General features: G+C 68.2%; 58 protein-coding genes (2 of these 58 only partly in view). 23 read left to right on the top strand and 35 right to left on the bottom strand.

The features are described 5' to 3' along the window. The 5 genes from G3I17_RS39690 to G3I17_RS05990 form a co-directional block, all read right to left on the bottom strand. Positions 1-404: the 5' portion of a hypothetical protein gene (locus G3I17_RS39690; protein WP_203589791.1), read on the bottom strand. It extends 154 nt beyond the left edge of the window; only the first 404 of its 558 coding nucleotides appear in the window; it begins with the start codon at positions 402-404; the stop codon falls past the left edge of the window. Between the two features lie 96 nt (positions 405-500). After that, positions 501-1,085 carry a hypothetical protein gene (locus G3I17_RS06005; RefSeq protein ID WP_164594873.1) on the bottom strand — a complete coding sequence of 195 codons (585 nt, stop codon included), beginning with the start codon at positions 1,083-1,085 and terminating at the stop codon, positions 501-503. Between the two features lies 1 nt (position 1,086). Then, positions 1,087-1,692, bottom strand: coding sequence for an RdgB/HAM1 family non-canonical purine NTP pyrophosphatase (rdgB, locus tag G3I17_RS06000; RefSeq protein WP_164594872.1), 606 nt, complete (start codon positions 1,690-1,692; stop codon positions 1,087-1,089). After that, positions 1,689-2,405, bottom strand: coding sequence for a ribonuclease PH (rph, locus tag G3I17_RS05995; protein ID WP_164594871.1), 717 nt, complete (start codon positions 2,403-2,405; stop codon positions 1,689-1,691). The genes rdgB and rph overlap by 4 nt, the downstream gene beginning before the upstream one ends. A gap of 10 nt (positions 2,406-2,415) precedes the next feature. Then, positions 2,416-3,261 (bottom strand): SGNH/GDSL hydrolase family protein, encoded by an 846-nt coding sequence (locus G3I17_RS05990; protein WP_203589790.1) that lies wholly within the window; start codon positions 3,259-3,261, stop codon positions 2,416-2,418. A gap of 145 nt (positions 3,262-3,406) precedes the next feature. On the opposite strand from G3I17_RS05990, the gene G3I17_RS05985 reads away from it, so the two are divergent. Next, positions 3,407-4,585 carry a Gfo/Idh/MocA family oxidoreductase gene (locus G3I17_RS05985; protein WP_164594870.1) on the top strand — a complete coding sequence of 393 codons (1,179 nt, stop codon included), beginning with the start codon at positions 3,407-3,409 and terminating at the stop codon, positions 4,583-4,585. 4 nt (positions 4,586-4,589) lie between these two features. Here the strand turns inward: G3I17_RS05985 and G3I17_RS05980 are convergent, their stop codons facing one another. The 3 genes from G3I17_RS05980 to murI form a co-directional block, all read right to left on the bottom strand. Continuing rightward, positions 4,590-5,426 carry an alpha/beta hydrolase gene (locus G3I17_RS05980; RefSeq protein ID WP_164594869.1) on the bottom strand — a complete coding sequence of 279 codons (837 nt, stop codon included), beginning with the start codon at positions 5,424-5,426 and terminating at the stop codon, positions 4,590-4,592. Beyond that, positions 5,426-6,172 carry an MBL fold metallo-hydrolase gene (locus G3I17_RS05975; protein ID WP_164594868.1) on the bottom strand — a complete coding sequence of 249 codons (747 nt, stop codon included), beginning with the start codon at positions 6,170-6,172 and terminating at the stop codon, positions 5,426-5,428. Before G3I17_RS05975 ends, G3I17_RS05980 begins: the two co-directional genes overlap by 1 nt. Before the next feature lie 91 nt (positions 6,173-6,263). Continuing rightward, positions 6,264-7,067 carry a glutamate racemase gene (gene murI / locus G3I17_RS05970; protein ID WP_164594867.1) on the bottom strand — a complete coding sequence of 268 codons (804 nt, stop codon included), beginning with the start codon at positions 7,065-7,067 and terminating at the stop codon, positions 6,264-6,266. 180 nt (positions 7,068-7,247) lie between these two features. Here murI and G3I17_RS05965 point away from each other — a divergent pair, with 180 nt between their 5' ends. Next, positions 7,248-7,610 carry a hypothetical protein gene (locus tag G3I17_RS05965; RefSeq protein WP_164594866.1) on the top strand — a complete coding sequence of 121 codons (363 nt, stop codon included), beginning with the start codon at positions 7,248-7,250 and terminating at the stop codon, positions 7,608-7,610. Between the two features lie 83 nt (positions 7,611-7,693). Here the strand turns inward: G3I17_RS05965 and G3I17_RS05960 are convergent, their stop codons facing one another. The 7 genes from G3I17_RS05960 to clpS all read right to left on the bottom strand — a co-directional run bounded on the left by G3I17_RS05960 (position 7,694) and on the right by clpS (position 14,578). Continuing rightward, positions 7,694-8,641: a cysteine synthase family protein gene (locus G3I17_RS05960; protein ID WP_164594865.1), complete on the bottom strand. Its 948-nt coding sequence runs from the start codon at positions 8,639-8,641 to the stop codon at positions 7,694-7,696. Positions 8,642-8,643: 2 nt separating this feature from the next. Further along, complete coding sequence (locus G3I17_RS05955; protein WP_164594864.1) at positions 8,644-8,922, bottom strand: MoaD/ThiS family protein; 279 nt, start codon at positions 8,920-8,922, stop codon at positions 8,644-8,646. Between the two features lies 1 nt (position 8,923). Then, positions 8,924-9,376, bottom strand: a complete 453-nt coding sequence (locus G3I17_RS05950; protein ID WP_164594862.1) for a M67 family metallopeptidase — start codon at positions 9,374-9,376, stop codon at positions 8,924-8,926. 65 nt (positions 9,377-9,441) lie between these two features. After that, positions 9,442-10,419: an aldo/keto reductase gene (locus G3I17_RS05945; RefSeq protein WP_164594860.1), complete on the bottom strand. Its 978-nt coding sequence runs from the start codon at positions 10,417-10,419 to the stop codon at positions 9,442-9,444. A 119-nt stretch (positions 10,420-10,538) separates the two neighbouring features. Further along, entirely contained in the window at positions 10,539-13,679 is a 3,141-nt protein-coding gene (ileS, locus tag G3I17_RS05940; RefSeq protein ID WP_164594858.1) for an isoleucine--tRNA ligase, read from the bottom strand. Between the two features lie 99 nt (positions 13,680-13,778). Continuing rightward, positions 13,779-14,330, bottom strand: coding sequence for a DUF2017 domain-containing protein (locus G3I17_RS05935; protein WP_164594856.1), 552 nt, complete (start codon positions 14,328-14,330; stop codon positions 13,779-13,781). After that, positions 14,327-14,578 carry an ATP-dependent Clp protease adapter ClpS gene (gene clpS, locus G3I17_RS05930; RefSeq protein WP_343238228.1) on the bottom strand — a complete coding sequence of 84 codons (252 nt, stop codon included), beginning with the start codon at positions 14,576-14,578 and terminating at the stop codon, positions 14,327-14,329. The genes G3I17_RS05935 and clpS overlap by 4 nt, the downstream gene beginning before the upstream one ends. A gap of 130 nt (positions 14,579-14,708) precedes the next feature. Between clpS and G3I17_RS05925 the strand changes: the two genes are divergently transcribed. Further along, complete coding sequence (locus G3I17_RS05925) at positions 14,709-15,998, top strand: nicotinate phosphoribosyltransferase (RefSeq protein ID WP_203589861.1); 1,290 nt, start codon at positions 14,709-14,711, stop codon at positions 15,996-15,998. Then, on the top strand, positions 15,995-16,495 hold the full coding sequence (locus G3I17_RS05920; RefSeq protein ID WP_164594850.1) for a MarR family transcriptional regulator: 501 nt from the start codon (positions 15,995-15,997) through the stop codon (positions 16,493-16,495). The genes G3I17_RS05925 and G3I17_RS05920 overlap by 4 nt, the downstream gene beginning before the upstream one ends. 187 nt (positions 16,496-16,682) lie before the next feature. Here the strand turns inward: G3I17_RS05920 and G3I17_RS05915 are convergent, their stop codons facing one another. Genes G3I17_RS05915 through G3I17_RS05895 form a run of 5 tightly spaced genes read right to left on the bottom strand, consistent with a single transcriptional unit; the run spans position 16,683 to position 22,103 of the window. Next, positions 16,683-17,492 (bottom strand): ABC transporter permease, encoded by an 810-nt coding sequence (locus G3I17_RS05915; protein ID WP_164594848.1) that lies wholly within the window; start codon positions 17,490-17,492, stop codon positions 16,683-16,685. Between the two features lie 19 nt (positions 17,493-17,511). Continuing rightward, positions 17,512-18,396 (bottom strand): ABC transporter permease, encoded by an 885-nt coding sequence (locus G3I17_RS05910; RefSeq protein ID WP_239062281.1) that lies wholly within the window; start codon positions 18,394-18,396, stop codon positions 17,512-17,514. Continuing rightward, positions 18,393-19,592, bottom strand: a complete 1,200-nt coding sequence (locus G3I17_RS05905; protein WP_164594846.1) for an ABC transporter substrate-binding protein — start codon at positions 19,590-19,592, stop codon at positions 18,393-18,395. Before G3I17_RS05905 ends, G3I17_RS05910 begins: the two co-directional genes overlap by 4 nt. Further along, positions 19,589-20,668 (bottom strand): ABC transporter ATP-binding protein, encoded by a 1,080-nt coding sequence (locus G3I17_RS05900; RefSeq protein WP_164594844.1) that lies wholly within the window; start codon positions 20,666-20,668, stop codon positions 19,589-19,591. The genes G3I17_RS05905 and G3I17_RS05900 overlap by 4 nt, the downstream gene beginning before the upstream one ends. 1 nt (position 20,669) lies before the next feature. Continuing rightward, positions 20,670-22,103 carry a gamma-aminobutyraldehyde dehydrogenase gene (locus G3I17_RS05895; protein WP_164594842.1) on the bottom strand — a complete coding sequence of 478 codons (1,434 nt, stop codon included), beginning with the start codon at positions 22,101-22,103 and terminating at the stop codon, positions 20,670-20,672. A gap of 111 nt (positions 22,104-22,214) precedes the next feature. On the opposite strand from G3I17_RS05895, the gene G3I17_RS05890 reads away from it, so the two are divergent. Then, positions 22,215-22,958, top strand: coding sequence for an FCD domain-containing protein (locus tag G3I17_RS05890; protein WP_164594840.1), 744 nt, complete (start codon positions 22,215-22,217; stop codon positions 22,956-22,958). Between the two features lie 23 nt (positions 22,959-22,981). Continuing rightward, positions 22,982-23,689, top strand: coding sequence for a cache domain-containing protein (locus G3I17_RS05885; RefSeq protein WP_164594838.1), 708 nt, complete (start codon positions 22,982-22,984; stop codon positions 23,687-23,689). Here G3I17_RS05885 and G3I17_RS05880 read toward each other — a convergent pair. Next, positions 23,675-24,916, bottom strand: coding sequence for a D-arabinono-1,4-lactone oxidase (locus tag G3I17_RS05880; RefSeq protein ID WP_164594836.1), 1,242 nt, complete (start codon positions 24,914-24,916; stop codon positions 23,675-23,677). The genes G3I17_RS05885 and G3I17_RS05880 overlap by 15 nt on opposite strands. A 65-nt stretch (positions 24,917-24,981) precedes the next feature. Between G3I17_RS05880 and G3I17_RS05875 the strand changes: the two genes are divergently transcribed. The 3 genes from G3I17_RS05875 (at position 24,982) to G3I17_RS05865 (ending at position 27,523) form a co-directional block, all read left to right on the top strand. Beyond that, positions 24,982-25,794: an inositol monophosphatase family protein gene (locus G3I17_RS05875; RefSeq protein WP_164594834.1), complete on the top strand. Its 813-nt coding sequence runs from the start codon at positions 24,982-24,984 to the stop codon at positions 25,792-25,794. A gap of 198 nt (positions 25,795-25,992) precedes the next feature. Continuing rightward, a complete protein-coding gene (locus G3I17_RS39685) occupies positions 25,993-26,382 on the top strand; it encodes a hypothetical protein (protein WP_203589788.1) in 390 nt (129 codons plus the stop codon). A gap of 187 nt (positions 26,383-26,569) precedes the next feature. Continuing rightward, positions 26,570-27,523, top strand: a complete 954-nt coding sequence (locus G3I17_RS05865; RefSeq protein WP_343238217.1) for a YdcF family protein — start codon at positions 26,570-26,572, stop codon at positions 27,521-27,523. Between the two features lie 205 nt (positions 27,524-27,728). Here G3I17_RS05865 and G3I17_RS05860 read toward each other — a convergent pair whose 3' ends face one another. Next, on the bottom strand, positions 27,729-28,487 hold the full coding sequence (locus G3I17_RS05860; RefSeq protein ID WP_164594832.1) for a sulfite exporter TauE/SafE family protein: 759 nt from the start codon (positions 28,485-28,487) through the stop codon (positions 27,729-27,731). Continuing rightward, positions 28,484-29,185, bottom strand: coding sequence for a FadR/GntR family transcriptional regulator (locus tag G3I17_RS05855; protein ID WP_164594830.1), 702 nt, complete (start codon positions 29,183-29,185; stop codon positions 28,484-28,486). Before G3I17_RS05855 ends, G3I17_RS05860 begins: the two co-directional genes overlap by 4 nt. 105 nt (positions 29,186-29,290) lie before the next feature. Between G3I17_RS05855 and G3I17_RS05850 the strand changes: the two genes are divergently transcribed. Genes G3I17_RS05850 through G3I17_RS05840 form a run of 4 tightly spaced genes read left to right on the top strand, consistent with a single transcriptional unit; the run spans position 29,291 to position 33,213 of the window. After that, positions 29,291-30,610 carry an SLC13 family permease gene (locus G3I17_RS05850; RefSeq protein ID WP_164594828.1) on the top strand — a complete coding sequence of 440 codons (1,320 nt, stop codon included), beginning with the start codon at positions 29,291-29,293 and terminating at the stop codon, positions 30,608-30,610. A 5-nt stretch (positions 30,611-30,615) separates the two neighbouring features. Further along, positions 30,616-30,780, top strand: coding sequence for a CoA transferase (locus G3I17_RS40440; RefSeq protein ID WP_239062212.1), 165 nt, complete (start codon positions 30,616-30,618; stop codon positions 30,778-30,780). After that, positions 30,773-31,765, top strand: a complete 993-nt coding sequence (locus G3I17_RS05845) for a CoA transferase (RefSeq protein WP_239062211.1) — start codon at positions 30,773-30,775, stop codon at positions 31,763-31,765. The genes G3I17_RS40440 and G3I17_RS05845 overlap by 8 nt, the downstream gene beginning before the upstream one ends. After that, the gene (locus G3I17_RS05840) at positions 31,762-33,213 is read left to right on the top strand and encodes a carboxyl transferase domain-containing protein (RefSeq protein ID WP_164594826.1); all 1,452 of its coding nucleotides are present in this window, start codon (positions 31,762-31,764) and stop codon (positions 33,211-33,213) included. Before G3I17_RS05845 ends, G3I17_RS05840 begins: the two co-directional genes overlap by 4 nt. A 330-nt stretch (positions 33,214-33,543) precedes the next feature. Here the strand turns inward: G3I17_RS05840 and G3I17_RS05835 are convergent, their stop codons facing one another. The 5 genes from G3I17_RS05835 to G3I17_RS05815 all read right to left on the bottom strand — a co-directional run bounded on the left by G3I17_RS05835 (position 33,544) and on the right by G3I17_RS05815 (position 37,942). Then, positions 33,544-34,134, bottom strand: a complete 591-nt coding sequence (locus G3I17_RS05835; protein ID WP_164594824.1) for a DUF3105 domain-containing protein — start codon at positions 34,132-34,134, stop codon at positions 33,544-33,546. Then, positions 34,134-35,417 carry a PqqD family protein gene (locus G3I17_RS05830; protein WP_164594822.1) on the bottom strand — a complete coding sequence of 428 codons (1,284 nt, stop codon included), beginning with the start codon at positions 35,415-35,417 and terminating at the stop codon, positions 34,134-34,136. The genes G3I17_RS05835 and G3I17_RS05830 overlap by 1 nt, the downstream gene beginning before the upstream one ends. Then, complete coding sequence (locus tag G3I17_RS05825; protein ID WP_164594820.1) at positions 35,414-36,511, bottom strand: ThiF family adenylyltransferase; 1,098 nt, start codon at positions 36,509-36,511, stop codon at positions 35,414-35,416. The genes G3I17_RS05830 and G3I17_RS05825 overlap by 4 nt, the downstream gene beginning before the upstream one ends. 73 nt (positions 36,512-36,584) lie before the next feature. Next, complete coding sequence (locus G3I17_RS05820; RefSeq protein ID WP_164594818.1) at positions 36,585-36,722, bottom strand: hypothetical protein; 138 nt, start codon at positions 36,720-36,722, stop codon at positions 36,585-36,587. A gap of 461 nt (positions 36,723-37,183) precedes the next feature. After that, entirely contained in the window at positions 37,184-37,942 is a 759-nt protein-coding gene (locus tag G3I17_RS05815; protein WP_164594816.1) for an AIM24 family protein, read from the bottom strand. A 221-nt stretch (positions 37,943-38,163) separates the two neighbouring features. Here G3I17_RS05815 and G3I17_RS05810 point away from each other — a divergent pair, with 221 nt between their 5' ends. Further along, a complete protein-coding gene (locus G3I17_RS05810; protein ID WP_164594814.1) occupies positions 38,164-39,738 on the top strand; it encodes a hypothetical protein in 1,575 nt (524 codons plus the stop codon). Here G3I17_RS05810 and G3I17_RS05805 read toward each other — a convergent pair. Next, on the bottom strand, positions 39,687-41,024 hold the full coding sequence (locus G3I17_RS05805) for a lysine N(6)-hydroxylase/L-ornithine N(5)-oxygenase family protein (protein WP_164594812.1): 1,338 nt from the start codon (positions 41,022-41,024) through the stop codon (positions 39,687-39,689). The genes G3I17_RS05810 and G3I17_RS05805 overlap by 52 nt on opposite strands. A 256-nt stretch (positions 41,025-41,280) precedes the next feature. Here G3I17_RS05805 and G3I17_RS05800 point away from each other — a divergent pair, with 256 nt between their 5' ends. From G3I17_RS05800 to G3I17_RS05785, 4 genes are read left to right on the top strand one after another with little or no spacing between them, the layout of a single operon-like run. Next, positions 41,281-41,589, top strand: coding sequence for an SDR family NAD(P)-dependent oxidoreductase (locus tag G3I17_RS05800; RefSeq protein ID WP_343238216.1), 309 nt, complete (start codon positions 41,281-41,283; stop codon positions 41,587-41,589). 11 nt (positions 41,590-41,600) lie between these two features. Continuing rightward, positions 41,601-42,614 (top strand): NAD-dependent epimerase/dehydratase family protein, encoded by a 1,014-nt coding sequence (locus G3I17_RS05795; RefSeq protein ID WP_164594810.1) that lies wholly within the window; start codon positions 41,601-41,603, stop codon positions 42,612-42,614. A gap of 7 nt (positions 42,615-42,621) precedes the next feature. Continuing rightward, on the top strand, positions 42,622-43,281 hold the full coding sequence (locus G3I17_RS05790) for a TetR/AcrR family transcriptional regulator (RefSeq protein WP_164594808.1): 660 nt from the start codon (positions 42,622-42,624) through the stop codon (positions 43,279-43,281). Positions 43,282-43,336: 55 nt separating this feature from the next. Further along, positions 43,337-43,915 carry a nicotinamidase gene (locus tag G3I17_RS05785; RefSeq protein ID WP_164594806.1) on the top strand — a complete coding sequence of 193 codons (579 nt, stop codon included), beginning with the start codon at positions 43,337-43,339 and terminating at the stop codon, positions 43,913-43,915. Positions 43,916-44,147: 232 nt separating this feature from the next. On the opposite strand, the gene G3I17_RS05780 is transcribed toward G3I17_RS05785, so the two are convergent. From G3I17_RS05780 to G3I17_RS05760, 5 genes are all read right to left on the bottom strand, one after another. Next, a complete protein-coding gene (locus G3I17_RS05780) occupies positions 44,148-45,686 on the bottom strand; it encodes an AbgT family transporter (protein WP_164594804.1) in 1,539 nt (512 codons plus the stop codon). Position 45,687: 1 nt separating this feature from the next. Continuing rightward, positions 45,688-46,614 (bottom strand): PHB depolymerase family esterase, encoded by a 927-nt coding sequence (locus tag G3I17_RS05775; RefSeq protein WP_164594802.1) that lies wholly within the window; start codon positions 46,612-46,614, stop codon positions 45,688-45,690. A gap of 91 nt (positions 46,615-46,705) precedes the next feature. Continuing rightward, a complete protein-coding gene (locus tag G3I17_RS05770) occupies positions 46,706-47,464 on the bottom strand; it encodes a creatininase family protein (protein WP_164594800.1) in 759 nt (252 codons plus the stop codon). Beyond that, the gene (locus tag G3I17_RS05765) at positions 47,461-48,156 is read right to left on the bottom strand and encodes an FCD domain-containing protein (RefSeq protein WP_203589786.1); all 696 of its coding nucleotides are present in this window, start codon (positions 48,154-48,156) and stop codon (positions 47,461-47,463) included. The genes G3I17_RS05770 and G3I17_RS05765 overlap by 4 nt, the downstream gene beginning before the upstream one ends. 50 nt (positions 48,157-48,206) lie before the next feature. After that, on the bottom strand, positions 48,207-48,884 hold the full coding sequence (locus G3I17_RS05760) for a helix-turn-helix domain-containing protein (protein ID WP_164594798.1): 678 nt from the start codon (positions 48,882-48,884) through the stop codon (positions 48,207-48,209). Positions 48,885-48,996: 112 nt separating this feature from the next. On the opposite strand from G3I17_RS05760, the gene G3I17_RS05755 reads away from it, so the two are divergent. The 4 genes from G3I17_RS05755 to G3I17_RS05740 all read left to right on the top strand — a co-directional run bounded on the left by G3I17_RS05755 (position 48,997) and on the right by G3I17_RS05740 (position 53,880). Next, positions 48,997-49,854: a methyltransferase domain-containing protein gene (locus tag G3I17_RS05755; RefSeq protein WP_164594796.1), complete on the top strand. Its 858-nt coding sequence runs from the start codon at positions 48,997-48,999 to the stop codon at positions 49,852-49,854. Between the two features lie 145 nt (positions 49,855-49,999). Then, positions 50,000-50,140, top strand: a complete 141-nt coding sequence (locus G3I17_RS05750; protein ID WP_164594794.1) for a hypothetical protein — start codon at positions 50,000-50,002, stop codon at positions 50,138-50,140. 115 nt (positions 50,141-50,255) lie between these two features. Continuing rightward, entirely contained in the window at positions 50,256-51,065 is an 810-nt protein-coding gene (locus G3I17_RS05745) for a helix-turn-helix domain-containing protein (RefSeq protein ID WP_164594792.1), read from the top strand. Positions 51,066-51,123: 58 nt separating this feature from the next. Next, positions 51,124-53,880, top strand: a complete 2,757-nt coding sequence (locus G3I17_RS05740) for an AfsR/SARP family transcriptional regulator (protein WP_164594790.1) — start codon at positions 51,124-51,126, stop codon at positions 53,878-53,880. On the opposite strand, the gene G3I17_RS05735 is transcribed toward G3I17_RS05740, so the two are convergent. Continuing rightward, positions 53,870-55,780 carry a 5'-nucleotidase C-terminal domain-containing protein gene (locus G3I17_RS05735; RefSeq protein ID WP_239062209.1) on the bottom strand — a complete coding sequence of 637 codons (1,911 nt, stop codon included), beginning with the start codon at positions 55,778-55,780 and terminating at the stop codon, positions 53,870-53,872. The two genes, G3I17_RS05740 and G3I17_RS05735, sit on opposite strands and share 11 nt — an antisense overlap. 142 nt (positions 55,781-55,922) lie before the next feature. Between G3I17_RS05735 and G3I17_RS05730 the strand changes: the two genes are divergently transcribed. After that, positions 55,923-56,070 carry the 5' portion of a polysaccharide deacetylase family protein gene (locus tag G3I17_RS05730; protein WP_164594788.1) on the top strand. 659 nt of this gene lie beyond the right edge of the window, so the window shows 148 of its 807 coding nt (coding positions 1-148); it begins with the start codon at positions 55,923-55,925; its stop codon lies off the right edge, out of view.

Below are 56,070 nucleotides of genomic sequence, written 5' to 3'. Positions count from 1 at the left end.
ATCCCGACGTTGCCGTTGATCAGCGAGCCGAGGCCGGGGATGAAGAACGACGCGACCAGCGCCAGCCCCGGGTTCTTCGCCGCTACCTGCTGCTGCGGGTAGCCCACGCCGTACTGCTGCGGGTACATCTGCTGCTGCGGATAACCAGCCTGCGGCGGGTAGCCCGGCTGCTGCGGGTATCCGGGTTGCGGCGGGTATCCGGGCTGCTGCGGCACGGGGTAGCCGGGCTGGTGCGGCACCGGGTAGTTCGGCTGCTGCGGCACCGGGTAGTTCCCGTACTGCGGACCGCCCGGCTGCTCGGCCTGCGAAGGAAGAATCGGCGCTTGCGGCAGCGGTGCCTGCTCCGACTGGTCCTGCGGCCGGTCCCGCTCCCCGTAAGGCTGGTCCGGATACTCCTGAGACATGCTTCTCCCCTCGTCCCCGAGCCCCCTCGGGATGGGAGTCACGGTAACGCTGTGTGTTGGTGCTGCCTAGTAGCTGGGCTGGATCGTGACGCTTGGTCAGAGCGAGGCGAGATAGGCCGCGCCTCGGGGGCTGAGCTCGTAGCCCGTTTCGAGACTGTAGGTCAGACCCAGGTTCTTCAGTTTGCGGACGTCGAGCTTGAAGCTCGCCGTGTCGCGGCCGAAGTCGGCGGCCAGGTCGCCGGCCCGGGTGGCGGGGCTGGCCTGGATCTTCTGCAGGATCGCGGTGGTCCAGACGCCGTGGCGGCTCAGCTCGTCGAGCTTGGCCAGGCGGGCGCGGAGGTCCTCGAGGTCTTCGGGGGTCAGCTCCGCGGTGGCGGCCAGCTCCTCGCGGGGGTCCGCGCCTTCGACCAGGTGGAACTTGATCAGGAAGGTCGGCCAGTCCTCGTTGCCGCGCAGCCGGCGGCGGACGTCCCTGGCGTTCTGCCGGTCGGCGGCGAAGATGTCGTCGTCGTAGTCGGAGATCAGGTCCGGGTTGACCTCCCGGACGCTCTTGATCTCGATCCGGCCGGCGTTGGTCCGGTAGATCCGGCCCTCGACGACGCGCGCCTCGGCCCACCGCCGGTACGCCGCGGTGATCTTGCCGGCCTCGACGCCGTCTTTGTCTGGTCCAGCGAACAACATGTCAAGCCTCCAGTGCTTTCGCCACGATCGGTGCCAGTTCGCGCAGCGCCTTGCCGCGGTGGCTGATCGCGTCCTTCTCCTCGACCGACAACTCGGCCGTGGTGCGGTCGTACCCCTCCGCCTGGAAGAGCACGTCGTAGCCGAAACCGCCGGTGCCGCGCAGCTCGCGGATCACCGAACCGGGCATCTCGCCGCGGACGATGACGTCGTCGGCGCCCTCCTGGACGAACGCGACAGCGGCCACGAAGGACCCGCCCCGGCGCTCGTCGGGAACGTCTTCCAGCTGGCCGAGGAGCAGTACGTTGTTCGCGTGGTTGTCCTTGGCCGGGCCCGACCAGCGGGCCGACAGGACGCCGGGCATCCCGTTCAGCGCGTCGACGCAGATGCCGCTGTCGTCCGCGATCGACGGCAGGCCGGTCGCGGCCAGCGCTGCATGCGCCTTCAGCAACGCGTTGCCCTCGAAGGTCGGCTCGGTCTCGGCCGGCTCGTCGTACGCCGCGACGTCGCCCAGCCCGAGCACCTCGATGCCGGGCACGATCGGCGCGAGGATGCGCTGGAGCTCCGCGAGCTTCTTCTGGTTGTTGGAGGCCAGTAGCACCTTGGTCACGCGAGCGCCTCCAGCTGCAGCTTCGTGAGGTCGGCGCAGCCCGCGATACCGAGGTCCAGCAGGCTGTTCAGCTCTTCGCGGTCGAACGGCGCGCCCTCGGCGGTGCCCTGCACCTCGATGAACTTGCCGTCGCCGGTGAGCACCAGGTTCATGTCGGTCTCGGCCCGGACGTCCTCCTCGTAGCAGAGGTCGAGCATCGGGGCGCCGTCGATGATGCCGACCGACACCGCGGAGACCGAGCCGGTCAGCGGCTCGCCCTTGAGCGCCTTACGGTCGCGCAGATAGGAGACCGCGTCGGCCAGCGCGACGTACGCGCCGGTGATGGCGGCCGTCCGGGTGCCGCCGTCGGCCTGCAGCACGTCGCAGTCGAGCAGGATCGTGTTCTCGCCGAGTGCCTTGTAGTCGATCACGGCGCGCAGCGAACGGCCGATCAGCCGGGAGATCTCGTGCGTCCGGCCGCCGATCCGGCCCTTCACCGACTCGCGGTCCGAGCGCGTGTTCGTCGAGCGCGGGAGCATCGCGTACTCCGCGCTCACCCAGCCCAGGCCGGACCCCTTGCGCCACCGCGGCACGCCTTCGGTCACGCTGGCCGCGCAGAGCACCCGGGTCCGGCCGAACTCCACCAGCACCGACCCCTCGGCGTGGTCGAGCCACTTGCGGGTCAGGGTCACCGGCCGAAGCTGATCAGGGGTACGTCCATCGATACGAGCCATGCCGGAAACCCTATGCCCGAATGCGCTCCACCTCCGCATCGACAGCCTGGCCTGTGGATAAGCCCACGGGCCGGAACTGGCTGAGCGCCATCCGGGCAGCCCACGGCGTCAGGTCACCGGCCCGGCGGCCCAGCCAGGGAACGCCCTCACGGACCATCCAGACCGCATCCGCCCACTTGGACGGCGCCTGCCCCACACAATCCAGCGCAGGCGGTACTGCGATCGGCAGCCCCTGTCGGTGCAGCTCGTCGGCGAAGGCCCGGGCCAGCCGGCGATGACCGCGTTCGCCGGGGTGTAGCCGGTCGACACTCCAGAAGTCGCGGCGGTAGACCTCGGGGTAGTCGGCCATGTCGATCCGGATTCCGCCGTACCGGGCGTGCAGTTCGTCGTACACGGCGTTGACCTGCTCGATCCGGCGCCACAGCGGTTGGCGCAACCACGCCGGCAGGCCGAACACCTGGCCGTGATCGTGGAACCGGACGGTCAGCAAGGTGGCGCCGCGCCCGGTCAACTGCTCCGCGCAGTGCTGGAGGCAGTCGCGGATCTGGCCCGGGTCGAAGCCCGATCGCATCGTGTCATTGACACCGACGATCAGGGAGGCGAGGTCGATCGGGCCGGTGCCCGTCGACGGGAGTTGGTCGGCCGCCACCATCGGCGCGGTGGCGCCGCTTTTGGCGAAGTTGGAGAACGTCACACGGTGGGAGCTGCCCAGGGAGTCGGCGAGCAGCGAGGCCCAGCCCCGCCACCCCTCCCCCGGGCGCGCACCGGCACCGGATAGGTCGGTTGTACTGCCGTTCATCGGGTCCCCGACACCCACGGTGGTCGAGTCGCCCAGTGCCACATAGTGGAGGCTCACATTCCATCATGGTGACGGTGCTGTCCGATGTCTGCGTGAGCCTGAGATGACCGCTTGGTTGACACCTCGGGATCAGAGGGGTGTTGAAGATCGGAACTGTTCAGACATAGGGTTTAGCAATCACCTACGTGCAGGAGTTGCTCGCATGAGTTCAGAAGACCTTCGGTTCGGCGTGGTGGGGCTCGGCGCCCGGAGCCGGCTCGCCAAGCACGCCCACTCCCCCGGCGAGGGGTCCCGGATCGTCGCGCTCTGCGATCCCGTCGAGGGGCAACGGGAGGCCGCGCTGACGGAGTACCCGGAAGCGCAGGCGTACGCCGACCATCGCGACCTGCTCGATCTGAAGCTGGACGGCGTCTTCATCACCACCCCCGACGACCTGCACGAGGACCCCGCGATCGACTTCCTCCAGGCCGGCGTCCCCGTCTTCGTGGAGAAGCCGCTGGCCATCACCACCTCGGGCTGCGACCGGGTGCTGCAAGCGGCGTACGAGAGCGGCACCCGCCTGTACGTCGGACACAACATGCGCCACATGCCCGTCGTCCTGACGATGCGCGACCTCATCCAGGCCGGCGCGATCGGTGAGGTCAAGGCGATCTGGTGCCGGCACTTCGTCGGCCACGGTGGCGACTTCTACTTCAAGGACTGGCACGCCGACCGCAGGCGCAGTACCAGCCTGTTGCTGCAGAAGGGTGCCCACGACATCGACGTGATGCACTGGCTGGCCGGCGGCTACACGACCCGGGCGAACGCGCTCGGCGGCCTCACCGTGTACGGCGGGATCGAGGACCGCCAGGATCGCTCCGGGCAACGCTTCTCGGAGTTCGTCTCGGAGGACAACTGGCCGCCGCTGTCGCAGACCGGGATGGCGCCGGTGATGGACGTCGAGGACCTGTCGATGGCCAATCTCCAACTGGACAACGGCGTTTTCCTCACCTACCAGCAGTGCCACTACACGCCGGACTACTGGCGCAACTACACGGTGATCGGCACGGCGGGCCGGCTGGAGAACTTCGGCGACGGACCGGGCGACGTCGTCAAGGTGTGGAACAGCAGGCGCTCCGGCTACCGCGAGGACGCCGACCAGGTGGTCGAGATCCCCGACGCCGAAGGCGGTCACGCCGGGGCCGACCCGCGACTGGTGGCGGAGTTCATCGGCTTCGTCCGCGATGGCGGTGCCACCTTGACCTCGGCGGTCGCGGCGCGTGCGGCGGTCGCGGCCGGCTATGCGGCGACCACCTCGCTCCGCACCGGCGGCGCCCCGATCGACGTCCCGCCGCTGGACCCGGCCTTGATCGAGTACTTCGACCGCGGCCAGACCCGCTAGCTCACTAGCCGGCGAGAAATTCCTTCAATACTTGACGAAGCGCGTCCGGCCGCTCACGCCAAGGCGAGTGGCCGGCGCCTTCGATCAAGCGAAACTCATGACCCGGTGCGTGCTTCGCAAGCTCCTGTACTGCGCTCACCGGGCGCGGGTCCCCTGCGCCGTGGATGAACCACACCGGCATGGTCAGACCCCTGACGTGAGCGGCCAACTCGTCGTCGGGCACCGCGTCGGCCTCGCCACTGAGCGCCCGGTTCGCGGCGAAGTTGATCGGGAACGGCACGTCGGCATCCTCGAGAGCCCAGGCCCACGCACTCCTGCGATCAGCATGATCGGTGAACCAGCTCAGGGCGCGAAACTCGGTTTCCTCTGCGGCGGTTCGCGTTTTCTGCTGCAGCGCAGTCAGCCGTTGCAGCTGCTCGGCGGTCATCCGGCGCCCTTGCTCCTCGTAGTAAAGCGTGTGCCAGTCGCCGATGCCGACCCCACTGAAGTGGCCGACCTTGGCGACCTGCTGCGGGTGGGCGGCAGCGTAGTTCACCGCGAGCTTCGCGCCGAAAGAGTGGCCGAGGACAACGATCTGGTCGTATCCCCAGTACCGCCGGAGCTCCTCGACGTCGTCCTGAAGGCGTTGCATCGTTTGGTTCCCGGACGGATCGGAGCCACCGCAGCCGCGCTGGTCGAAGCGGTGCACGATGGTCAGATCGTCCAGCATGGCGGCGACTGGCTCGAGGTAGTCCCAGAGGCCGGGGCCGCCGTGCAGCAGGACCACCGGCGGGGTTTTGGTTGCGACGCCGGTGGTCCAGGTGCGCAGGCGGATGCCGTCAGACAGGGTGACGAGGTCCACTAGATCTCGAAGGTGGCGTTCGGGGTGGCGATGAGAACCTCTCCCGGGTAGGTGCGGCGGGCCCCTATTCCCTGGGTTTCGCGGTCGAACCAGGGTGGGACGTGGGTGATGACGAGGCGTTTCGCCCCGGCGCGTTTGGCGTGTTCGCCCGCGTCGGCGGGCGTCAGGTGCAGGTCCGGTGGGTTGTTCGGGTCGTCGTCGCGCAGCGCGGCCTCGCACAGCATCAGGTCGGCTCCGCGGGCCAGCTCGATCAGCCCGTCGTTGGGGCCGGTGTCGCCGGAGTACACGATGGACTTGTTGCCGTACTCAACGCGGATCGCGTACGCCGGTACCGGATGCACCATCGGCAGAGTGCGGACGGTGAACGGCCCGATCCGCTGGATGTCCTGCCAGGTATGGAACTCCAGCTCTTCTTCCATCCCCGGATCCAGCGGCAGGTCGTACGCGAGCGCCATCCGCTCAGCGGACCCCGGGGGGCCGTAGACGGGGATCCTGGGCAGCGGCGACGACGGCGAGTACTTCGCCGCGACGTACAGCCCGCACAGATCCATGCAGTGGTCGGGATGTAGGTGGGACAAGGCGATCGCGCCGATTTCCGGCACGGACAGGTGGCGTTGCAGCGCGCCCAGCGCGCCGCTGCCGAGATCGAGAATGAGGTTGAACCCGTCGGCGGTGACCAGATAGCTCGAAGCAGGCGAGTCTGGCCCGGGGACGGACCCGGAGCAGCCGAGCACAGTGAGCTTCATATCTTGAACATTACCGGCGGGTTGCCGACTTCGCAGAGCGACCAGAGCGTCGCCGAGGGCAACCAAATCCTCTGGCGGGCCGGCCGCATCGTCAGCGGACCCAGGCGAACTGGTCGACGCCCGAGATCACCGGACCGAGGAAGCGGGTGCCGATCGAGGCGAACTCCTCCGGGCTGCCGGTGGTGACGAACCGGTGCCGGGGCGCGGGGAGGTCGTCGGGCCGGAGCAGCCCGCTCTTGGTGAGCACACGGTATACATCTTTGGCGCACTCCTCCGCACTGCTGACCAGGCTGACGTTGTCACCCATCACGTACGAGATGACGCCGGTCAGCAACGGGTAGTGGGTGCAGCCGAGGATGAGCGTGTCGACGCCGGCCTCGACCAGCGGATCGAGGTACTCGTGGGCGGCGGCGAGCAGCTCCGGCCCCGACGTCACCCCGGCCTCGACGAAGTCCACGAAGCTCGGGCAGGCCTGTGTCAGCAGGTGAACCTGGGGAGCGGCGGCGAAAGCGTCCTCGTAGGCAAGGGATGTCGCCGTTGCCTGCGTGCAGATCACGCCGACCTGCTGACTCCGGGTCGCCGCAACGGCGCGCCTGGCGGCCGGCAGGATCACCTCGACCACCGGTACGTCGTACCGCTCGCGGGCGTCCCTGAGCATCGCGGCGCTGGCCGAGTTGCAGGCGATCACGAGCATCTTCACGCCGGCCTCGACCAGGTGGTCCAGGCATTCCAGCGCGTACTCGCGGACCTCGGCGATCGGCTTCGGGCCGTACGGCTGGCGGGCGGTGTCACCCAGGTACAGGATCGGCTCGTGCGGCAACTGGTCGAGCACCGACCGCGTCACCGTGAGCCCGCCGAACCCTGAGTCGAAGATGCCGATCGGTGCGTCTGCCACGCTCCGAACTCTAGCCCTGCAGGCCTGGAATGCCGTTACCGGGCAGAGTTGAAGTAAGGCTTACCTAGCTTCGCAGAACGACACGCCGGAGTTATCCACATCTTTACTCTCAGGAATTGCAATGTGACGTGACGCAGGCCACTCTTATCGGATGTGTTTCCAACCGCCCCTAGCGATGCCATGAACCTGGTGGTCCAGATCGCGGTGGCTCACACCACCACCGGTGCACCGAACCCGCACCCCAGCAACGCCGCGGTGGCAGGCTCTGCCGCCGGTCAGGCTGTGGAGACGAACACGTCCAGTCCCAGCGCCGACCTCGCGTCGGCGATCGGCCCGATAGGCCTGCTGCTACTGGTCGCGCTCGCCGCCTTCGCCCTCTACCTCGTCTCGTTGTCCCTGCACCCGAACGCGAAATGCAATCGCTGCAACGGCGCCGGCCGGCACAAGGGCTACGTGTTCAGCTACGCCCAGCGTCCCTGCAGCAGCTGCAAGGGCCGGGGCGTCCATCCCCGGATAGGAAGAAAAGTGCTCTTCAAGACCTGACCGAGCTCGTCCCCGTCCGCCGCCGCCCGCCCGCGGCCGGACGGATCCGCCCGGCCGCCAAGCGCAGCCGCCAAGCCCAGCCGCTAGGCCCAAAGCTGGCCTTCGAGGCGGTCTTCGGCCTCGTCGATGGTGCCTTCGTAGGCGCCGGTCGACAAGTACTTCCAGCCGCCATCGGCGACCACGAAAGCGATGTCGGCCTTCTCGCCGTCCTGGATGCACTTGGCTGCCTGGCCCAGCGCCGCGTGCAGGATCGCGCCCGTCGAGATACCGGCGAAGATGCCTTCGTTGTCGAGGAGTTCACGGACCCGGCGGACAGCGTCCCGGGGGCCGACCGAGAAGCGGGCGTCGATCAGCGACGGGTCGTACAGCTCGGGGACGAAGCCCTCGTCCAGGTTGCGCAGGCCGTAGACCAGTTCGCCGTACCGGGGCTCGGCGGCGACGATCCGCACTTCGGGTTTGTGCTCGCGGAAGAACCGGCCCACGCCCATCAGCGTGCCGGTGGTGCCGAGGCCGGCGACGAAGTGCGTCACCGACGGCAGATCGGTGAAGATCTCGCGCGCGGTGCCGTCGTAGTGCGCGGCCGCGTTCGAGGGATTGCCGTACTGGTAGAGCATCACCCAGTCCGGGTGCTCCTCGGCGACCTGCTTGGCGACCCGGACCGCCTCGTTCGAACCACCCGCGGCGGGTGAGGAGATGATCTCCACGCCCCACATCCGCAGGATCTGCCGGCGCTCCAGCGAGGTGTTCTCCGGCATCACGCAGACCATCCGGTAGCCGCGCAGCTTGGCCGCCATCGCCAGTGAGATGCCGGTGTTGCCCGACGTCGGCTCGAGAATCGTGTTGCCCGGCCGGAGCCGGCCGTCCTTCTCGGCGTCGAGCAGCATCCGCAGCGCAGCCCGGTCCTTGATCGACCCGGTCGGGTTGTGGTCCTCCAGCTTGGCCCACAGCCGCACGTCACCCGAGGGCGAGAGCTTCGGCAGGCCGACCAGCGGAGTACCGCCGACCGAGTCGAGCAGGTTGTCGAAACGCACGGTCAGCCGCCGGCGACCGCGGGCAGTACGACGACCACGTCGCCGTCCTTGACGCCGGTGGTCAGGCCGCCGGTGAAGCGGACGTCCTCGTCGTTCACGTAGACGTTGACGAACCGGCGCAGCTCCTCCGGCTCACCCTCCACGATCCGCTCCTTCAGGCCCGGGTGGGCGCCGTTCACGTTGTCGAGGAACTCGGCCAGCGTGCTGCCGTCCCCGTTCACCGCCTTCTCGCCCCCGGTGTAGGTGCGCAGGATGGTCGGGACGCGAAGCTCGATCGCCATGTCAGTTGTCTCCTTGGTTGCTGTGGTCCGCCACGACCTTGACCTCTTCTTCGGTGACCGCGCCGTCGATGATCCGGTACGACCGGAACTGCACCGGCCCGTCGTACGACGGCGAGTCCGCGCCGTCGCGGGTGGAGACCAGCACGTAGTGCGCGCCGGGCTCGCCGGCCAGGTTGATGTCGGTCCGCGAGGGATAGGCCTCGGTGGCCGTGTGCGAGTGGTAGATCACGACCGGTTCCTCGTCGCGCTCGTCCATCTCCTTGTACAACCGGAACAAGTCACCCGAGTCGAACTCGTAGAACGTCGGCGACATCGCCGCGTTCAGCATCGGGATGAACCGCTCCGGCCGGTCCGACCCGGCCGGCCCGGCGACCACGCCACAGGCCTCGTCCGGATGGTCCCGGCGCGCGTGCGCCACGATCTCGTCGTACGTGGCCTGGTCGATGGTGAGCACGCCTCCACGATACGGAGCGGGCTGACGCCCCCCTGACAACCAGGGGGGCGCGTCCAGTATGTGGACTACCAGCGGTCGTGGACCTGCGGGCGGATCAGCTCGTCGTACACGGTCTGGACGACCTTCAGCTCGCCTGCCGTGAGCGGGGCCAGGGCTGCGGCGCCGACGTTGCCGGCCACCTGCTGCGGGTTGCGGGCGCCGGGGATGACGACACTGACGCCGGGCTGGTCGAGGATCCAGCGGAGCGCGAACTGGGCCATCGTGGCGTTCTCGGGAACGAGCGGGATGAGGCGTTTGACCGCCTCCAGGCCGGTCTCGAAGTCGACCCCGGAGAACGTCTCGCCGACGTCGAAGGCCTCGCCCTTGCGGTTGTAGTTGCGATGGTCGTCCGCGCCGAAGGTGGTGTTCTCGTCGTACTTGCCGGACAGCAGGCCGCTCGCCAGCGGGACCCGGGCGATGATGCCGACGCCGGCCCGCTCGGCGGCGGGGAGCACCTCGTCGAGGGGCTTGAGGCGGAAGGCGTTGAGGATGATCTGCACGGATGCGACGTTCGGCCGGGCGATCGCGGTCAGCGCTTCCTCACAGGTCTCCACACTCACCCCGTACGCCGAGATGCGCCCCTCGGCCACCAACGTGTCGAGCGCGTCGAAGACCGCGTCGGTCGAGTAGACCGGCGTCGGCGGGCAGTGCAGCTGGACCAGGTCGATCGTGTCGACGCCGAGGTTCTCACGGGAGCGGTCGTTCCAGGCGCGGAAGGCGTCCAGGTTGTAGTTCTCCGGCCGCTGCTCGACCCGGCGACCCATCTTGGTCGCCACGGTCAGCTCCGGGTGCTCCTTGAGCACCTGCCCGACCAGCCGCTCGCTCCGCCCGTCGCCGTACACATCAGCCGTATCGATGAAGGTGACCCCACCCTCGATCGCCGAGTTCAACACGTTGACCGCGTCACTCTCGTCAACCTCACCCCAGTCAGCACCCAACTGCCAGGCCCCAAGCCCGACCACGCCAACCTCACGCCCAGTACGCCCTAACGTCCGCTTCTCCATACCGTCAACCCTATGCGCCGCGGTAGGTGGATAGAAGCGGCTCCACCGGGCGGGGTGGGCGGGGAATCCGGCTCTGCTCGCCTGCCGGGGTGTCGGGCTTCGCTCGACGGAGGGTGGGGTCAGGTCTTGGCCAGTGTGATGGCGAGCTCGTTGCCTTCGGTGACATCGAGGGTCTGGGACAGGGTTTCTGCCATCAGCGTCTCTCGGTGCTCCTCGATCGCCTCGCGGGTTGCGGCATCCGCGCTCAGCCGCAGCTGGATGCGGTCGGTGATGTCGAGGCCTGCGCCGCGGCGGGCCTGCTGGATCAGGCGGATGACGTCGCGGGCGATTCCCTCGCGTTCGAGCGCCGGGGTGAGGTGGAGGTCTAGCATCACGAAACCGCCGTCGGACAGCAGTCCGCTCGCCTGTTGGGCGTGGTCGGCGCCGTCTGCGAGGACGGTCTCCAGGGTGTACTCGCCCTCCTGCAGGGTGATGCCGCCGGCCACCACGACACCGTCGGGTGAGACCGACCAGTCACCGCTCTTCGATGCCTTGATCACCGACTGAACCTCACGGCCCAGCCTCGGGCCGGCGGCGCGGGCGTTCACGGTCAGCTTTTGGGAGACCGGGGCGTCCACCTCGTGGATCTCGGTCAGTACGACGTCCTGCACGTTGATCTCCGCGCGCAGGATCGGTACCAACTGCTCCAGCGACTTCGCATCAGGCGTGGCGACAGTCACCGTTTGCAGCGGCTGCCGGCCGCGGATGCCCTCGGCCTTGCGCAGGGCCGAGGCGACCGAGCAGACCTCCCGCACGCGCTCCATCCGTGCCACCAAAGCATCGTCTGATGGAAGCTCGTCCACTGACGGCCAGTCGGTCAGATGCACAGACCGCCCACCCGTCAGCCCGCGCCAGATCTCCTCGGCCGTCAGCGGCAGCAGCGGCGCCACCGTCCGGGTGACCACTTCGAGCGCCGTGTAGAGGGTGTTCAGGGCGTCCTGGAAAGTCGCGCCCTGGTCATCCCAGAAGCGCTCGCGCGACCGCCGGATGTACCAGTTCGTCAGCACCTCCAGATAGCTGACCATCGACTCGCACGCCGACGCGATGTCGTACCGATCGAGCCGCTCCTCCACCTCACCGACGAATACCCGCAACCGGGCCAGCAGATAGCGGTCGAGCTCGACCTCCGATGACGCGGACCGAACAGCCGTGGCCGACGCCGCGTTCGCGTAGAGCCCGAAGAAGTACCAGGCGTTCCACAGCGGGATCATCACCTGCCGGACGCCGTCGCGGATCCCCTGCTCGGTGACGACCAGGTTGCCGCCGCGCAGGATCGGGCTCGACATCAGGAACCAGCGCATCGCGTCCGCGCCGTCGCGGTCGAACACCTCCCGCACGTCCGGGTAGTTCCGCAGCGACTTGCTCATCTTCTGCCCGTCGCTGCCGAGCACGATCCCGTGCGAAAGGCACGACGAGAAGGCCGGCCGGTCGAACAGCGCAGTCGCCAGGATGTGCATCGTGTAGAACCAGCCGCGGGTCTGGCCGATGTACTCGACGATGAAGTCGCCCGGGAAATGATGCTCGAACCAGTCCGTGTTCTCGAACGGATAGTGCACCTGGGCGAAACTCATCGACCCCGAGTCGAACCAGACGTCCAGGACGTCGGCCACCCGGCGCATCGTCGACCGCCCGGTCGGGTCGTCGGGATTCGGCCGGGTCAGCTCATCGACGTACGGGCGGTGCAGGTCCGGTACGGCGACGCCGAAGTCGCGCTCCAGCTCCTCGACCGAGCCGTACACGTCGATCCGCGGGTACGCCGGATCGTCCGACCGCCAGACCGGGATCGGCGAACCCCAGAACCGGTTCCGGCTGATCGACCAGTCACGCGCGTTCTCCAGCCACTTGCCGAACTGCCCGTGCTTGACGTGCTCCGGCACCCAGGTGATCTGCTCGTTCAGCTCGACCATCCGGTCCCGGATCCGGGTCACCTCGACGAACCAGCTCGACACCGCCTTGTAGATCAGCGGGTTGCGGCACCGCCAGCAGTGCGGGTAGCTGTGCACATAGCTGTCCTCGCGAACGAGTGCCCCGGCGGCACGCAGATCGCGGATGATCGGCCGGTTCGCGTCGAACACGTGCTGCCCGGCGTACGGCGGAACCACGGTGGTGAAGCGAGCCCCGTCATCGACCGTCAGCAGCGTCGGGATGCCGACCGCGTCGCAGGCGAGCTGGTCCTCCTCGCCGTACGCCGGAGCCATGTGCACCACGCCGGTGCCGTTCTCCGTGGTGACGTGGTCGGCCGCGATCACCTGGAAGGCGTTCCCGGTCCCCCACTTCGAGGCGTCCGCGAAGAAGTCGAACAACGGCGTGTACCGGCGGCCGATCAGCTCGGCCCCCTTCAACCGGCGGACCACCTCGTCGCCGAGGCCGGCCACGCCGCCGTGTTCTTCCGTGTACGCCGAAAGCCGCGCCTCGGCCAGCACGGTCGGCCGGCCCTCGGCATCGTTCACGACGACGTAGTCGATGTCCGGCCCGACCGCCATCGCCAGGTTGCTCGGCAGCGTCCATGGTGTGGTGGTCCAGGCGAGCAGCCGCTCGCCCGTCTCCAGCACCACCGCGACGGTCACCGACGGATCCTGCCGCGGCTGGTAGACATCGTCGTCCATCCGCAGCTCGTGGTTGGACAGCGGCGTCTCGTCGTTCCAGCAGTACGGCAGCACCCGGAGGCCTTCGTACACCAGGCCCTTGTCGTACAGCGTCTTGAACGCCCAGATCACCGACTCCATATAGTCGCGATTGAGCGTCTTGTAGTCGTTCCCGAAGTCGACCCACCGCGCCTGCCGGGTGACATAGGCCTGCCACTCGCCGGTGTACTTGAGCACCGAGTCCCGGCAGGCCTGGTTGAACTTCTCGATCCCCAGCTCGAGGATCTCGGCCTTCGTCTTCAGCCCCAGCACCCGCTGCGCCTCCAACTCGGCCGGCAGCCCATGCGTGTCCCACCCGAACCGCCGCTCGACCCGATGCCCGCGCATCGTCTGGTACCGCGGCACGACGTCCTTCACGTACCCCGTCAGCAGATGCCCGTAATGCGGCAGCCCGTTGGCAAACGGCGGCCCGTCATAGAAAACGAACTCGTTCGCCCCGTCCGTACCAGCCGCCCGTTGCTCGACCGACGCAATGAACGTCCCGTCCGTCTCCCAGTATTCGAGCACGTCACGCTCGAGCTGCGGGAACTCCGGACTCGCGGTCAGTCGGGTCTTGCCGGCCTTGGGGTAGCTCATTCGCCGATGGTATGCGGGTCGCCGCCACCGGCGCTCGACGATTACCCGACGCTGTGGACAAGTGTCAGCCGAGCCTCGCCACCTCCCCGCTTCTGCCTTTCAGCGGATGTTGTGGAGAAGCGCTGACTGGAGGTAGCCGAGCCAGTCGTAGAGGTCGTAGGTGAGGCGGCGGGGGTCGTCGTCGGGGAGTTTTTCCCAGACGCCGTAGTCGTCCTCTTCCTTGATGTCCAGGCGGGTGCCGATAGCCAGGCGGAGGTCGTTGAGGGCCCGGAGCCAGGCGAGCTGGTCGTCGCCTTCGAGCGGGATGCCGTCCTCGGGATGCGCCTCGAGGGCCTCCAGGACGCGTTTGGCGTCGGAGGCCTTGTTGTCGCGGAGGCCGCGCTCGGTGAAGCGCCGGAACTCCGCCGACGCGTTGTCGTCGGCCTTGTACGCGTCCGGCAGCAGCCGCTGCAGTACTACGTCCTCCGGCGGCGAGGTCGGCCCGTCGTTGTCGAGCAGCGCGGCCAGCGGGTCGCTCGACTCGGCGGCGCGCGGTGGCATCCCGTCGTACAGGAGCTCGACCAGGTTGCGGAGCAGGTTCGCCAGGATGTCCGCCTCGTGGTCGGCGAAACTGACGATCACGGTCTTCTTGCGCTTACGGAACCTCGTCACGACTTCTCACAGGTGGCCCACAGGCCGTAGTGGTGCATGGCTTCGACATCGCGTTCCATCGCCTCGCGGTTGCCGTTCGAGACGGCCGACTTGCCCTCTTCGTGGACCTGCATCATCAGCTTCTCCGCCTTGGCCTTGGAGTAGCCGAAATGGGTCTGGAAGACGAAGGTGACGTAGTCCATCAGGTTCACCGGGTCGTTCCAGACGATGGTCACCCACGGTGGGCTCAACTCGATCGCCTCGTCGATTTCGGGGCTCGCGAGTTCGCTCGGTGCGGTGGTCACTGGGCCATTCTCTCCATCATGGGTTCTCGGCTCGCAATAGGCTGCCCTTGTGAACGCTACGACAGCCTTGCTGACGGACCACTACGAGCTGACCATGCTGCAGGCCAGCCTGGCCGACGGCACGGCGCACCGCCGCTCGGTTTTCGAGCTGTTCGCCCGCCGCCTGCCCGACGGACGCCGGTACGGCGTGGTCGCGGGCGTGAACCGGCTCCTGGACGCGCTGGAGGCGTTCCGGTTCGACGAGCAGACGATCGCCTTCCTGGCCGACCGGGGCATCGTCGATCAGGCTACCCGCGACTGGCTGGCCGACTACCGGTTCACCGGCGACATCGTCGGGTACGCCGACGGCGAGATCTTCTTCCCGGGCTCGCCGGTCCTCGTGGTGGAGTCGAGCTTCGCCGAGGCGGTGCTGCTGGAAACCGTGTTCCTGTCGATCCTGAACCACGACTCCGCGGTCGCCTCGGCCGCCTCCCGGATGACCTGGTGGGCCGGCGGCCGGCCCTGTATCGAGATGGGCTCGCGGCGCACCCACGAGGAGGCGGCGGTCGCGTCCGCGCTCGCGGCGTACATCGCGGGCTTCGCGACCACCTCCAACCTGGAGGCGGCCCGCCGGTTCGGCATCCCGAGCGCCGGTACCGCCGCCCACTCGTTCACGCTGCTGCACGACACCGAGCGGGACGCGTTCGTCTCCCAGGTGGATGCCCTCGGCAAGGGAACGACGCTGCTGGTCGACACCTACGACCTGACCGAAGCGGTACGGACCGCGATCGAGGTGACCGGCACCGAGCTGGGAGCAGTACGGCTGGACTCCGGTGACCTGCCGTCGCTGGCCGGTCAGGTGCGCGAGCAGCTCGACGCCCTGGGTGCGACCAAGACCCGGGTGATCGTGACGAGCGACCTCGACGAGTACCAGATCGCCGCGCTCGCCCCGGCCTCCGTCGACGGCTACGGCGTGGGCACGTCGCTGGTGACCGGTAGCGGCTACCCGACCTGCGGTTTCGTCTACAAGCTGGTCGCCCGCGAGGACGCCGGCGGCACGATGGTGCCGGTGGCGAAGAAGAGCCCGGACAAGATCTCGATCGGCGGCCGCAAGTACGCACTACGCCGGCGAAGCGCGGCCGGGGTCGCCGAAGTGGAGCTGATCGGCGTCGGCCAGCCGCCGGTGGACGACGGCGACGACCGCGAACTCCTCAAGCCGCTGGTCGAGGCGGGCAAGATCATCGGCCGCACCACGCCAGCCGAGTCGCAGGCGCACCACCTCAAGGTTCGCGACGAGCTCCCCCGCAGCGCCAGCCAGCTCAGCCGCGGCGAGCCTGCCATCCCGACCGAATACATCGGCGACCTCACCGCCCGCAACCCGTTCGCGCCCCGGAGCAACAGATGAGCACCGCCGGACCCGAGGCAGCCGGTACTACGCCCGCCGCCGCCCCGCGCTGGGACCCGGAGGCGCCCGCCAGCGGCAGCGACATCCTGATCGCCCTGCGCTTCGCCGACCGCGCGGCCCGCAAGGCCATCGGCGACGAACTAGCAGGCACCGGCGTCCACACCGGCCAGGAGATCGTCCTCGCCAAACTGCTCCACCACGGCTCCCTCCCGGTCGCCCAACTCGCCAAGGTCCTGGACGTAGAGGTCCCCACCGCGACCCGCACCACCCAGCGCATGGAAGCCGCAGGCCTCGTCCGCCGCCTGAAAAACGACACCGACGCCCGCAAAGTCAGCATCGAACTGACCCCGCACGGCACCGAGGTAGCCCAAACCGTCGGCCGACTCCACACCCAGGCCGGCGACCGGGCCTGCCAGAACATCACCCCCGAAGACCGCCGCCACCTCCGCAACCTCCTCTGGACAATCACCGGCAACATCGAAGAACTCCCCGGCTGACCCCAAAGGCGGACCCGCCTTTGGGGCGCAGTGGCTGTACACAAGGGCAGGAAGTAGTCGGACGTTCGGCCTGGCGCCACGCTCACGGAGGCGGCGCCCGGCCGCAGTAAGGGCACTACTTCCTGCCGTTATGCACACTTTCCCATTCCGCAACTGGTTGCCATCGGCATCCGCTTCTGTTCCACCGTCAGCGGCCGGCGCCCAGGGATTCGGGGTCGCCGGAGAGTTTCTGGGCCAGCCAGACCGGGATGATCGAGATCACGATCATCGCGGCGGCGATCACGTTGACGATCGGGGCCTGGTTGGGGCGGAAGAGGTTGTTGAAAATCCAGATCGGGAGGGTTTGCTGCTGGGCGCCCGCCGTGAAGGTCGTCACGATGATCTCGTCGAAGGAGAGGGCGAAGGCGAGCAACGCGCCTGCCAGCAGAGCCGAGCGCAGCAGTGGGAAGGTGATCAGGCGGAAGGTGGTGAAGGCTGAGGCGCCGAGGTCCGCCGATGCCTGTTCCAGTTGCACGCCGGTACGCCGAAGCCGCGCGATCACATTGTTGAAGACCGTCACGATGCAGAACGTCGCGTGCGCGACCACGATCGTGATGAAACCCAGCTGCCAGCCGAAGATCGTCCGGAACGCGTTGTTCAGGGCGATCCCGGTGACGATGCCCGGCAGCGCGATCGGCAGGATGACCAGCAGCGAGACCGCGTCGCGGCCGTAGAAGCTGTACCGCTGCAGGGCGAACGCGATCATCGTGCCGAGCACGAGCGCGATCACCGTCGCGGCGATCCCCACCCGCACACTCACCCAGAGCGCGTCCAGCGCGCCCTGACTCTCGGCCGCGCGTTTCCACCACTCCAGGGTGAGATCGCGCGGCGGCCACGCGAACGTCTTGTTCACATTGAACGAGTTGATCAACACCAACCCGAGCGGTACATAGATCACGCCGAGGATCAACGCGGTCAAGACGCGCAACAAGATCTTGGTCGGCCGGGACAGCGTCATAAGAGCAACTCCGTTGCGGTCATAGCGACTCCATCGCGCCGGTACGCCGTACTGCGGCCAGGTAGACCAGCATGACCACGACCGGCACGGTCGCCACCGCCGCCGCGAAGGGCAGGTTGTTCGCCGCCCCCACGTTGTCGTAGACGACATTGCCGAGCAGCTGGTTGGTGCCGCCGACGATCCGGACGGCGATGTAGTCACCCAGCGACAACGAGAAGGTGAAGATCGACCCCGCCACCACCGCCGGGAAGACCACCGGCAACACGATCCGGCGTACCGTCGCCGCGGTCCTCCCACCGAGGTCGGCCGATGCCTCCAGCAACGAGTTGGGCAACCGTTCCAGCCCGGCATAGATCGGCAGGATCATGTACGGCAACCACAGATAGGACAGTGTGACGATCGTTGCCGTCAGCCCATAACCGGGCGAGTCCAGCCCGACCAGGCCGAACAGCGACGACACCAGCCCACCCTCGGAGAACATCCCGCGCCACGCATAGGCCTTGACCAGATAGCTCGCCCACAACGGCATCAGAACGGCGACCAGCAGGAACCGCCGCAACCCCGGCCGCGCCACCTTCGACATGTAGAGCGCGATCGGAAAAGCGACCACAGCGTCGATCACGGTCACCAGGACGGCGACCCCGATCGTCCGCAGCGCAATGGTCCGGTACACCTCGACCGTGAACAGCGTCCGGAAACTGTCCAGCGACCAGTCCCGCTCGATCGCCCCGGTGAAACTGTTCTGCGACCACAACGCTGTCACGAACAAGGCCGCCAGCGCACCCAGATACGCCACCCCGAGCCACGCCATCGGCGGCCCGAGCAACAACCCCAGCCGGAGCCTGGGATGGCGGTACAGCACGTTGCCGCGCCGTACCGCCCCACTGGCAAGCCCTGTGCTCAGCCCTTGATCTGGGTCCACGCCTGGGTCCACTTGCCGTAGTCGGTGCACTTGACATCGGTACGGCCGTCGAGGCACTGCTCGATCGGGGTGGTCCAGTACCAGATCTTCTCGGAGTAGGCCTGGTCACCGGCATGGAAGGTGGTGCAGTGCGTCTTGTCCGCGGTCAGCGCGCAGGCCTTGCCGTTGGCGGGCGACTCACCGAAGTACTCGGCGACGGCCGCGTTCGCCTCCGGGCTGACGATGTGGTCCATCCACAGGTAGCCGCAGTTCTTGTTCTTCGAGGTGGCGCTGAGCATCCAGGTGTCCGACCAGCCGGTGACGCCCTCGGTCGGGACCGTCACCTGGACCGGGACCTTCTCGCCGGTCGCCACGTTCGCGATCACCTGCCAGGTGGTGCCGATCACCGAATTGCCGCTGGTGAACGCCTGCACCTCCTTGAGGTAGTCCGACCAGTACTCCGACACCAACGTCTTCTGCTGCTTCAGCAGGTCGACGGCCGCCTGCAGCTGGGTGTCGTCCAGCGCGTAGGGGTTCTTGATCCCCAGGTCGGGCTTCTTGGCCATCAGGTACATCGCGGCGTCGGCGATGTAGATCGGCGAGTCGTACGCCGTCACCTTGCCCTTGTACGGCGAATCGGCCTCGAACACCGCACTCCAGCTGGTCGGTGGAGTGGTGACCTTGTCGGTCCGCCACATCAGCAGGTTCGCGCCGTACCCGTGCGGGATGCCGTACATCTGGCCCTTCACCGAGTTCCACGGCCGGTCCTTCAGGAACGGGTAGACGTCGGAGTAGTTGGGCACGAGATCGGTGTTGACCGGCTCGACCACGCCACCGGCGATCAGCCGCAGCGACGCGTCGCCCGACGCCGACACCACGTCGTACTGGCCGGTCTTCATCAGGCTGACGGCCTCGTCGGAGGTACCGAACGTCTTCACGGTCACCTGGCAGCCGGTCTTCTTCTCGAACGAGCTGACCCAGTCGACCTTCGGATCGTTCGAGCCGTCCTCGGCATAGCCGGGCCAGGCGAGCACGCTCAGCTTGCCCTCGCCGGCGCCGAGCTTGTCGAGTTTCGGCAGGTCCGGCGCGGTGAAGCCGGCGTCGCTCTGGGCGCCGCCGGAGCTGTCGTCCGACGTACCGCAGGAGGCTGCCACCAAGGTGAGGGCGCTCAGGCCCACGAGCAGAGTGAGTTTCTTCATCGGAGCTCCCTGACTGAGGAGATAGGGGTTTGGTCGGAGATGGACACTGCGTGTTCACGGCGCCAGCTGAGCCGGACTGCTTCCCCCCGGCGGCCCAGGCTGCCCTCGGCGGAGCCCTGCGCGTTCTGCTCCAGAACGAGCAGCGTTCCGCCCGCGTCGAGGTCGACGACCGACTGCGTCGCCGACCCCAGATAGACGACCTCACGAACCACCCCGGTCGCCGTACAGCCATCTGTCTCCACCACAGCGGAGACAGGCAGCATCCTGATCTTCTCGGGCCGGACGGTGAAGGTCCCGGCGGTGCCGAGTACTGCGACCGCGACCTCCCCTTCCAGCAGGTTCGAGGTACCGACGAAGCCCGCGACGAAGGCCGTCGCGGGGTGTTCGTAGAGCTCGGCCGGTGCGGCGAGCTGTTCGATCCGGCCACCGTTGAAGACGGCGATCCGGTCGCTCATCGTCAGCGCCTCCTCCTGGTCGTGGGTGACGAAGACGAAGGTGATGCCCGCCTCGCGCTGCATCGCCTTCAGCTCGATCTGCATCTCCCGGCGCAGCTTCAGATCGAGCGCGCCGAGCGGCTCGTCCAGCAGCAGCACCTTCGGCCGGTTGACCAGCGCGCGGGCCAGCGCGACTCGTTGCCGTTGACCACCGGATAGTTGATGAGGGCGCCTTTCCGCAAACCCCTGCAGCCGTACGGTTTCCAGCGCCTCCACCGCTCGCTTCCGGCGTTCGCGACGCTCGACCCGCTTCACCCGCAGCCCGTACTCGACGTTCTGCAGCACGCTCATGTGCGGGAACAGCGCATAGTCCTGGAAGACCGTGTTCACATCCCGCGCGTACGGCGGTAGCGCGGTGACGTCGACTCCGCCGAGGAGCACCTGCCCGGCCGTCGGCGTCTCGAAGCCGGCCACCATCCGCAGGACGGTCGTCTTGCCCGAACCGGACGGCCCGAGCATCGAGAAGAACTCGCCCTCCGCCAGGTCCAGGTCGATCCCGTCGACGGCGGTGACGTCGCCGAAGGTCTTGGTCAGCCCGCGCAGGCTGATCGCGGTCGCCGTCTTGGTCTCGGTCACTGTCATCTCAGATCGCCGACATCACGTGCTTGACCCGGGTGTAGTCCTCCAGGCCGTACATCGACAGATCCTTGCCATGGCCCGAATGCTTGAACCCACCGTGCGGCATCTCGGCCACCAAAGGGATATGGGTGTTGATCCACACGCACCCGAAATCGAGCGCCGCCGACATCCTCAGCGCCCGGCTGTGATCGGTTGTGAAGACACTCGACGCCAGCCCGTACTGCACGCCGTTGGCCATCCGCAGCGCCTCGGCCTCGTCAGCGAAGGTCTGCACGGTGATCACCGGCCCGAACACCTCGTCCTGGATCATCTCGTCGTCCTGCCGCAACCCGGTGACGATCGTCGCGTCGTGGAAGAACCCGTCGGCCAACGCACCACCCGACCGTTCACCACCCAGTACTACGGACGCATGCGCGGGCTTGCGCGCCAGGAAGCCACGGACCCGTTCGAGCTGCATCGCGTTGTTCAGCGGACCGAACAGCGCATCCTCGTCATCGGCCAACCCCGGTTTCGCGTTGTCGCGCGCCCAGCCGGCGAGGGCTTCGACGAACGCGTCGTGCTGGCTTTCGTGCACGAGCACCCGGCAGGCCGCCGTACAGTCCTGGCCCGCGTTGAAGTAGCCGCCGACGCCGATCGCCTCGGCTGCCGCCGCGAGGTCCGCATCCTCGAAGACGACCGCCGGTGCTTTACCGCCCAGCTCCAAGTGGGTGCGTTTGAGGTCGAGCGCCGCGGTACTCGCGACCTGCATGCCGGCGCGGGTCGAGCCGGTGATGCTGACCAGCTGTGGCGTCGGGTGCTCGACCAGCGACTGGCCGGTGTCGCGGTCACCGCAGACGACGTTGAGCACTCCGGGCGGCAGGATCTCCGCCGCGAGCTCGGCCAGCATCACCGTGCTCACCGGGGTCGTCTCAGCCGGTTTGAGGACGACGGTGTTGCCGGCGGCAAGGGCCGGGGCGAACTTCCAGATCGCCATCATCATCGGGTAGTTCCACGGCGTGATCTGACCGACGACGCCGATCGGCTCCCTCCGTACATAGGAGGTATGCCCGGCCAGGTACTCACCAGCCGACTTGCCTTCCAGCATTCGGGCAGCACCGGCGAAGAAGCGCAGCTGATCGATCAGTACTGCGAGTTCCTCGGTGCGGGTCAGCTCGAGCGGCTTGCCGGTGTTCTGCGACTCGGCGATGACGAGGTCGTTGCCACGAGCCTCGATCAGGTCGGCGAGCTTCAGTAGGCCGCGCTGCCGGTCCGATGGCGTGGCCGCGGCCCAACCAGGCGCGGCGTCGGCGGCGGCGCGGTAAGCCAGGTCGATGTCTTCGGCTCCGGACAGCGGCGCCGTCCCGAACGCCTTACCCGTGGCCGGATCGACCAGTTCACTGGTGGCGCCTGAGAGCGCGTCCCGGGGTGTCCCGTTGATCAGATTCCGAACGATTCGCATGAACGCTCCTCCGACTCAGGGCGCTAAACATATGAAATCAGATGTTAAAGTTCAAGCGATCGGCTTGAATACTCCGGAAACGTGTCGGAGCTGTTGCTGGGAGGTGGGGGCGTGGCGCTGCGGTTCTACGGGAGTGGGGCGGCGGCGGTGTTCGCGCCGCTGGAGTCGCTGAGCCGGTCCGAGCTGGTCGCCCGGCGGCTCACCGACGCGATCGCGCTCGGTTTGCTGCCCGATGCCGAGCAACTCCCCGGCGAGGCCGACCTGGCCGGCATCTTCGGCGTCTCGACCACGACCATCCGCGAAGCCCTGTCGTCACTCAGGTTGCGCGGGCTGATCGACACCCGGCGCGGCCGTGGCGGCGGCAGTTTCGTCCGGGCGCAGGAGAAGATCTCCACCGAGATCGTCCGCGACCGGCTGGACGAGCTGAGCCTCGCCGATCTGCGCGACCTCGGCGACCACTACTCCGCCATCGCCGGTACGGCCGCTCGCCTCGCGGCCGAGCGCGCGACGCCTGAGGACGTCGATCGGCTGACCGGGGTCTGCGACGCGTTGGAGCATGCCGAAGGCGCGGGCGCCAGGCGTCGGGCCGATGCCCAGTTCCACATCGAAGTTGCCGCGACGGCGCAGTCAACCCGGCTCTACCGCGCCGAGGTCAGCCTGCAGGCCGAGGTCGGAACCCTGCTCTGGCTGGCTTTCGGCGACGACGAGAGCCACCGGCTGACCGTGCAGAGCTGCCGCGAAGTGGTCTCCGCGATCGGACGCGGTGACAGCGAAGCCGCCCGCGCCGCGGCCGAGGAACGCGTGGCGGACTCGACGGCACGACTGATCGACCTCAGACTGACTCTGGAAGACTGACCGTGAGGCATGGAGGACGGACCGTGAGCGAACAGGTGACGCATCCCGTCGCGCTCGCCGAGGATCCCGGCGTCGCGGCCATCCAGCAGTTGGTCGGCACGGTGGCCGGCGAGGCGTTCGGCCTGGCCACCCGGATCGCGGCCGAGGTGACAGAGGTATTCGGCCGGCAGGAGGCGGTACGGCGTACTGATCTGGCCGGCGTCGGTGCGTTGGTGCTGCCGGGCCTGGCCGATCCGGACGGGCGGATCCAGGGCGCCGGGTATGTCGCGGCTGTTGATGCGCTGGCCGATTCACGCTGGTGGCTCGAGTGGTTCATGCTGCGCAACGGCACGCCCGAGCGACTCGTCGTCGACACCGATCCGCGCGGCGAGAACTTCTACGACTACGAATCCCTGCCCTGGTACGACGTACCGCGCGGCACCGGGCGCCGGCACATCACCGGGCCGTACGTCGACTACCTGTGCACCGACGACTACACGCTCACGTTCACGGTGCCGATCCATCATGGCGATGAGTTCGTCGGGGTCGCCGGCGCGGACCTGAAGGTCTTCACCTTCGAGAAGGCCGTTCTCCCCTGCCTGCGCGCGGCCGGTCGCACGATGGCGATCGTCAACGCCCAGGGCCGAGTTGTCCTGAGCAACAGTGCCCGGCACGTCAGCGGCACGTTGCTCAAGGCAACTTCGACAACCTATGAGATCGAGGATCTGCCGCTTCGGCTAGTGGATCTGTGACGGTAGGTACGTGTCCACGTAGTCGTTGCGGAACTTGCCCTCGGGGTCGTACTTCGCGGCGAGCTCGATGAAGTCGGGGACCTTCGGGTAGCACTCGCGAAGAGTGGCTGCGTCAGCTGTGAAGACCTTGCCCCAATGTGGTCTCGCGCCCAACGGCAGCAGGGCTTCTTCGAGTGCGGCGACGACTGGGCGGACCACTGTCTCGTCCTGGATCCAGGTGAAGTGCAAGGCTACGGTGTCGCGGCCCTGGCTCGGGCTCAGCCAGAGGTCGTCGGCGGCGATCGTACGAACCTCGGAGATCTGCAGGACCGGGGCCAGCCGCCGGCCGAGGGCCTTCAACTCCTCGAAGGCCTGGGCTGCGGCTGCTCGCGGTACGAAGTATTCCGACTGCAGTTCCTCGCCGTTGCTCGGGGTGAACTCGAGGCGGAAATGCGGGAGCCGTTCATTCCATGGCCCGGCCAGGCCGCCTTGCTGGGTGGCGAAGTCGGCGGGCATCGCCTTGATCGGGTGGCGGGCTCCATCGGCGACGCGGGCATCCAGCCAGGATTGCTCGTACGGAGTACCGGCGAGCATCTTGCGCCAGACCATCACGTCCGGATCGACCCAGTCGGTGAAGGCGCTCACGCTGTAGGCGCTCGAGAAGATCTCCTCGAAGTCCGTACCGAGGCGCGCCACCGGCAGGCCGTCGTACACGACCTGGCTGATCTCGTACGACGGTTGCGTCTCGAGCTCCAGCTCGACGGTCACCCCGAGCGCACCGAGCGAGATGATCGAGCCGGGGAAGTCGGGGTGGTCGCGGGTGAGGGTGACGAGTTCGCCGTCGGCGGCGATGAAGGTGGTGCTGGTGACAGCGGCCGCGAGTGGGCGGTTGGCGTCGCCGGAGCCGTGCGTACCGGTGGAGCACGCGCCCGCGACGGAGATGTGCGGCAGCGAGCCGAGGTTGTGCAGCGCCCGCCCTTCGTCCTGCAGATACGCCGTCACTTCGCCGTACCGCAGGCCGGCCGCGATGGTCACGGTGTCGTCTTCAGCGTTGAGCGCGGCCATCCTGGGCAGGCCCGCGACCGAGACCAGCGTGCCGGTGGTGTCCGCGATCCGGTTGAAGGAATGCCCGCTGCCCAGCACTCGCACGTGCTCCGACAACCGCACCAGCTCCTGCAGCTCGGGCAAGGTCCGCGGCGTCCGGACCTCCGCCGAGAAGGTGATGTTGCCTGCCCAGTTCGTCGTCATCCGCCCCACTGCCCTTCGCTCGTCTGCTCGCAGCCTTCCATACGGCCTCGGATAGGTTGAGGCGCATGCCCTCTGACGATGACCTGATCGCTTACGCCCAGGAGCTGTCCGCCACCGCCGCCGAGGCCGCGCGGCTGGTCGCCGATGATCTACGGCTCGCTTTCCGCAGTGGGATGGACATCGAGTTCAAGCGCGACAAGCACGATCCGGTGACCGTGCACGACCGGCGGGCCGAGCAGGCCATCTCGGGGTTGCTCACCAACCGCTTCCCCGGCAGCACCATCGTCGGCGAGGAGGACGGCGCTCACGAGGGCACCGGCGAGGTGACCTGGTACGTCGACCCGATCGACGGTACGGCGAACTTCGCCCGCGGACTCGCCTTCTTCTGTACCTCGATCGGCGCGGTCCTCGACGGGCGCGTCATCGCCGGCGCTGTGCTGGACCCGATGGCCGGTCACCTCTTCACCGCCGATCTGTCCGGCGCCTGGCTCAACGGCAACTTGTTGCGCTCGTCCGGCGCCAAGCAGGAAGCCGAAGCGATGCTGCTCACGAGCTACCCCGCCGCGCGCGACCTCGGCCCCGGCTCGGAGGCCGCGTTGTCCGGCTTCGCCGACCTCGTCAAGGCCTACGGGACGTTGCGGCGGCCGGGTAGTGCCGCCCTCAGCATCTCGCATGTGGCGGCCGGCTGGGCCGACGCGACGCTCGGTACGCGGATCAGCGCGTGGGACGTCTGCGCCGCCCAGCTCATCGTGCAGCAAGCCGGCGGGCACTACCTCCCCTTCGGCGGCGACGGCTGGGACCAGCCCAACTACGTCGCCTACACAGACGATCTGGACCCGATCGTCCTCAACCGCTTCGCCGGCGACCTCCAGAAGTAGCTACTGTCGGGCGACCGCCGCGGCGATCAGCTGCAGCACCGCGGTCGGCGGCAAGGACTTCTACGACGGGCCGTCCGCGGTCGAAGGTCTACGACGCCCGCTTCAGCGCGAGCGCCGCGGTGCCGAACCTGGCCAGCTACACGCCGCAGGGCATCGGCACCTGGTTCAACTGGAACGGCAAGAAAGAGCCTGCTACTCGTGACGGCGTACCGCGCGGGTGCGCGCTCGCAGATCATCGGGATCGATCCGGCCACCAACAAGACGGTCGGCGTCGTCGCGATCGACGCCACGCATGGCGGCGGGATCACCACCAGCAACGGCTGGGCATTCGTCCAGGGCAGCACCAACGGCATCCGGAAGTACAAGCTGTCCACGCTGAAGACCGCGATGAAGGCGGCCGGTACGCCGTACATCAAGCCGGTCGGCGCGGAGCGGAAGGTCTACGGCGCGTCGTTCCTGACCAGCTACGGCGGTTACATCTGGTCAGGCAAGTTCAACGACAAGGGCCGCGCCGGCGACCCGAAGACCCTGAACGTCATCAAGAGCTTGCACAAGGCAACGATCCCCTCGCTGACCAAGCCCGCCTGACGGACACCGCCGCCAACGGAGCGGCCTGGTCGACCAGGCCGGCGGCCGCTCCGCCGAGCAGCCCTCCAGGCACCGATGAACGCAAGTCCCGGCCTGTCGCCGGATCCCTGATTGCGGACCATGATTTGATGACCAGCTGATGATCATCTCTTTCGGGATCGCCGGGATCTGGTTTCTACTGTTTCTGGTGACCTGGATTCGGGACCGGCGGGTGTTGCGCAACGGCGTCTACCTGGTGCTCACGATCATGTTCGCCGGGATCGGTACGGTGTTCGCGATCGACGCGGTGTACGAGCCCGCGGCGCGACTGCTGGTGGTCGCGGTCCTGGTTGCCATCCCGGTGGCGATCTTCCTGCTCGCGATCTTCCTGACCGCCAACGGCGTGACGATGTGGAGACGCGAAGGGCATCGGCCGGCGAACCTGCTGTCGCTGCTGGCGGGTCTCGGCATCATCGCGTTCGTCCTGTTCAGCGTGGCGGTGCAGACCTTGGCGTCGCCGGCGCTGGAGACGATCCGGGAGACGCTGATCGCGGTGCTCACCTACATCTCGTTCCTGTTCGTCTGCTTCCTGGCGTACTCGTTCGTCTATGCGCGGATCCGGGCCTCCCGCAAGGTCGACTTCATCGTCGTCCTCGGCTCCGGCATCCGTGGCACCCGCGTCCCGCCACTGCTGGCGAGCCGGCTCGACCGCGCGCAGCTAACCTGGCAGCGGGCCCGCACCAAAGGCCGTACCCCGCTGCTGATCACCTCTGGCGGACAGGGTCCCGGCGAGGACATTCCCGAGTCGCACGCGATGGCGGCGTACCTGGTCGACCACGGCGTACCGGCCGACCAGGTGCTCCGCGAGGACCGGTCGACGTCAACCTTCGAGAACCTCACCTTCAGCCGCGCGATCATGGCCGAGCTCAAGCCGAAGTACCGGTGCTTGATCGTCACCAACAACTACCACGCGCTGCGCGCCGCCTTCACCGCCCGCAAGGCGAAAGTCAACGGCCAGGTGCTCGGCTCGCCCACCGCCGCCTACTTCTGGCCGAGCGCGACGATCCGCGAGTTCATCGCCGTCCTGGCCGACCACAAATGGATCAACGGCATCATCATCAGCCTGATCTTCCTCCGCGGCCTCGGCGAACTGGTCTTCTGATCAGCCCGGCTGCACAGCGAGCGCAAAAGCGTGCATAACGGCAGGAAGTAGTGCCCGTACTGCGGCCGGGCACCGCCTCCGTGAGCGTGGCGCCAGGCCGAACGCCCGACTACTTCCTGCCCTTGTGTACAGCCACTCCGCTCGCTGCCGGGCTGAGGCCGTGCGACGGCTTATCCGCGAGCAGGTGGGCTAGCCGTGCCGCGGCTCAGAGCATGGTGACGGCGGCGGTGATGCCGGCCAGGACTATCAGGATGCGGAGGAGGGTGGGCGGGAGGAGGCGGCCGATGTGGGAGCCGGTGTAGCCGCCGATGAGGGAGCCGGCGGCGAGTAGGCCGATGGCGGTGTAGTTGAGGTCGGCAACGAAGACGAAGATCAGGCCCGCGACTACGTTGGCTGCCAGGATGGCCAGGGTTTTGAGGGCGTTGACGATGCGGAGTTCCAGGTCAAGGCCGAGGCTCAGGACGGCCATCATCATGACACCGGAGCCGGCGCCGAAGTAGCCGCCGTAGACGCCGGTCAGGGCAGCGAAGAAGGTGGTGGCGGGAGAGAGCTTGGTGCGCGGGCCGTGGTCGGCCGGTTTGCGGGAGCGGAGCCAGCTGGAGATCCAGGGCTGGGCGCCGACGAGCAGGCAGGTGAAGAGGATCAGCCAGGGGACGGCTGCTTCGAAGACATCGGAAGGCAACGCCAGGAGTAGGACGGCGCCGCCGATGGAGCCGATCGCACAGGTCAGTACGACGAACCAGGTGATGTGCGGTTGCTCTCGGAGCTCTCGTCGGTAGCCGAGCGATCCGCCCAGCCCGGCAGGGATCAGCCCGACAGTGTTCGATGCGTTGGCGACCACCGGTGGGATGCCGAGGGCAATCAACACCGGGAAGCTCAGCAGCGAAGCGACCCCGACGGTCGAGGTCAGCAGGCCAGCGCCGAGTCCGGCGCCGATGATCGCAAGGTGCTCCAGCCCCGTCACAGCTCCTCGCGGAGTAGGGCTACATCACTGACCAGCATGACGTGTTCGTGCATGGCCACGGCTGCTACTTGTGGATCGCCGGCGGCGATTGCGTCGGCTATTCGCTGGTGGCCGGCGAGGGATTCGCGGGGGCGACCTGGCTGGGACAGCGACTCCAGGCGCGTCTCCTTGATCAGGTCCTCCAGCGCGCCCATCATCTGTGCGAGCAGTTCCGATCGGGCCGCCCGGGTGACGGCTCCGTGGAAGAGTTCGTCACCCTCGACCCCGCGTCCGCCGGCCGTGATGTCGCGTTCCATCTCCTCCAACGCGGCGCGGATGGCGGCGAGATCTGCGTCGGTACGCCGTACTGCGGCCAGCGCAGCGAGTTTCGACTCCAGCGCGTCACGCGCCTCGATGATCTCGGGCAGCCGGTCCGCATGTGCGCGGATCGCGTCGATCACCGCACCCGTCCGGGCCCGATCAGTCAGCACGGTCCCGTCACCATGCCGGACCACCACCACGCCGATCACCTCCAACGCGACCAGCGCCTGGCTCAGAGTCGCCCGGCTCACCCCCAACCGGACGGCCAGTTCACGCTCCGGGGGGAGCCGATCGCCGGCGCCGAGTCCGTTCGATCCGATCCAGGCCGTGATCTGCTCCGCGACCTGCTCGTACAGACGGGTGCGCAGTACCGGACGGGGAAAGCGATCGTCTGCCATGACAGAGAGCTTATTGACAATTGGGTCATTGAGCTATTGGCTAGGCCAGTGATCCAGCTCAAACGCTGGAGACATACTTCCGCCCCGGAGTGAAGGACCACCATCATGGGACCAGAGTGGGTAGCGATCCTCGCGCTTGTCGCGCTGTTCGTGCTGGGCACGTTGCTGCCGATCAACATGGGCGCGCTCGCGTATGTCGCGGCGTGGCTCGTCGGGATGTACTCGCTGGACCTGAGCGAGAAGGAGATCCTGGCCGGCGTCAGCGGTGATCTGGTCCTGACCCTGATCGGCGTCACGTACCTGTTCGCGATCGCCAAGAACAACGGCACCGTGGACCTGATAGTCAGCAGTGCGGTGAAGGCCGTCGGCGGCCGGGTCGCGCTGATCCCCTGGGTGATGTTCGCCGTCACCGCGTTGCTGACCTCGATCGGCGCCGCCAGCCCGGCCGCCTGCGCGATCATCGGCCCGATCGCGCTCGGGTTCGCCGGGCGGTACAAGATCAATCCGCTGATGATGGGCATGTTCGTCGTGCACGGCGCGCAGGGCGGCGGCTTCTCGCCGATCAGCATCTACGGCACGATCACCAACTCGGTGATGGAGCAGAACAACCTGCCCTCCAGCGAACTGACCGTCTTCCTGGCCAGCCTCGGCGTCAACCTGGTGATGGCGACGATCCTGTTCGTCCTGTTCGGCGGCCGGAAGCTGATGGCCCAGCGCGTCGACCCGAACGATCCGGACACGCTGGCCGACGATCTCCACCGCGGCGGCGCGACCGTCCCGGCCCGGGGCACCGGTACTACCGCGCCGACCGGCACCCAGGCGCTCGGCGTCCGGCGGGATCAGGTGCTCACGCTGATCGCCTTCGTCGGCGTCGCCCTGGTCGCACTGGTCTTCGACAAGAACATCGGGTTCGTGTCCATCACGGCCGCTGTCATCCTCGCGATGCTCGCGCCCAAGGAGCACAAGGACGCCGTCAAGCAGATCGCCTGGCCGACCGTGCTGCTCGTCGCCGGCGTCAGCACCTACGCGGCGATCCTGACCCAGGCGGGCTCGCCGCAGTTCGTCGGGAAGTGGGCGGCCGGGCTCGGCGCCGCGGCGATCGGCGCGCTGATCCTCTGCTACGTCGGCGGGGTGGTCTCCGCGTTCGCATCGTCGACCGCGTTGCTGCCGGTGATCATCCCGATCGCCGTGCCGCTGATCGCCAACGGCGGGATCCACGCCGGCTTCTTCGTCGCGGCGCTGGCGATCGCCTCCACCATCGTGGATGTCAGCCCGTTCTCCACCAACGGCGCGCTGATGCTCGCGAACAGACCCGACTCGATCCCGGAACCCGTCTACTACCGGCAGATTCTCCTCTACAGCACGGTCGTCGTGGTGGTCGGACCACTACTGGTCTGGGCCGCGCTGGTACTGCCGGAATGGTGACCGGGATGGCCGGGCCGCTCGACGGCGTACTCGTGGTGGACCTGTCCCGCGCGCTCGCAGGTCCGCACGCGACCATGATGCTCGGCGACCTGGGCGCCCGGGTGATCAAGGGTCGAGGCGCCCGGAACCGGCGACGACACCCGCAGCTGGGGTCCCCCCTTCGTGGGTGAGCCGCGAGAGTCGACGTACTTCCTGTCGGCCAACCGCAACAAGGAATCCATCGCGCTCGACCTCAAGGCCGAGACCGACCACGGCCTGCTGCTCAAGCTGATCGATCGCGCCGACGTCCTCGTCGAGAACTTCCGTACCGGCGTCCTCGAGCGCCTCGGTCTGGGCATCACCGAGTTGCGCGAACGGAACCCCCGGCTCGTCGTCCTGTCCATCACCGGGTTCGGCCACGACGGACCTGAGGGCGGCCGGGCCGGCTACGACCAGATCGCGCAGGGCGAGGCTGGGCTGATGTCGCTGACCGGCTCGGGACCGGACGATCCGCAACGCGTCGGGACGCCGATCGCGGACCTGCTGGCCGGCATGTACGGCGCGTATGGAGTAGTCGCCGCACTCCACGAACGCGACCGTACCGGCGTCGGCAGTGTCGTCCGTACTTCGTTGCTCGCGGCCATCGTCGGCGTGCACGCGTTCCAGGGCACCCGGTACACCGTGGCCGGCGAGGTTGGGGTTGCTCAAGGCAATCACCACCCGTCGATCGCGCCGTACGGGCTGTTCCGGTGCGCCGATGGAGCCGTGCAGATCGCCGTGGGAAGTGCTGGCCTGTGGCAACGGTTCTGTACGGCGTTCGGGATCGCCGACGAAGGCCTGGCGACGAACGCCGAGCGGGTGGCGCAGCGCGAGCGGGTCATCGAAGTGGTGGAGACGGCGTTCGCGGAGTGGACCGCGGAAGCGTTGCTGGAGAAGCTGAGCGAGGCAGGGATCCCGGCCGGCAAGGTCCGCAGGCTGGATGAGGTCTACGCATGGGACCAGACAGCGAGCCAAGGCCTCCTCATCGATGTCGAGCACGCGACTCTCGGCGCGCTGCAACTGCCGGGTCCGCCGTTGCGCTTCTTCCAGGGTGACGCGGAGACGACGCAGACTGGTCATGCTGCTCCCCCGACGCTGGACCAGCACGGCGACGCGATCAGGGAGTGGCTGCGATGAGCGCGCGCGAACTGATCGAGGTGGTCCTCGACCCGGGATCGTTCGAGTCGTGGGACCGGCCGATCGAGCGCGAGTCCGGGCACGACGAGTCGCGGTCCAGCAGTTCGTCGTCCACCGGCTCGTCGTCCAGCGGTTCGTCGTCCAGCGGTTCGTCGTACCGGGAGCAGCTTGAAGCGGCTGCGAAGCGAGCGGGGACCGACGAGGCGGTACTGACCGGGCGAGGGTTGATGCGCGGTCGGCCGGTTGCGGTGGTGGCGAGTGAGTTCGCCTTCCTGGGTGGGTCGATCGGCCGGGCCGCTGCCGGGCGGATCACGGACGCCGTACTCCGCGCGACCGCCGAGCGACTGCCCATCCTCGCGTCGACCGCCTCCGGTGGGACCCGGATGCAGGAGGGCGCGCCCGCTTTCGTCGAGATGGTACGGATCTCGCGCGCACTGATGGCCCACAAGGCAGCCGGGTTGCCTTATCTCGTGCATCTGCGCCATCCCACCACCGGCGGCGTGTTCGCCTCGTGGGGATCGCTCGGGCACATCACCGTCGCGGAGCCCGGCGCGCTGGTCGGCTTCCTCGGACCGAAGGTCTACGAAGCCCTGTACGGCAAGCCGTTCCCGGCCGGCGTACAGACGTCCGAGAACCTCGCCGCGCACGGTGTGATCGACGGCGTCGTCGCGGCCGCCGACCTGCCCGTCCTCCTCGACCGAGCACTGGCCGTCCTGGTCGATCCCCCGACCGCGCCCGTACTGACCAGACGTACAGGAATACCCGGACCGGCCGATGGCTGGGACTCCGTACTGCGAACCAGGCGCCCCGATCGCATCGGCGTCCGGGAACTCCTGCGCCACGGAGCAACGAGCACCGTCCGGCTGACCGAACCGGACGCGAGCATCCTGGTCGCATTGACCCGCCTGGACGGACAGCCGTGCGTCCTCGTCGGCCAGGATCGCTCGCAGGACAAGCCGATGGGACCGACCGCGTTGCGGCAGGCCCGTCGCGGCATGCACCTGGCCGAAGACCTCGGCCTCCCCCTCGTCACCGTGATCGACACCCCCGGCGCGGAACTCTCCCCCGCCGCCGAGGAAGGCGGAGTCGCCGCGGAGATCGCCCGATGCATCGCCACCCTCGCCACCCTCGACGTGCCGACCATCTCCGTCCTGCTCGGCCAGGGCACCGGCGGCGGCGCTTTGGCGTTGCTCCCCGCAAGCACCGTGATCGCCGCCGAACACTCCTGGCTCGCACCCCTCCCACCCGAAGGCGCGAGCACGATCATGTACGGCGACACCACCCACGCCGCCGCGATGGCTTCGACCCAACGGATCACCGCAACGGATCTGCACGCGACAGGCACCGTCCACCGCGTCGTCCCCGAGCCCGACGACGACACTCCCGAGTCCCTCGCGAAGGCCCTCGCCGCAGAATGCGCGGCCCAGCTCACCACTCTTGCGTCGTAACGAACCCAACAGCTGCTGCGGTGCTGGGTGTACCTTCAGGGGTAACCACCGGGGACCAGGAGTTCCGCGGCGCACGAGGCTCTTCTGAGCTCAGGCAGCCCACGCGACATCCTCACCCGGGAGCATTCCATGGCGAAGAACAAGGGCGGACGCGAAGTCCGCAAACCCAAGCAACCCAAACAGCCGAAGTCGGCCTCGGGTGACAGCACGATCATCCCGCCGACGAAACAGGGCCGTAAGTAACCAGCGACATGAACGGGTAGGCGCCTCCTCAGGGCCTACCCGTCGTCAGTTCTCGCCGTTCGGTGGCTAGTTCTCGCCGTCTGCCGGCTAGTTCTCGTCTGGCGGATGGGGCGGCAGACAGTCGGTGGCGCCGTTGCGCCATTGGTGGTTGTAGCGGCCGGGCACCTTGGTGACGAAGGCGACGATCGCCGCCTCGTCCAGCGAGTCGAGGCGTTGCGAGCGCTGCCAGCCGCTGAGCGCGATGCCGTGGCCGAGCTTCGGATACGGCGCCACCACCACGTCGCGCGGATACTTCCGTCCCAGCCGCTCCAGGTCGTCGACGACCTCGGCCGGTACGTCGGGCGCGTACTGCAGCAACACGTGTCCGTGCTCGAGTACGTGGACCTGCAGCTCCTCCGCGACCGGCTTGCGGTAGATGCCCGGCGGCACCACGCGAGGCGAGTGCGGCCCGGACGTCGGCGGCATCGAGCGATACGGGTCGTGCGCCTCTCCGTCGTACGCGATGTGGCGTTTGCCCTCGAACGGTTGCGGGGTGCCGGGGACCTGGTCGCAGGCCAGCGCGGGTTTGTCGGCGAACGACCCCAACAGGACTCCGAACGCGAGCCCCGACATGGTCAGCACGCTCAGGCCGACGACGATCGCGCTGATCAGCAGCCCCCACTTGCGCGTGGTCTTCATCAGGCCGGCACCGCCGCTGCTTCGGCAGCCACCACAGCGGCCGCCCGGCGAGCCCGGATCCTGTTGCGCAGAGCAACGATCAGCGGCGCGGTCAGGTTGACCACGGCGAACGCGATCAAGGCGATGCCCTCCCACCAGTAGAAGCTGAAGACCGGCGCGCCGACCATCACGCCGGACGCCCAGCCGAGCGTCACCTTGGCGGCCGGCAGGATGAAGGTCCAGGCGAACCAGCCCATCCAGATGATCCCGGCCAGATAGAGCAGCCGGTACCAGCGCGCCACCCGGAGATCCTTGGCGTCAGCTTCGCGCAGGAGCCTCTGCTCCAGCGGGGTGAGTTTGCGGATCAGCCTCTTGAGGCCGAGGCGGGTGACCTGATGCAGGTTCTTGCAGCCGGTCGCGGTGGCCATCACCAGATACATGTCGGTCCGCAGGTACGCCATCGTCTGGAAGGCGAGCTTGCCGACCTGACTGAGCACCAGCATGGCGAGGAAGCGGACCAGGTTCGGATTGAGGTCGATCCAGCCGCGCGACCAGGCGAACCGTGGCGCGACTGCGGCGAACAGGACGAACGAGTCGAACGCCATCCCGGCCAGGAAGGGGCTGTAGCGCTTGGCGGGCGGCAACGCCCACAGACCGGTCAGGTCGGTCTCCAGCACGGTGAAGATGCCACGTCGCTCGAGCCGCAGCTGCGACCGTACGCCGGCTGCCGCGCCGGCGAAGGCGTGCCAGATCTCGTGCACGACGGCGAGGCCCATCACGACCACGTTGGTGATCATCACGCTGAGCAGGATGTCGGTCACCACGAAGGCGTCCTCATAGCTCGGCAGTAGCGAGTGATCGGTGGCGAACATCGCCAGCGTCGCGACCAGGCAGCCCACGTAGAACGTCCAGGCGGCCTTGCCGAACAGGGGTTTCACCACCCACGGCGGGATCTTCGAGACCACCCAGTACTTGACCTTCTTGCCCGGCTCGGCCTCCTCGACCCGCTCGGCCGCGGCCTCCCCAGCGGCCTCGCGTTCGTCCAGGAGGCCGGCCTCGACGAGCATCTCGACGAAGTCGACCACGTCGACGGGCTCGCCGAGCTCCAGCTCCAGCACGTCGGCCACCTCGGCGACGGTCTGCCCGGCGGCCAGCAACTCGATCAGCCGCGCGCCTGCCTCCGGTACGACGACGAATCGTCCTGTCGCCGGATTGCCGAGGACGAACTCGTCCTCGTCCTCCTTACGCACCAGGAGGTGCCCAACACTCGGCCGGCTCGTCGCGTCGAGGGCGGCCAGCGTCATTCGCCCACCCAGCCGCAGGTGTCGCACTTCTCCCCGGACCTGGGCGTGACGACGTAGTGGTAGGTCAGGTCGGTGAGGCTCAGGTGGAACATCCGGCCGGCCGTGCTGGTCGGGATCCCGCCGAGGTGATAGACGGCGTCCATCGCGGCCATGTGACCGGTGAGGTTCGCCGTCGGTGCGATCACCGCGTGGCCGTCGAAGGGGAACAGGTCCTCGGGCTCCTGGCCGTACCGCTTCCGGATCACGTCGGTCATGCTGGCCAGGCACGCCTGGCAGCAGGTGGTTCCGGGGATGAAGAGTCCGATCACCGCCATCGGACCGGCGTACTGGGCGAGCATCCAGGGAGTGCCGGTGCGCAGCGCGGCTTCGTTGGTCCACTCGCGGATCAGCTTCTGCGGCTGGTCGGCGCACAGCACCAGCAGGTCGCGGTCGTGCATGAGAGCTGCCACGTCTTCGATGTTGAAGACCTGCTTCTCCTCGCCGGTGACGACGGCATGCCGGTTCATCCGGCTGAGTCGCTCGACTGCTACCGGGACCTTGGGCTTGCCGAGGTCGTCCTCGGTGTAGAGCAGCTGGCGGGTGAGGTTGCCGACCTCGACGGTGTCGAAGTCGACGCAGTGCACGGTACCGACGCCGGCTGCCACCAGCGACGAGGCGACCGCCGACCCTGTACCACCCAGGCCGAGCACCACGACGCTGCTGGACTTCAGGCGACTCTGTACGTCGTGCCGGCTGGGGCGTGGGGTCAGGTCGACCCACGAGTAGTAGGTGGTGGCGCGGTCGTAGCGCTCGATCTCGGCCGGGCTGAGGTTGGCGGGAGGTGGCCCGGCGGCGTCCTCGACGTAGCCGGCGTCGATCAGGCCCTGGATCGAGTCGGTGATCTCGGCCGGACACAGGTCAGGGTGCACGGCGATGACCGTCGCGACGATCTCCTCGCGGGTCCGGGTGCCGTCCATCAGGCCCATCAACAGCCAGCGGTCGCCGTCCTCGTCGTCGATCTCGGCGCCGATCCCGAGCTGCCGGCCGCCGATGTTGATCAGCGTCGGCGTCAGCCGGACGGGCTTGTGGATGCCTTTGATCCGTGGCCGCAACATCGCTTTCCTCCCGTATCCCGTCCAGACCTGGTGGGCCGGGGCGCGGTCTCCCGCGCCCCGGCCGACTAGCTGACTAGCCGCATGTGGCGTCGCGGCAGCCGCCGCCGCCACCGCCGCCGCCCGGGTCGGTGATGATCAGGGTCGTCTCGAGGTTCTCCAGCTTGCGAACGAGGAGTTTCCTCGGCTCGCGGACCTCGGCCTTCTGCTCCATGACTTCCTCCAAAGTACTTGGCTGTCATCGCATTGCGGCGGCGCCGCAATGCGATCATTAGAGCACCCGTGACAACTAATTCCAATAAGTCCGGGAAATGCATTTGACTGTATTTTTCTGGGCATTATGTGAAGCAGGCGACCCACTTCGTACCGCTCAGGAAGCCTGCCCACACGGGGGAAAACAGTCAATGGGTAATCACTACCCAGATTCCTTGCGGTAGGCCCCCAGTAAAGCGCGCGACGGCCTCGGAAAAGCCTGGGTGATAGTCGTCCGTACATTTGAAGTCAGCGTTTGCGCACCATATCCGAGGTAGTCGGCCATCGGACCGGGAGGGGAATCGTCACTCGCCGCAAAGAGCTGCTGTCACTGAGTAGCCAGCAGCCCCGCGTCAGTACTGACGCGGGGCTGGGTACTACCGGCCCGACGCCGGCGTTGGGGGGCCGGCGCCGGGGGTTCGGTCAGCGGCCGCCGAGGAGCCCGCCGAGCATGCCGGCGACCCCACCTTCCTGGCCGGCCTGCTGGCCGCCGCCGGTACCGCCGATGATGCCGCCGGGCGGCTCCTCGGACGGCTGGACGACGACGAATCCCTGGCCCGCGAAGCTCATCGTGAACCCCTCACCGGTGGACCGGCCGAGCAGCGTGCCGAGGCCGAGCTGGTCGGCACGCTGGTACCCGGTCTGCAGGCTGGTCGACCAGCAGACCGCCGCCTGCGGGTCGGCGAACGTCGGCTGGTCCACGTTCAGGACCACCGGTGTGCCCTTGCAGGTGATCGCGATCCGGCCCTGGCCGGCGAAGTTGCAGTTGAACAGGCCCGCGTTCGACATCATCCCGGCGCCCTGCACCATCTTGATGTCCCAGCTCAGCGTCGACTCGAAGGCGAGCACGTTCGCGCCGTTGATGCTCAGCCCGTCGTGTGGCCCGTCGAGGTCGATCAGATAGATGTCCGACGCCCGGTCGGCGAGGAACACATCGCCCTGCCCGCTCATCTTCATCAACGGGATGCCCTCACCCGTCAGCTTCTGCTTCAGGAACTTGCCGATCCCCCCGGATCCCTGGGCCGCGAACTGCACGTTGCCCTGGTAGGCGACCATCGCGCCCTGCCGGGCGAAGACCTCACCCCGCAGCTCCACCTTGAGCAGCTTCGAGTTCTGCAGCCGCAGGCCGGCCTGCGCCGACTCCTGTTCCTGGTTGGTCGCGGCGAACAGTTCGCTCCGCATGCCAGTCCCCCTTCATGTCGATGACCCCGAGCGTAGGGTCGGACGCATCCCACTCGCGCCCGGTGCCATCAGTTCCTGCCCCAAAGCTCGCGCGCCCTGCCCTTCCGATCCAGAGTGCGGCACCGAGGCCTGCCAGCCCACCCGGTACCACCCTGGTCAGGCCCTGACCCCACACGCACGGGATGCTGTTCCGCGCAATCACCAATCGACCGGGAGTCACGATGTCCGACTGGTACACCGAGAGACGCCAGAACCTGCAGCTGGACGAGCTGCGCGACCAGATGGCGGCGACGGCGTACGAGGCCTCGAACCTCCGAACCCGGCTGTCACAGGTCCAGGGCAGCATGGAAACGCGGCTGCAGCGGCTCACGACGGCGTTCGACGCCTTCGTCGAGCTGTCCGACATCCGCTTCGACCTGATCGGCTTCGCGGACGCCGCCGAGGTCCGCCGGCACGCAGGGCAGGTGTTGTCGGCGCTGGCTTCCGGCGAGACGCCGCCGGCGGCAGGACGCGACGTACCGGCGTACTGGCTCGGTCCTGCGGTGGAAGCGGTTCGCAGTCTGATCGCCGATGCTCCGGACGAGGCGGTGCTGGCCGAGGCGCTGCAGCGGGACGAGTTCCGGACGTCGATCTTCCTGTGTCTCGCGCTTGCCGCGCTCGGCCGGCGGAACGAGGTCCGGGCTCAGTGGCTGGACACCGCATTCGGCAAGGTGGCCGACGACGGCACCGTGACCCGCGTGCAGCGGGCGCTGTGGACGACTGCGGCGCGCGGCGGGTTCGGGATCGAAGGGCTGACCGCGGTTGTCACGCGGCTGAAGGTGCCGGGCACGGCCGCGGCGCAGCGCTGGGCGACTCCAGTCATGGAGCGCGTCGCCAGGGTCCTCGTCAACGGGCCGGCCTTTCCTGAGATCGCGACCCACTCCAAGGCCCGCGCCGACCTCAGCCGGCTGCGGACGGCAGTCGCGGCCATTGCCGGCGACACGAGCGTGCTCGAGCCGGACGGCGACCTGGCCTACGTCCCCGGCGACAAACCCGACCCGGACAGCACCTCCGCCGTACTGCGCCTGCTGATCTCCGAGGGCAGTGTGGCCGAGCGGGGAGCCCTGGCCCGGGTCGCCGAGCTGCGGACCCAGATCACCGGAGGCACCGCGACCGGCGTCGGTGCGATCGACGACCCCGCCGGTGCGATCGACAAGCTGCTGATGGCCGATCTGCGCAACACCGACGAACCACACCTCGCGGCCACGGCGCTGCGAGTGGTCTCCGCCGGCGTGCTGGCCGATGCCGAGGCGCTGGCCCAGACGGCGCGGACGCTCAGCCCCGGCACGGTGAGCAAGGAGATCGAGTGGCGGCCGGTCATCTTGTCGTCGGACGGTCCGGACCGGCAGTCGCTGGCCGCCGCCGAGGCCGCAATCAGCGCGACCGTGCAGCCGCTGTCGGTCCGCGAGCTCGGCGGGCCGGTCGCGATCGCCGCGGCGGGACTGGTGGTGGCGGTCGCGTTCGGTCTGCTGCTGCACTCGTTCTGGACCGTGGTGGGCCTCGTGATCATCGCCACCGCCGGCTACAACTACGCGAAGGCTCGCAAGAAACACTCAGCCGAGCAGGCCGACGCGGCCCAGCGGATCGAGCGGCTGCGCAAGCAGGCCGACCAGACCGCCGCCGAGCTGGCGGAGTACCAGGCAGGTCACCGCGACCGCGTCGCCGCGGTCACCGCCGAACTGGAGGAGCTCCAGAAGCTACGAGCTCAGTGCGAGCCGGCGAAATCCGGTACTGCGGTCGGCCGCTCGACGGCCTGAGCCGCCTGGGAGTCCACGATCGACTCGACGATCTCGCCCGCCCGGACGGCCGTGTTCGACAACAGCGAGGACGCCAGGCCGTGACTGTGCTCCGTACCGCCGCCCTGCAGGTAGATGCCCGCCTGCAGCTCACCGGTCGTCTGCACCCGGTAGTCGCGGCCGATCTTGACCCGGCCTTCGGAGTCCCGGCGGCAGAGCTCACCCATCTCGCCGAGCAGCGCCACCGGATCCGCCGGCCGGTAGCCGGTGCAGTACACGACCACATCCGCCGCCAGCTGGGCCTTCTGGCCGCTACTGAGCGACTCGACCGTGACGGTCGCTTCCTCGTCGGTGTCGAGCACGTCGACCACGCGGGACACGTTGAAGGTCCGTAGCCGCTCGGTGCCCAGCACGCGCTCGCGGTACATCCGGCTGTACAGGGCCTCGATCAGCTCGGCGTCGACCACCGAGTAGTTGGTGTTGCCGTGGTAGTCGAGCACCATCTGCTTGACGTCCTCGGGCGCGGAGTAGAACTCGTCGACGGCGTCCGGATCGAACACCCGGTTGGCGAACGGGCTGTCGTCGGCCGGGCTGTAGCCGAACCGCGAGAACACCGCGCACACCTCGGACTTCGGGAACGTCTCGTGCAGGAAGGCGGTCACCTCGGCCGCGCTCTGCCCCGCACCGACGACGACGAAGCGGCCCGGGGTGCGGCCGTCGAGCTCGCGGACCCGGGTGAGCAACTCCTGGTTGTGCCAGATGCGGTCCGACCGGGTGATGCCGGCGGGCAGGTACGGCTTGAGGCCGACGCCCAGGACGAGGTTCCGGGTCCGGTCGACCGAGGTGCCGTGCTGACCGGCCGAGGTCACCTCGAAGGCGTCGATCACGCCGTCGGTACGGATCGGCCGGACGGCCTGGACCTCGCGGTCGTACCGGACCACGTCGCCGACCTTGCCGGCCGCCCACTCGAGGTAGTCGTGGAACTCGATCCGCAGCGGGAACAGCGTCTTGTGGTTGATGAAGTCGATCAACCGGCCGTTCTGGTGCAGGTAGGTGAGGAAGCTGAACTCGCTCGCCGGGTTCCGCAACGTCACCAGGTCCTTGAGGAACGAGACCTGCATGGTCGCGTCCTCGATCAGCATCCCGCGGTGCCAGCCGAACTCGGCCTGCCGCTCCAGGAACAACGCCCGCGGTCCCGCCGCTCCGCGCTCACCGGCCGCGATCGCCAGCGCCAGGTTCGACGGACCGAACCCGACCCCGATGACGTCGTACACCGGATGTCCCGCCTGTGCCGCCAACCCCACCATGCCAGTCCTCTCCTTGCACTCGGTTAGGCGAGGCTAACCTAAAAGAATGCGGCAAACCAGCGGTGGGTCCGCGGCTCATCGGCGGTTCTTCACGCCGTGAGGAAAGGTGCTGCAAAGCTTCCGATTTAGGTTAGCCTCTCCTGCTTCCCCCGGCGCCACCGGCCGCTCGGCGCGGTAGCTTGTGCGGTGATAGTTAGTCGGCCAAGTTTATTCATTAGTCGGCTAATGAGTCGACTCTGCCGCGAGGAGAGTCGTTGTGGAGCTGGGATTGCAGGGCAAACGAGTACTGGTGACCGGTGGGTCGTCCGGCATCGGCCGGGAGACCGCGCTGGCCTTCGCCCGGGAGGGCGCGCGGGTCGCGATCACGTACCGCTCACGCAAAGAGGCCGCCGACGAGGTAGCGGTGGAGATCACATCATCGGGCGCGGAAGCTTTCGCGGTACCGATGGATCTGGGCACGCCGGAATCGATTGCCGATGCGGCCGGCCAGACGATAAACGGAGATCCAGTCTCCTTTTCGGGTGTACTCTCGAAGAGAACCGGAGATTGGCTCTCCGTTAACTGAGAAGGGTCGACATGAACGAGACAGTGCTGGTCACCGGCGGTACGGGATACGTGGCGGGCTGGTGCATCACGGCGTTGCTGCAACGCGGGTACGACGTGCGGACGACCGTGCGCAGCCTGAAGAAGGAGCAGACGGTCCGGGACGCGGTGGGAACGGTGGTCGATCCGGGTGACCGGCTGAGCTTCGCGGTCGCGGATCTGACCACCGACGAGGGCTGGGACGCAGCGGTCGCCGGCGTCGACTACGTACTGCACGTGGCGTCGCCGCTGGGCACCGAGGCCGGACAGGAAGACCTGGTCACCCCGGCGCGGGACGGCGCACTCCGGGTACTACGCGCCGCCGCCAAGGCCGACGTGAAGCGGGTCGTGATGACGTCGGCGGCGAACGCGGCGAGCCCCTCGGACTACCGCGAGGAGGGCACCACCGACGAGACCCTGTGGACGGACCCCGAGGACCCGACGCTGATCCCCTACCGGCGGTCGAAGACCGTTGCGGAGAAGGCGGCCTGGTCCTTCGTCGAGGGTGAAGGCAAGACGTCGATGCTGACCACGATCCTGCCGGGCGCGGTCTTCGGGCCGATCCTGAGCACCGGCAACCTGGGGTCGGTCCAGATCATCGCCCGGATGGTCGGCGGCAAGATGCCCGGTACGCCGCGGATCGGGCTCGAGATCGTCGACGTCCGCGACCTGGCCGACATCCACATCCGCGCGATGACGGCACCCGAGGCAGCCGGGCAGCGGTTCCTCGCGACCGGCGAGTTCACCTGGATGCGCGACATGGCGATGGACCTGAAGAACGGGCTCGGCGCGGACGGCGCCAAGGTGAAGACCCGGCAACTGCCCGACTTCGTGGTGAAGCTCTCGGCGGTCTTCGACAAGCCGCTGCGCTCGATCGTCGTCTCACTGGGCCGCCGCAACCTGCACAGCACCGCCAAAGCCGAACGGGTACTCGGCTGGAAGGCCCGGCCGGCCGCCGAGACCGTGGTCGCCTGCGGGCGCAGCCTGCTCGACTGGAAAGTGATCTGATGTACTCGTGAGTGCCGCTAGTGAGGCTGGTGACGCGAAGGGCCCGCGCAAGGATTCGGTCCGCAACAGGGCCCGGTTGATCGACAGCGCCCGGGCGGTGTTCGCCGAGCGGGGTTTCGGAGCCACCCTCGACGACGTCGCCCGGCACGCCGGGGTCGGCGTCGGTACGGCGTACCGGCACTTCCCCAACAAGCAGGCGCTGGCGGCCGTCGTACTGGCCGATGCCACCGAGCAGATCGCCGCGGACGCGCGCGAAGCCCTGGCGATGGACGATCCCTGGGATGCGCTGGTCGCGTTCTTCGAGCGCAACGGCGCCCGGCAGGCTGCTGATCGAGGACTCTACGAGCAGTTGACCGGGCTCGGCGATTCCGAGCGTCAGGATCAGATCTGGCCCGGGATCGTCGCGGACGTGACCGCGATCTTCTCTCGCGCTCAGGAGGCCGGACTCGTCCGCGCCGACGCCGCTCCACAGGACATCGCGGCCATCTTCGCGCTGCTCGGACCGGCGTACGAGATGACCCGGGACGTCTCCCCCGACCTGTGGCGGCGCTATCTGGCGCTCATCCTGGACGGCCTGCGCGCGACCGATCGACCGGCGCTCCCGGTCCCACCGCCGCCTGCCGAAGCGCTGGACACCATCCTCAAAGCAGGCAAACCTCACCGCTGACAGGGCCTGAGGCTTGTACCGTGGGTTCAGGAAGACACCCAGAAGGAGTGTTGTGATGACCCGGGCGCTGATCGTGGTCGATGTGCAGAACGACTTCTGCGAAGGTGGAAGCCTGGCGGTCGGTGGTGGTGCGGACGTCGCCTTCCGGATCGGCGAGCTGCTGCACCGCTGGCACGAGGCCGAGCCCGACGACCGGGACTACGCGTACGTCGTCGCGACGCGCGATCACCACATCGACCCGGGCGACCACTTCTCCGAGACCCCCGACTTCGTGAACTCCTGGCCGGTGCACTGCGTCGCCGGCACCGACGGCGTCGGCTTCCACCCGAACCTCGACCCGCAACCCTTCGACGCGATCTTCGACAAAGGCGAGTACGCAGCCGCGTACTCCGGCTTCGAAGGCAAATGCCACGAAAACGGCAAACCCCTGGCCGACTGGCTCCGCGAGAAGGGCGTCACCCAGGTAGACGTCTGCGGCATAGCCACCGACTACTGCGTCCGAGCCACCGCCCTCGACTCCCACCGCGAAGGCTTCGGCACAACGGTGCTGACCGGCCTTACCGCTGGGGTCGCACCGGGGAGCACCGAACAGACTTTGGTGGATCTGCGCGCTGCTGGCGTTGCTCTCTCCTGAGAGCAGCGCCGTCGACTGGGCGCGCCGCATTTCCGCCACGGTCGTTGGCAGCACCACCGAACCAGAGCCTGGGCGACGGAGGATCCGGGTTGGCCAGCACCCGAACAGGAGCCTGGGTGGGCGGGTTCCACCCGAGTTGCCCAGGCAACCACCTACCCGTGCGCGACACCCCAGCCACCACCCGCTTTCAAGCGGCGGCGGGAGCTGCGACGGAGGAGCTGCGTGGGGAGGGTTAGCGGACCGGCGCTCCGGGACCGAGTGGGATGCCCAAGGCCCACCAAGCCAGGAAGAGCAGGGTCCAGGCGATCGTCATAGAGATCGCCAGCGGCACGGTGTACGACGCGAGAGTGCCTACGCCGGCGTCCTTCCGGTACCGCTGCAAGAAGCCCAGCGCCATCACGAAGTACGGGCTCATCGGGGTGATGGCGGTCGAGCCCGAGTCGGCGATCCGGAAGAGCGCCTGGGTAGTTTCGGCGGGCACGTTGAGCAGGAGCATCATCGGGACCAGGATCGGCGCGGTCAGGGACCACATCGCCGAGCCGCTGGTGACCAGGATGTTGATCAGCGTCAGCAACACCAGGATGCCGAGGAAGATCACCACCGTCGGGGCGCCCAGATCGCCCAGCCAGCGGGCCGATTCGGCCGACAGCAGTTCGCCGATCTTGCTCCAGCTGAAGTACGCGAGGAACTGCGCGATCGCGAAGAACAGCACCAGGACCGGTGCCATCTGCTTGATCCCCTCGGCCATCAGCTTCGGCACATCGCCGCCCTTCTCGATCGCGCCGACCGTCACGCCGTAGGTGATCCCGACCAGCCCGAAGAGGACGGCGACGACCACCGCGATCCCGTCCAGGAACGGTGAGTCGACGATGCTGCCGTTCTCACCCCGCAGCGGCGAGCCGTGCGGGATCAGTACGGCGATGATCGCGACCGCCGCGATCCCGAAGACGATCGTTGCCCGCAGCAACCCGGTCCGCTCCCGCGCCGACAGCGTCAGCGCGTCCGGATCGTCACCGGGAGCATCCGGATCCGCGTCCAGGTCGTCGCGCTTGCTCAGCACCAACCGGGTGACGAGGGTGATGACGAGCGCGAGCAGTACCGACGAGGCGATGTTGAAGAACCAGTTCGACAGCGGCGAGATCGACGCGCCGGGGTCGATCGTCTTGGCCGCCGCCTCGGTGATCCCGGCGAAGATCGCGTCGTTCGGCGTCGGGATCGGGCTGGCGTCGTACCCGGAGGCGATCGCCGTGTAGGCGACCACGATGCCGAGGATCGGCGACCGGCCGACCGCGCGGAACGCGAGCCCACCCAGCGGCACGAGGATGATGTACGCCGCCGCCGAGGCGACGTGCGCCATCGTGCCGGCGAAGGCGACCGCGAAGACCACCATCGAGGTCGGCACCCGGGACACGCTGACCTTCATCAGCGACTGCAGGAACCCGGTCCGCTCGGCCAGCGCGACGCCCATGATCACCACCACGATGGTGGCCATCGGCGGGAACTCGGCGAAGTTCGAGATCGCCGTCGAGACAGCCATCTGCAGGCCGTCGCCGGACAGCAGGTTCTGTACCGCGACGACCTTGCCGTCCTTCGGCGAGACCACCGAGACGTCCAGCGCCGCGAGGATCGCGCTCACCACGGCGAGGATCGCGGACAGGATCCAGAACAACCAGAACGGATGCGGCAACGCGTTGCCGGCCCGCTCGATCACAGCCATGCCGCGGACCAGGCGTGGCAGGTCCTTCTTCGGTTCGGTAGCGGTCGTAGTCATCTCAGGTCCTCAACTTGTGAGCCGCGAAGAAGGCACCGATCAGCTCGTGCGCCTCGAACGTCTGGGTCACGTAACCAGGCCCGGAAGCAGCATCCGACCCAGGCCACGAGTGCCCGCCGTCCGTCACCGCAACGTGTACTACGTCAGCCTTGCAACCCTTGTACTTCGTGATCAGGACATCGTCACCCAACTGGCTCACCCGCGGGTCGGAGTCGCAGTGGTCGCGGACGGACCAGTCGCGGACCCACGTCTGCACGCTGGGCAGGTCGCGCTCACCGTCGCCGTCGTACGGAATCGTGGTGTCACCGGTGCCGTGGATGTCGAGCACCGGGACCGGGCGGCTCGGCTTGCACCGCTTGCCCTGCTGATAGAACGCGCCGGCGACGGGAGCGATCGCGGCGATGCGGTCGGCCAGCTGGCAGGCGAGGATTCCGGTGAAGCCGGCGCCGTTGGACTTGCCGGTCGCGTAGATCGCCCGGGTGTCGACGCAGTACTGCGCTTCCAGGGCGTCCAGTAGGTCGCTGGTGAACTTCACATCGTCAACCCCGTCGGCGGCGTACGGCGCGCCCTGCCAGGCCTGCTTGTTCTCGTCGCCGAGTACACCGTTGGGGTAGGCAACGACCGCGTCGAGCTTCGACAGGTCCGAGAACGCCTCGGTCTGCGCACCGGTCTTGCCGCGCCCGTGGAACACGACGATCAACGGATAGGTCTTGGTGGCTTTGTACTTCGCCGGCACGTGCAGCCGGTATGCCCGGGTCAGGCCGCCGCTGACCAGCGAGTAGTCGCCGGTCGGGGCCGTTTGCTTGCCGCACCCCGCGGTACTGCCGGCGGGGGTGGCAGCGGTTGCCGTGGGCAACGTGATGGCGGCGGTCACCAGGCCGGCCGTCATCAGCAGGGTGGCTAGGGTTTTCGGGCGTGCGAGGTTCATCAGGGGTGCCTCCTCGGGCCGGCGGCCTGCGGGCGGGCAGGCTCGCGCCTGGAACGCATCTGGCGGTCCAGTGTGAAGGGGTACTGGTGGGTCAGGCCGTCAGTAACTCGTCGGCGAAGGCGGCAATGCGGTCTGCGGCGGTCTCGACCAGGAGCCGGCCGTCCTCGGCAGTGGCACGTCGGGGATCACCCAGGACGCCACGCTTGTGATACGCGTCGAACCCGACGGACAGGCGTGGACCTTGGGCCTGCCGGGACAGCCGGGCTTTCGGAGACAGTTCGTCGAACTGGGTCGCGCCGGGCTCCAGGAGATCTGCCTGGACGAGCTCGGGCGCGAGGTACAGCATCTGGGCGGTCTCGGCCTCGCCGGCGTGACCGTGCACCTGGCTGACCTCCATGCCGGCGATCAGGTCGGAGACGAGCGGCGTGATGGGTGTCCACGCGAACGTCAGGTCGGGCTGCAAGAGGTACTCCTGGGCCAGTACGGAGAGCGCGGCGTTGTTGCCGCCATGGCCGGTGATCACCAGGAATTGCTTCCAGCCGTGCTGGTACAGGCTGGCGACGAGGTCACGCAGTACGGACTGGAAGGTTGCCGGTGACAACGTCACGGTGCCCGCGAAGGCCATGTGATGTGGGGATACGCCGTAGTTGAGCGGCGGCGCGATCACGGCGCGACCATCCAGCCTGTTGGCGACCAAGTCGGCGAGCCCTTCGGCGCGGACCGTATCGGTCGACATCGCCATCCCACCGCCGTGCTGCTCCTGCGCCCCGACCGGAATGATCACCAGCGGCGCCAGCCGGACGGCGTCGCGCGCCTGATCGGTCGTCATCTCCGCAAGTTTGTTGCTCATGGCAACTCCAGGAAGTCGACCGCCTCGATGGCCTGCCGGATGTGGTCGAGGTGCTCGCGCGTCAACCGCTCGGCCGCCTCCGCGTCGCCGGCCCGGACCGCGTCGACGATGGCTCGGTGCTCCTCATGGTCGCGGGTGCGATTGTCGTACAGCTGCCGGATCTGTTGCTGTTCGCGGACGCGCACCTTGAGCAGCGAGGCGAGCAGTTCCTCGACGAGCGGGTTGCCGGAGGCTGCGGCCAGCTCCACATGGAAGTTCAAGGCGAAGGCAGGCCCGCCGGGCGGGGTGAGCGCGTTGGTGACCGCAGCCTCCAGCCGCTCGAGATTCTCGGCCGCACGGGAAGTCGCGGCCTCGCGGGCCACTGCCGGCTCGATCAGCAGGCGGGCCCCTATCAACTGGAGGACCGACTCTTTGGTGATCGGCGGGCGATGGGGGTTGGCGAGGACCACATTGTTGATGGTCGGACCCACGTAGGTGCCGGAGCCGTGGCGGAACTCGACGGCTCCGGTGGCCTCCAGTTTGCGGAGGGCCTCGCGGATCGTCGGGGTAGTGAGCTCGAAGCGTTTCGCCAGCTCACGCGACGACGGGATCGCGTCACCCGGGCCCAGCTCGGCGTCCCGGATGATGCCGAGGATCGCCTCGGTCAGCCGGTCCGACAAGCTCGGCGTCACACCCACCGTTGAGTAAGTCACAAAGTGACTAAATCACTTACTCTCTCCCAGGGTCAAGACCTCAGGCCAGGTCAGCTCAGTCGCTCCCGCACGGCAGGGACGAACGGGCTCCAGAGGAACCACGCGGGCAGCATCCGAAGCAATCGAGGCGGCCCGGCGAGAACGACCGCGCCGTCAATGCGGGCCTGGGCCAGCGTGGTGATGCCGGAGAACACTCGCATCAGGTCGACCGGCTGGGTAGTGACCACGACATCGCAGTCGAAGCCCGGGTGGGTGGTACACACCGAGGCCTCCTCCCGATCGAGGACCAGCCAGATCCGGGTCGGATCGTCGCCCCGGTAGTCGAACTCGACCGTGACCCGCTGCAGGGGAAGTTCTTCGTGGTCGATCCGCCGGGACATCCACCAGGTCAGGGTGATCGGGTCGACCTCGCGCGGCTGCGGCTCGGAGAACATCCAGCGCACCGCCCACTCGCCGATCGCCATGATGACACCTTCGAGGTCACGACCGGCCGCGGTGAGCTGGTACTCGTGCCCGCGAGCGACCGGGACGCGCTCCAGCACGCCTTTGCGTTCCAGGTGGTGCAGGCGTTGCTTCAGCAGCGTGCGGGAGATCCCCGGCAGACCACGATCGATGTCGTTGAACCGCCGGCTGCCCAGCACCAACTCGCGCACGATCAACGGCGTCCACCGGTCGGCCAGCACCTCGCTGGCCAGCGCCACGGGGCAGTACTGGCCGTAGTCTCGCACGGGTTCATTGTGCGCTCGGTCCATGATTTGTACCAGGGCAGTCCAGAACCTGTACTAGAAAGCATCGCACGCCGGTGTTGCGCTGGAACCCTCATCAAACCGAGGGGGAAACATGACCACCAGTTTCGATCCGATCGTGTTCAAGCAGACAACGCGGGCCCAGTGGGAAGAGGCCGCGCAGGCATGGAGCCATTGGGGTCCCACCATCGACGACTGGCTGGGCGAGGCGACCGATGCCATGCTCCGGGCGGCCGGGATCGGCAAGGACGACCGCGTGCTCGACATCGCCGCAGGGGCCGGCGGGCAGACCCTCGCCGCCGCGCGACTGGCTGGGCCTGGCGGCAGCGTACTGGCCACCGACATCTCCCCCGCCATCCTCCGGTACGCCGCCCGCGCCGCGACCGAGGCTGGGATCGAGACGGTCGAAACCCTGGAGGCCGACGGCGAGAACCTCTCCGCGCTGGCCGGGCGCGAGTACGACGCAGCGATTTCCCGGGTCGGCCTGATCTACTTCCCCGACCAGCAGGCCGCCCTCACGGGGATCCGCCGGGCGTTGCGGCCGGGCGGGAAGTTTTCCGCGATCGTCTACTCGACGCCGGACCGCAACGGCTTCTTCTCGATCCCGGTGGGCATCATTCGCCGCCGGGCGGAACTGCCGCCACCGGTGCCAGATCAGCCCGGGCCGTTCAGCCTCGGCGGACCAGGGGTCGCCGAAAAGGCCTTCTCGGCGGCGGGTTTCCGCGACATCACGGTGACGACCGTTCCGTCGCCCGTCCGGCTGCCAAGTGCCGCGGAGTGTGTCCGGTTCGAACGCGAGTCGTTCGGCGCGTTGCACCAGATGCTCTCCCGGCTGGACGACGACGCCAAAGCTGCGGCCTGGCAGGAAGTCACCGAGCAACTCGCCCAGTTCGACGGCCCACAAGGGTTTGCGGGCCCGTGCGAGATACTGGTCGTCACCGGCACCCGGTGAGACCTCAGGGGGCGACGTCCTTCCTTATCTGGAAAGTGTTCCGGCCGACGGAACAGGGCGGTCCACGGCGTGTTCGCCGCTGCTCTACTTCTGGGCAGCCGGTCAGCCCGGCCGGCTATCGCTCCGGTGCCCCCAGGAGGAAAACATGATCAAGTCCCTGCTCCACAAGAACCGTCTCGCCGCGGCCCTCGCCCTCGGCGCCCTCGCCGTCGGTGGCTTCGCGGTCAGCCTCGTGCATTCGCCCGACGGCCAGTCCATGGCGGTCTGCAGCCGCGCCTGTCCGTAACCCCTCCGTACTTCGAGGCCTGTGGGTGCCCAGATCTGCCTGGGCACCCACAGGCTTTTCCGCGTCTCGAGAAATCATCGAGAAATCGCCGAGACGCCTGCCCGAGCCTGGATTCATGACAGCTTCCGCGGCACCCGAGCTCGCCCGGCCGGACGACCAGACGCCGGCGGCGGCGATCGGCAAGGCCTTCGCCCTGTACGACGCGCTGCGCGCCGCCTGCCCGGCGATGCGGCTGTCCGAGCTGAGCAGGTCCACCGGGCTACCGAAGTCGACGACGCATCGGCTGCTCGGCGAACTCATCGCCGCCGGGGTCGTGGTCCGGTTCGGCATCGGTTACGCGGCAGCGGAGCGATCACGCAGTACGGTCTCCCGGCTGGGGAACCACGGTCATGACAGGAGCAGGCCGGAACTGCTGCGCCGGCTCGCGCCGTACGCCGGGGACGCGATGGCGAGGACGCGGCTGACCTCAAGCCTCGCAGTGCTCGACGGCGCTGACGTCGTGTTCGCTCATCGCGTCTACGGTCACGACAATCCACGGACCGCCAGCGACGACTCCGGCCGTGCGGCCGCCCACAGCACCGCAGCCGGCCGGATGCTGCTCAGCCACGATCCGCGGGCCGTCTGCGACCTTGCGGAGACCTGGGGACTGACAGCCGGCGAGGCAACGGCGATGCAGAGCGAGCTGCTGCGGATCAGGCGCCGCCAGTTCGCAATCGCCGAAGTGGACGGGATCAGCTGTCTCGCGGTTGCGCTGCCGCTCGGTCCAGGCCGACCGCCGGTGGTGCTGACGGCGAAGGCGAAATCGCTCGCCGACTGTGGCCAGACAGTGCTCTGGCTTCGGCGGATCGCCGAGGCCGCAGCCCGGTCGGCGATCGGGGCGAGGGTCGATGATCGGGGCAACGAGACCTTGGCAGCCACCAGCTGACCGGTCATAGTGAGACCCGTCGTCCCGGGGGATCTTCAGTTCCGAGGTGGCCGGAAGAATGATGACCTCAGCCAGTGGTTCGAGGAGCGAGACCAGGACATCGGTTCGGTTGCTCGGGCAGGTCGGTGTGCTCGAGGCCGGCGCCGAGATCGAGCTCGGCGCGCCCGGCCCACGGTCCCTCTTCGCCGTTCTCGCCTTGCGGGCCAATGCGACGGTCACCCTGGACCAGTTGGTGGATGCCCTATGGGGTGAGGCAGTGCCGAAGACAGCCGAGGGCGGCGTCTACACCTATGTCTCGGCGCTGCGCAAAGCACTCCAGCCGGACTGGACCCGCGGCCACCCGCACCGCCTGCTGACGAGCAGCAGAGCGGGCTATTCGTTGCTGCTGCCAACGGAGTCGATCGATGTCCGCCGATTCGAGGAGGCCGCGGCCGAGGCCCGGCGGCGCTGGTCCGTCGACGACTTCTCGCAGGCGCTGGCACACTGCGACCTCGCCTTGGCGCAATGGCAGGGACCGGCCCTCGGCGGCGCCATCGGCCCTCTCGTCACCGCCGAACGGGCGAGGCTGGAGGCGCTCGAGCTCGATGTCCAGGAGATCCGCTGCGCCGCGCTGATCGAGACGAGCAGCGCCGCCGACGCAGTCAGCGCCCTGGCCGTACTGTCGGCCGCGAATCCCTTGCGCGAAAGGCTTTCCGAGCTCTTGATGCTCGGGCTCTACCGGACCGGGCGGCAGGCCGAGGCGCTCGACGTCTACCAGAGCATTCGCCGCCGGCTCATCGACGAGCTCGGGATCGAACCAGGCCAGGCCCTGCGGCAGATGCAGGAGCGGGTCCTCGGCGGAGCAGCCGAGGCCGAGAACCTGAGCCGCCGCCCGCAGCCGCCGGTCGTCGGCGTAGTACCGGCTCAACTCCCCCACGAGGTCGCTCACTTCACCGGCCGCGACGGCGAGCTGCGCCGGGCCACCGAGCTGTGCGAGGCAGCCACCAGCGACGCGCTCGGTGGGTTCGTGTTGATCCTCGCCATCGACGGCCCCGCGGGAGTCGGCAAGACAGCCCTGGCCGTGCAGCTTGCCCGCCAGGTCGCGGGTTCCTTCCCCGACGGTCAGTTGTTCCTCGACCTTCGGGGTTTCGATCCCCGGGCCGCCGCCCTGACGTCCGGCGACGCACTCGAGCACCTGCTGCGAGGGCTGGGTGCCGATCCCGAACTGCTTCAGCAGAACGCGACCGCCAAAGCCGGGCTCTACCGTTCGCTGCTCACCGGGCGCAAAGTACTGGTCGTGCTCGACAACGCGGTCGACGTCGAGCAGGTACGTCCGTTGCTTCCCGGATCGCGGGGATGTCTGGCCGTGGTGACGAGCCGCAATCGGCTGGCCGGCCTGGTCGCCCGCGACGGCGCCACCAGGGTCAGCGTCGAGGTACTGGCGCCGGATGCGTCCCTCGATCTGCTCCGCCAGGTCCTGGGCGCCGAGCTGGTCGAGTCCGACGTCCCGCTCGCGCGCGAGCTCGCGGCGTACTGCGGCCACCTTCCACTCGCGTTGCGGATCGCAGCCGAGCGGATCGCGGGCAGCGACCACTACTCGATCGGCGACCTGGTCAACGAGTTGCGCGTCGACGGCGACCGGCTGGACAGCCTCTCGACCCCGGATGACGAGTCGTCAGCGGTCCGCGCGGTCTTCTCGTGGTCGTACCGGGCCCTGAAACCGGCCGACGCCCAGGCGTTCCGGCTGCTCGGTCTGCATCCGGCGCAGGAGGTCGGCGTACCGGATGCGGCCGCCCTACTCGCGATCGACGAACCCGCTGCCCGGCGGCAGCTCGACAGCCTGGTCCGCTGGCATCTGCTGGAGCAGGTCGGCCGCGATCGCTATCGCTTCCACGACCTACTGCGCGTCTACGCCCACGAATGCGCCGGGCTGGACGAGCCCGGTTCCAGCGCCGGCGCCGCCATCGAGCGCCTCATCGGCTGGTACCTCGCGGCCGCCGTCCGCACCCGGGAGATCCTGGCGCCCGGTCTCGGCCAGATCAGCTCCACTGCGGCAGTACAGGCGGCAGTACGGCTCACGTATGACGAGGCGATGACATGGGCCGGCGGCCATCTCACGGCTCTGATCGATGTACTACGTATGGCTGCCCATCGTGGGTTCGACCAGAGTGCGGCTGACCTTGCCACTGCGCTGGGCGCGCTCTGCCACAGCACGAGCAGGTGGACGGAGTGGCTCGGCGCGATCGAGATCGGCCAGGCCGCCGCGCGGCGGTCGGGTGATCGGCTGAGCCAGGGAAGGCTCGCCAACGACGCCGGCCTGGTCCACCACTTCCTCGGGCAGCAGGAGGAGGCCGTCGCGGGTCATGAGGCCGCGATCGAGATCCTCACCGATCTCGAGCTGGATCCCGGCCAGGTCGAGGCCGGCGGCGACCAGGTCATCGCGAGCAACCTCGCGGTCGCGTACTCGATGATGGGCCGCCACCTGGAGGTACTGCCCCTGCTCGAGGACGCGATGCTGCTCGCCCGGCAGCGCGGCAATCGCTTCGTCGAAGCCTCGGTGGCGGACAGCCTCGGCGCGGTGCTGTCCAGCCTCGGGCGGCATGACGAAGCGATCGAGCGTGGCCTGCGCTGCGTCGCCCTGCTTCGTGCGGAGGGCTACGAACACATGCTCGGCCACGCTCTCACCCAGCTCGGCGAGTCCTGCCTGCGCGCGGGCCGGACCGACGACTCGGTCCGGCACCTCGGCGACGCCCTCCGGCTCTGGCGCGGATTAGGCGACCAGTGGGGAGAGCGACGCAGTCTGGCCGGACTCGCCGAGGCGGGGGCTAGCCGTTGACCACGATTGGGCTGCCGTTGGAGATGAGCGACCAGTCGGTGGTGTGGAAGGCGTTCGGGTTGACCTCGCCGGTGGCGGTCACGTAGTCGATCATCAACTGGCGGATCTCGACCTGGCGGTTGTAGACGACCGGAGCGGTCTTGACGTGCGGGAAGTTGCCGCCGCCGGACTGCCGGTAGTTGTTGACCGCGACGACGAACTGCTGGTCTGCGGCCACCGGCGCACCGTCGTAGCTGAGGTCCGTGATCCGCGAGCCGGGGGCCTTGGCGATGTCGATCTTGTACGCCATCGGCTTGGTCAGGCCGCCCATGATGTCGTAGTTGTAGTCCGGCGTACCGCCCGGAGCGGTCGGCGTCACGGCGTTGGTCACCTGGTCGGCCGGGAACGGGCCCGGGCCGCTGACCTGCTTGAAGTACTGCGCGGAGAACTCCAGGTAGTCCTTCACCTGAGCGCCGGTCATCGTGACCGCGAGCAGCGTGTTGTCGAAGATGTAGAGCCCGGCGACGTCGCGGATCGAGACGTCACCCGCGGGGATCGCCGCCGCGCGGTTGAAAGGCGCGGCGATCGCAAGTACCGGCAGTGTGGCCTGCGGCGTACCGACCAGGGCCTTGCTCACGGCGTCGGCCTGGATGAAGTTGACGAAGTCCAGCGCGGCCGTGTCCTCCCAGGGCGCGGTCGCGGCGGACATCGCCTCGGTGCAGGTGCCGATCTTGGAGTTGACGTAGTTGACGACCTTGTCGTGGTCCTCCTGCAGGATCCGGACGACCTTGGCGTCCGCGGCGACCGTGTTCGCGTTGAGCACCTGGCTGTGCCGGCCGAGGACCTTCCACTTGCCGCCGACCTTCTGCAGGTCGAGGTCGATCAGCGAGAGCCGCATACCCCACTTGAGCGGCTCGGTCAGCACGACCTGCTCGCCGGTGGTCTTGTTCGTCACGAGTCGCTGCGGGATCTCCAGGTGCGCGTGCCCGACCAGTACGGCGTCGATCCCGGGGACGGTCTCGGCCATCAGGACCGAGGCGTTCTCGGGAACCGGTAGCGCGTCGCCGTACGAGGAGGACAGGTCCATCCCGGAGTGCGCGGAGACGATCACCACGTCGGCGCCGGCCGCGCGGACCCTGGGGACCCACTCCTTGGCGAGCTCGACGATGCCGCCGAACTTGATCTTGTTCTCGACGTTCGCCTTGTCCCAGATCGCGATCCCGGGGTTGGTCAGGCCGAGGATGCCGACCGTGATCGGGCCCTGGCCGTGCACCTGGACCTTCTTCAGCACGTACGGCGGGAAGACCGGCAGGCCGGTGGACCAGTCCTGGGCGTTGGCGCCCAGCAGCGGGAAGTGGAGCTGGCTCTGGAACTTGCGCAGGATGTCCAGGCCGTAGTTGAACTCGTGGTTGCCGAGCGCGGCGGCGTCGTACTCGATCTCGTTCATCGCCGCGGCCATCGGGTGCCGGTGACCGCCGGTGATGGGCTGGATCTTGGCGAAGTAGTAGGCCAGCGGGGTGCCCTGGATGGTGTCGCCGGCGTCGATCATCAGCGGGTCGGGCGTGTGCCGCTCGGCCTTGATCCGGGCCCGGACGGCCTTCACCAAGGTGGCGATCTTGGCCAGCCCGATGTCGTTGTGGGCGGCGTCGTCGTACTCGGTGTTCTTGAAGTAGTCCCAGTTGAAGACGTTGCCGTGCAGGTCGGTCGTGCCCATCACGCTCAGCCGGATCACCTCCGGCTCCTTGGGCCCATGGCCCTTGCCCGCGTACGCCGGCGCAGCCTGGAAGCCGGCCGCTGCCAGTGCCGCGGCGGCGCCACCGATCACCGTTCGCCTGCCCATGCCCCGGTCCACTGCTCCATCTGCCTGGTTCGCCGGGCCGCCGGCCCCAGTACCGGCTGTCGTCTGGTCGCTGTCCGTCATCTGTCGCCTCACGCGTCGTCGGGTTCTGGCTGGAGCGGCCGGCGTGCCTGTGAGCGTGCGCGGGATGCCCCGAGAGGCACGATACGTGCGGCGCGCCGGGGGTGGTGCCGGGATAGCCCCGCGGTCACGAGAGGATGCCGCAATGACCTTGCCGCCCGGCAAACTCTTTCTCGTTGCCGCCATCTTGTTCGTAGCCGCCCTCGCCCAGGCGGCCACCCCATCGTCACCGCAGACGTCCGGCGACAGGTTGGTCGCCTCCGGACCGGCCGGGCAGCCGCCGGCGAAGCTGG

The sequence above is a fragment of the Streptomyces sp. SID13031 genome, from assembly GCF_010548305.1.
Classification (GTDB): Bacteria; Actinomycetota; Actinomycetes; order Propionibacteriales; family Kribbellaceae; genus Kribbella.
This window is presented reverse-complemented; position numbering and strand designations above follow the sequence as displayed.

Bases quoted from the DNA above. Each gene is read 5' to 3' on its own strand.
- G3I17_RS06005 (WP_164594873.1), bottom strand. From the start codon at position 1,085: ATGTTGTTCGCTGGACCAGACAAAGACGGCGTCGAGGCCGGCAAGATC.
- rph (WP_164594871.1), bottom strand. From the start codon at position 2,405: ATGGCTCGTATCGATGGACGTACCCCTGATCAGCTTCGGCCGGTGACC.
- G3I17_RS05985 (WP_164594870.1), top strand. From the start codon at position 3,407: ATGAGTTCAGAAGACCTTCGGTTCGGCGTGGTGGGGCTCGGCGCCCGG.
- G3I17_RS05975 (WP_164594868.1), bottom strand. From the start codon at position 6,172: ATGAAGCTCACTGTGCTCGGCTGCTCCGGGTCCGTCCCCGGGCCAGAC.
- G3I17_RS05965 (WP_164594866.1), top strand. From the start codon at position 7,248: ATGAACCTGGTGGTCCAGATCGCGGTGGCTCACACCACCACCGGTGCA.
- G3I17_RS05955 (WP_164594864.1), bottom strand. From the start codon at position 8,922: ATGGCGATCGAGCTTCGCGTCCCGACCATCCTGCGCACCTACACCGGG.
- G3I17_RS05945 (WP_164594860.1), bottom strand. From the start codon at position 10,419: ATGGAGAAGCGGACGTTAGGGCGTACTGGGCGTGAGGTTGGCGTGGTC.
- ileS (WP_164594858.1), bottom strand. From the start codon at position 13,679: ATGAGCTACCCCAAGGCCGGCAAGACCCGACTGACCGCGAGTCCGGAG.
- G3I17_RS05925 (WP_203589861.1), top strand. From the start codon at position 14,709: ATGCTGCAGGCCAGCCTGGCCGACGGCACGGCGCACCGCCGCTCGGTT.
- G3I17_RS05920 (WP_164594850.1), top strand. From the start codon at position 15,995: ATGAGCACCGCCGGACCCGAGGCAGCCGGTACTACGCCCGCCGCCGCC.
- G3I17_RS05915 (WP_164594848.1), bottom strand. From the start codon at position 17,492: ATGACGCTGTCCCGGCCGACCAAGATCTTGTTGCGCGTCTTGACCGCG.
- G3I17_RS05905 (WP_164594846.1), bottom strand. From the start codon at position 19,592: ATGAAGAAACTCACTCTGCTCGTGGGCCTGAGCGCCCTCACCTTGGTG.
- G3I17_RS05900 (WP_164594844.1), bottom strand. From the start codon at position 20,668: ATGACAGTGACCGAGACCAAGACGGCGACCGCGATCAGCCTGCGCGGG.
- G3I17_RS05895 (WP_164594842.1), bottom strand. From the start codon at position 22,103: ATGCGAATCGTTCGGAATCTGATCAACGGGACACCCCGGGACGCGCTC.
- G3I17_RS05880 (WP_164594836.1), bottom strand. From the start codon at position 24,916: ATGACGACGAACTGGGCAGGCAACATCACCTTCTCGGCGGAGGTCCGG.
- G3I17_RS05875 (WP_164594834.1), top strand. From the start codon at position 24,982: ATGCCCTCTGACGATGACCTGATCGCTTACGCCCAGGAGCTGTCCGCC.
- G3I17_RS05855 (WP_164594830.1), bottom strand. From the start codon at position 29,185: ATGGCAGACGATCGCTTTCCCCGTCCGGTACTGCGCACCCGTCTGTAC.
- G3I17_RS05850 (WP_164594828.1), top strand. From the start codon at position 29,291: ATGGGACCAGAGTGGGTAGCGATCCTCGCGCTTGTCGCGCTGTTCGTG.
- G3I17_RS40440 (WP_239062212.1), top strand. From the start codon at position 30,616: ATGGCCGGGCCGCTCGACGGCGTACTCGTGGTGGACCTGTCCCGCGCG.
- G3I17_RS05840 (WP_164594826.1), top strand. From the start codon at position 31,762: ATGAGCGCGCGCGAACTGATCGAGGTGGTCCTCGACCCGGGATCGTTC.
- G3I17_RS05835 (WP_164594824.1), bottom strand. From the start codon at position 34,134: ATGAAGACCACGCGCAAGTGGGGGCTGCTGATCAGCGCGATCGTCGTC.
- G3I17_RS05830 (WP_164594822.1), bottom strand. From the start codon at position 35,417: ATGACGCTGGCCGCCCTCGACGCGACGAGCCGGCCGAGTGTTGGGCAC.
- G3I17_RS05825 (WP_164594820.1), bottom strand. From the start codon at position 36,511: ATGTTGCGGCCACGGATCAAAGGCATCCACAAGCCCGTCCGGCTGACG.
- G3I17_RS05820 (WP_164594818.1), bottom strand. From the start codon at position 36,722: ATGGAGCAGAAGGCCGAGGTCCGCGAGCCGAGGAAACTCCTCGTTCGC.
- G3I17_RS05815 (WP_164594816.1), bottom strand. From the start codon at position 37,942: ATGCGGAGCGAACTGTTCGCCGCGACCAACCAGGAACAGGAGTCGGCG.
- G3I17_RS05810 (WP_164594814.1), top strand. From the start codon at position 38,164: ATGTCCGACTGGTACACCGAGAGACGCCAGAACCTGCAGCTGGACGAG.
- G3I17_RS05805 (WP_164594812.1), bottom strand. From the start codon at position 41,024: ATGGTGGGGTTGGCGGCACAGGCGGGACATCCGGTGTACGACGTCATC.
- G3I17_RS05795 (WP_164594810.1), top strand. From the start codon at position 41,601: ATGAACGAGACAGTGCTGGTCACCGGCGGTACGGGATACGTGGCGGGC.
- G3I17_RS05785 (WP_164594806.1), top strand. From the start codon at position 43,337: ATGACCCGGGCGCTGATCGTGGTCGATGTGCAGAACGACTTCTGCGAA.
- G3I17_RS05780 (WP_164594804.1), bottom strand. From the start codon at position 45,686: ATGACTACGACCGCTACCGAACCGAAGAAGGACCTGCCACGCCTGGTC.
- G3I17_RS05775 (WP_164594802.1), bottom strand. From the start codon at position 46,614: ATGAACCTCGCACGCCCGAAAACCCTAGCCACCCTGCTGATGACGGCC.
- G3I17_RS05770 (WP_164594800.1), bottom strand. From the start codon at position 47,464: ATGAGCAACAAACTTGCGGAGATGACGACCGATCAGGCGCGCGACGCC.
- G3I17_RS05755 (WP_164594796.1), top strand. From the start codon at position 48,997: ATGACCACCAGTTTCGATCCGATCGTGTTCAAGCAGACAACGCGGGCC.
- G3I17_RS05750 (WP_164594794.1), top strand. From the start codon at position 50,000: ATGATCAAGTCCCTGCTCCACAAGAACCGTCTCGCCGCGGCCCTCGCC.
- G3I17_RS05745 (WP_164594792.1), top strand. From the start codon at position 50,256: ATGACAGCTTCCGCGGCACCCGAGCTCGCCCGGCCGGACGACCAGACG.
- G3I17_RS05740 (WP_164594790.1), top strand. From the start codon at position 51,124: ATGATGACCTCAGCCAGTGGTTCGAGGAGCGAGACCAGGACATCGGTT.
- G3I17_RS05735 (WP_239062209.1), bottom strand. From the start codon at position 55,780: ATGACGGACAGCGACCAGACGACAGCCGGTACTGGGGCCGGCGGCCCG.